35 protein-coding genes and 5 tRNA genes are annotated in these 42,036 nt (G+C 55.8%); 21 read left to right on the top strand and 19 right to left on the bottom strand.

Annotated elements, in window-relative coordinates; all coding sequences use genetic code 11:
• The first annotated feature begins 376 nt into the window (after window positions 1-376).
• Window positions 377-2,068, top strand: a complete 1,692-nt coding sequence (locus ACW17M_RS23365) for an L-lactate permease (protein WP_009287404.1) — start codon at window positions 377-379, stop codon at window positions 2,066-2,068.
• 113 nt (window positions 2,069-2,181) lie between these two features.
• Here the strand turns inward: ACW17M_RS23365 and ACW17M_RS23360 are convergent, their stop codons facing one another.
• Both ACW17M_RS23360 and glcC read right to left on the bottom strand, forming a co-directional pair.
• On the bottom strand, window positions 2,182-2,706 hold the full coding sequence (locus ACW17M_RS23360; RefSeq protein WP_457548181.1) for a gamma carbonic anhydrase family protein: 525 nt from the start codon (window positions 2,704-2,706) through the stop codon (window positions 2,182-2,184).
• Between the two features lie 40 nt (window positions 2,707-2,746).
• Entirely contained in the window at window positions 2,747-3,526 is a 780-nt protein-coding gene (gene glcC / locus ACW17M_RS23355; RefSeq protein ID WP_159177278.1) for a transcriptional regulator GlcC, read from the bottom strand.
• Between the two features lie 206 nt (window positions 3,527-3,732).
• Between glcC and glcD the strand changes: the two genes are divergently transcribed.
• From glcD to ACW17M_RS23335, 4 genes are all read left to right on the top strand, one after another.
• Window positions 3,733-5,232 (top strand): glycolate oxidase subunit GlcD, encoded by a 1,500-nt coding sequence (gene glcD / locus ACW17M_RS23350; protein ID WP_027958133.1) that lies wholly within the window; start codon window positions 3,733-3,735, stop codon window positions 5,230-5,232.
• Window positions 5,233-5,306: 74 nt separating this feature from the next.
• On the top strand, window positions 5,307-6,401 hold the full coding sequence (gene glcE, locus ACW17M_RS23345; RefSeq protein ID WP_141440712.1) for a glycolate oxidase subunit GlcE: 1,095 nt from the start codon (window positions 5,307-5,309) through the stop codon (window positions 6,399-6,401).
• A gap of 14 nt (window positions 6,402-6,415) precedes the next feature.
• Window positions 6,416-7,648 carry a glycolate oxidase subunit GlcF gene (gene glcF / locus ACW17M_RS23340; RefSeq protein ID WP_041158886.1) on the top strand — a complete coding sequence of 411 codons (1,233 nt, stop codon included), beginning with the start codon at window positions 6,416-6,418 and terminating at the stop codon, window positions 7,646-7,648.
• 85 nt (window positions 7,649-7,733) lie between these two features.
• Window positions 7,734-8,138 (top strand): heme-binding protein, encoded by a 405-nt coding sequence (locus ACW17M_RS23335; RefSeq protein ID WP_022522231.1) that lies wholly within the window; start codon window positions 7,734-7,736, stop codon window positions 8,136-8,138.
• A gap of 126 nt (window positions 8,139-8,264) precedes the next feature.
• Here ACW17M_RS23335 and ACW17M_RS23330 read toward each other — a convergent pair.
• The 6 genes from ACW17M_RS23330 to ACW17M_RS23305 all read right to left on the bottom strand — a co-directional run bounded on the left by ACW17M_RS23330 (window position 8,265) and on the right by ACW17M_RS23305 (window position 9,742).
• A tRNA-Asp gene (locus tag ACW17M_RS23330) sits at window positions 8,265-8,341 on the bottom strand.
• A 77-nt stretch (window positions 8,342-8,418) separates the two neighbouring features.
• Window positions 8,419-8,494, bottom strand: a tRNA-Val gene (locus tag ACW17M_RS23325).
• Between the two features lie 66 nt (window positions 8,495-8,560).
• Window positions 8,561-8,637 (bottom strand) — tRNA-Asp (locus ACW17M_RS23320).
• A 40-nt stretch (window positions 8,638-8,677) separates the two neighbouring features.
• Window positions 8,678-8,754, bottom strand: a tRNA-Asp gene (locus ACW17M_RS23315).
• 73 nt (window positions 8,755-8,827) lie between these two features.
• A tRNA-Val gene (locus ACW17M_RS23310) sits at window positions 8,828-8,903 on the bottom strand.
• A gap of 92 nt (window positions 8,904-8,995) precedes the next feature.
• Window positions 8,996-9,742 carry an alpha/beta fold hydrolase gene (locus tag ACW17M_RS23305; protein ID WP_022522230.1) on the bottom strand — a complete coding sequence of 249 codons (747 nt, stop codon included), beginning with the start codon at window positions 9,740-9,742 and terminating at the stop codon, window positions 8,996-8,998.
• Window positions 9,743-9,906: 164 nt separating this feature from the next.
• On the opposite strand from ACW17M_RS23305, the gene ccoN reads away from it, so the two are divergent.
• The 11 genes from ccoN to fnr all read left to right on the top strand — a co-directional run bounded on the left by ccoN (window position 9,907) and on the right by fnr (window position 21,074).
• Entirely contained in the window at window positions 9,907-11,331 is a 1,425-nt protein-coding gene (gene ccoN, locus ACW17M_RS23300) for a cytochrome-c oxidase, cbb3-type subunit I (RefSeq protein ID WP_022522229.1), read from the top strand.
• Window positions 11,332-11,350: 19 nt separating this feature from the next.
• Entirely contained in the window at window positions 11,351-11,959 is a 609-nt protein-coding gene (gene ccoO, locus ACW17M_RS23295; protein WP_022522228.1) for a cytochrome-c oxidase, cbb3-type subunit II, read from the top strand.
• 3 nt (window positions 11,960-11,962) lie between these two features.
• The gene (locus tag ACW17M_RS23290) at window positions 11,963-12,187 is read left to right on the top strand and encodes a CcoQ/FixQ family Cbb3-type cytochrome c oxidase assembly chaperone (RefSeq protein WP_022522227.1); all 225 of its coding nucleotides are present in this window, start codon (window positions 11,963-11,965) and stop codon (window positions 12,185-12,187) included.
• Window positions 12,184-13,113 carry a cytochrome-c oxidase, cbb3-type subunit III gene (ccoP, locus tag ACW17M_RS23285; RefSeq protein WP_009287408.1) on the top strand — a complete coding sequence of 310 codons (930 nt, stop codon included), beginning with the start codon at window positions 12,184-12,186 and terminating at the stop codon, window positions 13,111-13,113. Before ACW17M_RS23290 ends, ccoP begins: the two co-directional genes overlap by 4 nt.
• Window positions 13,114-13,334: 221 nt before the next feature.
• Window positions 13,335-14,771: a cytochrome c oxidase accessory protein CcoG gene (ccoG, locus tag ACW17M_RS23280; protein WP_022522226.1), complete on the top strand. Its 1,437-nt coding sequence runs from the start codon at window positions 13,335-13,337 to the stop codon at window positions 14,769-14,771.
• A gap of 6 nt (window positions 14,772-14,777) precedes the next feature.
• Window positions 14,778-15,311, top strand: a complete 534-nt coding sequence (locus ACW17M_RS23275) for a FixH family protein (RefSeq protein ID WP_009287410.1) — start codon at window positions 14,778-14,780, stop codon at window positions 15,309-15,311.
• Window positions 15,308-17,800 (top strand): heavy metal translocating P-type ATPase, encoded by a 2,493-nt coding sequence (locus ACW17M_RS23270; RefSeq protein ID WP_457548180.1) that lies wholly within the window; start codon window positions 15,308-15,310, stop codon window positions 17,798-17,800. Before ACW17M_RS23275 ends, ACW17M_RS23270 begins: the two co-directional genes overlap by 4 nt.
• Window positions 17,797-18,042 (top strand): cbb3-type cytochrome oxidase assembly protein CcoS, encoded by a 246-nt coding sequence (ccoS, locus tag ACW17M_RS23265; RefSeq protein WP_022522224.1) that lies wholly within the window; start codon window positions 17,797-17,799, stop codon window positions 18,040-18,042. Before ACW17M_RS23270 ends, ccoS begins: the two co-directional genes overlap by 4 nt.
• Window positions 18,039-18,731: a sulfite exporter TauE/SafE family protein gene (locus tag ACW17M_RS23260; RefSeq protein WP_022522223.1), complete on the top strand. Its 693-nt coding sequence runs from the start codon at window positions 18,039-18,041 to the stop codon at window positions 18,729-18,731. Before ccoS ends, ACW17M_RS23260 begins: the two co-directional genes overlap by 4 nt.
• Window positions 18,732-18,809: 78 nt before the next feature.
• Entirely contained in the window at window positions 18,810-20,243 is a 1,434-nt protein-coding gene (gene hemN / locus ACW17M_RS23255; RefSeq protein WP_457548179.1) for an oxygen-independent coproporphyrinogen III oxidase, read from the top strand.
• A gap of 84 nt (window positions 20,244-20,327) precedes the next feature.
• A complete protein-coding gene (fnr, locus tag ACW17M_RS23250) occupies window positions 20,328-21,074 on the top strand; it encodes a fumarate/nitrate reduction transcriptional regulator Fnr (protein WP_022522221.1) in 747 nt (248 codons plus the stop codon).
• On the opposite strand, the gene ttcA is transcribed toward fnr, so the two are convergent.
• The 3 genes from ttcA to ACW17M_RS23235 form a co-directional block, all read right to left on the bottom strand.
• A complete protein-coding gene (gene ttcA / locus ACW17M_RS23245; RefSeq protein WP_027958142.1) occupies window positions 21,067-21,987 on the bottom strand; it encodes a tRNA 2-thiocytidine(32) synthetase TtcA in 921 nt (306 codons plus the stop codon). The two genes, fnr and ttcA, sit on opposite strands and share 8 nt — an antisense overlap.
• A 262-nt stretch (window positions 21,988-22,249) precedes the next feature.
• Window positions 22,250-22,903 (bottom strand): 3'-5' exonuclease family protein, encoded by a 654-nt coding sequence (locus tag ACW17M_RS23240; protein WP_035537845.1) that lies wholly within the window; start codon window positions 22,901-22,903, stop codon window positions 22,250-22,252.
• Between the two features lie 5 nt (window positions 22,904-22,908).
• Window positions 22,909-24,756, bottom strand: a complete 1,848-nt coding sequence (locus ACW17M_RS23235) for a DUF294 nucleotidyltransferase-like domain-containing protein (protein ID WP_027958144.1) — start codon at window positions 24,754-24,756, stop codon at window positions 22,909-22,911.
• A gap of 709 nt (window positions 24,757-25,465) precedes the next feature.
• Here ACW17M_RS23235 and ACW17M_RS23230 point away from each other — a divergent pair.
• The 4 genes from ACW17M_RS23230 to ACW17M_RS23215 all read left to right on the top strand — a co-directional run bounded on the left by ACW17M_RS23230 (window position 25,466) and on the right by ACW17M_RS23215 (window position 32,207).
• The gene (locus ACW17M_RS23230) at window positions 25,466-25,726 is read left to right on the top strand and encodes a DUF4212 domain-containing protein (RefSeq protein WP_007113808.1); all 261 of its coding nucleotides are present in this window, start codon (window positions 25,466-25,468) and stop codon (window positions 25,724-25,726) included.
• Window positions 25,727-25,732: 6 nt separating this feature from the next.
• Entirely contained in the window at window positions 25,733-27,514 is a 1,782-nt protein-coding gene (locus tag ACW17M_RS23225; protein WP_009287414.1) for a sodium:solute symporter family protein, read from the top strand.
• Window positions 27,515-27,649: 135 nt separating this feature from the next.
• The gene (locus ACW17M_RS23220; RefSeq protein ID WP_022522135.1) at window positions 27,650-28,159 is read left to right on the top strand and encodes a hypothetical protein; all 510 of its coding nucleotides are present in this window, start codon (window positions 27,650-27,652) and stop codon (window positions 28,157-28,159) included.
• A 106-nt stretch (window positions 28,160-28,265) separates the two neighbouring features.
• Entirely contained in the window at window positions 28,266-32,207 is a 3,942-nt protein-coding gene (locus ACW17M_RS23215) for a hybrid sensor histidine kinase/response regulator (protein WP_027958145.1), read from the top strand.
• Between the two features lie 38 nt (window positions 32,208-32,245).
• Here ACW17M_RS23215 and ACW17M_RS23210 read toward each other — a convergent pair whose 3' ends face one another.
• The 3 genes from ACW17M_RS23210 to ACW17M_RS23200 form a co-directional block, all read right to left on the bottom strand.
• On the bottom strand, window positions 32,246-32,908 hold the full coding sequence (locus tag ACW17M_RS23210) for a response regulator (RefSeq protein ID WP_007113812.1): 663 nt from the start codon (window positions 32,906-32,908) through the stop codon (window positions 32,246-32,248).
• A 276-nt stretch (window positions 32,909-33,184) separates the two neighbouring features.
• Window positions 33,185-35,134, bottom strand: a complete 1,950-nt coding sequence (gene acs, locus ACW17M_RS23205) for an acetate--CoA ligase (RefSeq protein ID WP_009287416.1) — start codon at window positions 35,132-35,134, stop codon at window positions 33,185-33,187.
• 193 nt (window positions 35,135-35,327) lie between these two features.
• The gene (locus ACW17M_RS23200) at window positions 35,328-35,876 is read right to left on the bottom strand and encodes a SprT family zinc-dependent metalloprotease (protein ID WP_027958146.1); all 549 of its coding nucleotides are present in this window, start codon (window positions 35,874-35,876) and stop codon (window positions 35,328-35,330) included.
• A gap of 63 nt (window positions 35,877-35,939) precedes the next feature.
• Here ACW17M_RS23200 and ACW17M_RS23195 point away from each other — a divergent pair, with 63 nt between their 5' ends.
• Window positions 35,940-36,599 (top strand): YecA/YgfB family protein, encoded by a 660-nt coding sequence (locus ACW17M_RS23195; RefSeq protein ID WP_022522130.1) that lies wholly within the window; start codon window positions 35,940-35,942, stop codon window positions 36,597-36,599.
• A 29-nt stretch (window positions 36,600-36,628) separates the two neighbouring features.
• On the opposite strand, the gene ACW17M_RS23190 is transcribed toward ACW17M_RS23195, so the two are convergent.
• The 5 genes from ACW17M_RS23190 to aceF form a co-directional block, all read right to left on the bottom strand.
• The gene (locus ACW17M_RS23190; RefSeq protein ID WP_027958147.1) at window positions 36,629-37,750 is read right to left on the bottom strand and encodes a phospholipase D-like domain-containing protein; all 1,122 of its coding nucleotides are present in this window, start codon (window positions 37,748-37,750) and stop codon (window positions 36,629-36,631) included.
• Between the two features lie 40 nt (window positions 37,751-37,790).
• Complete coding sequence (locus ACW17M_RS23185; protein WP_009287419.1) at window positions 37,791-38,510, bottom strand: class I SAM-dependent methyltransferase; 720 nt, start codon at window positions 38,508-38,510, stop codon at window positions 37,791-37,793.
• Window positions 38,507-39,205, bottom strand: coding sequence for a tRNA (adenosine(37)-N6)-threonylcarbamoyltransferase complex dimerization subunit type 1 TsaB (gene tsaB / locus ACW17M_RS23180; protein WP_009287420.1), 699 nt, complete (start codon window positions 39,203-39,205; stop codon window positions 38,507-38,509). Before tsaB ends, ACW17M_RS23185 begins: the two co-directional genes overlap by 4 nt.
• 133 nt (window positions 39,206-39,338) lie before the next feature.
• A complete protein-coding gene (adk, locus tag ACW17M_RS23175) occupies window positions 39,339-39,992 on the bottom strand; it encodes an adenylate kinase (protein WP_009287421.1) in 654 nt (217 codons plus the stop codon).
• 272 nt (window positions 39,993-40,264) lie between these two features.
• On the bottom strand, window positions 40,265-42,036 hold a 1,772-nt coding region (aceF, locus tag ACW17M_RS23170), incomplete at its 5' end, for a dihydrolipoyllysine-residue acetyltransferase (protein WP_457548178.1).

The raw sequence follows: 42,036 nt of genomic DNA, 5'->3' as shown, positions 1-42,036 counted from the left end.
GCGGCGACTGGCGCGGAATTTGACGTTGGGCATGGCACTGTCTGGGTGAATGGCGATATTCGCTATATTGCCATGCAGTTCAGTAGGTTAGAAGCATTCCTGGGGGCCGGTCTCACGGATTCAGGTATTAGTCTAATGACTCAGCGCCTTTAGACTTACCCCCGACTACCAAAAAACCATTTAAAAACATATATATAAGAAAATAAAAGCCGTGCAAAACCAGCTATCAAACAAGCACTTAAGTGGTAAGACCAATTTTCCAATGTAGTCATATGATTAGCCTAATCGTATCTTTCACCTACACCCGACTGGCGGTACGACTGCCAGACGGTTATTGCGGAGCATACCAAATCAATAACAAGGGGCAGTTCCTTCCATGAATGAAACGATACTTGCACTTCTGGCCTTCCTGCCACTGTTGCTGGCCGGTATTTTGCTCATAGGGTTTAAAATACCTGCCAAGATAGCGATGCCGATTGTTTTCCTGACCGCGGCCATTATTGGCTTAACCGCTTGGGATATGTCCTTTAGCCGCGTGGCGGCGTCGACCATCCAAGGCCTGATTCAAACTGCGGGTCTCCTATGGATCATCTTTGGCGCCATACTGCTGCTTAATACGCTTAAGCACTCCGGCGGTATTACGGCTATCCGTAATGGTTTTTCAGGCATTAGCCCTGACCGCCGTGTACAGGCGTTGATTGTTGCCTGGCTGTTCGGCTGTTTTATCGAAGGGGCCTCAGGCTTCGGTACGCCCGCCGCGGTAGCTGCACCGCTAATGGTCGCTCTTGGCTTCCCGGCGCTTGCTGCTGTGGTCGTGGGTATGATGATTCAATCAACGCCTGTCTCGTTTGGCGCGGTGGGCACGCCTATTGTGGTCGGGGTCGGTAGTGGCCTGGATCGTGCTGGCATTAGCGCCGAACTCGACTCGGTAGGCTCAAGCTGGGATGTCTTCTTCCAACTAGTCACCAGCGAAGTGGCGATTACTCACGGCATCGTGGGCATTTTAATGCCGCTGATTCTCGTTACCGTGATGGTGCGTTTCTTCGGTGCCAACCGTTCCTGGAAAGAGGGACTGTCGATTACCCCCTTCGCCATCTTTACCGGTATCTGCTTCGTAGTGCCTTACATGCTGGTGGGCGTGCTGTTGGGCCCTGAATTCCCGTCAATGATCGGCGCGATGGTGGGCTTGGCGATTGTCGTACCCGCTGCCAAACGCGGCTTTCTGATGCCTAAAGATACCTGGGACTTCCCCGAGTCCTCTTCTTGGCCAGACGAGTGGATCGGCAACCTGCAGATCAAGCTTGACGACGTTGTCGGCAGAGCGCCGATGTCCACCTTTAAAGGCTGGGTACCCTATGTGCTGCTCGCACTGTTTTTGGTGGCCTCTCGCATTATTGAGCCCCTCAAAACAGCACTTACCTCTATTAACCTCAGTTGGAACAATATTCTTGGTGAAGCGGGAATCAGCGGTGGGGTTCAGCCGCTCTACTTGCCCGGCGGTATTATAATTGCCGTGGTCATTGTGACCTATTTCCTGCACCGCATGAATCCGCAAAAGATTAGCGCTGCGGTGTCTGAATCTACCAAAACGATTTTTGGGGCGGGTTTCGTTTTGATCTTTACCGTGCCGATGGTGCGCATCTTGATCAACTCCGGCGTTAATGGCGCGGATCTTGTCTCAATGCCGGTGATGATGGCCCAGGCGGTGGCCAGTAGCGTAGGCGGCATTTACCCCTTCTTTGCCCCAGCGGTAGGGGCGCTGGGCGCCTTTATTGCAGGTTCCAACACGGTATCCAATCTAATGCTGGCGGAGTTCCAGTTTAGTGTTGCTGAAACTCTGGGCCTCTCTACGGCCATGATGGTAGCGCTGCAGGCCGTGGGTGCGGCGGCAGGTAATATGATTGCCATCCATAACGTGGTCGCGGCGTCAGCAACGGTCGGGCTGTTAGGCCGTGAAGGCGCCACGCTGCGTAAGACGATTCTGCCCACCATCTACTACCTCATCTTTGCCGGTACCATCGCACTGATTGCGTTCTACGTTATTGGCGTCACGGATCCGTTGATGTGATGTAGTGGTCGTATGTGAGCTAGGGCTCGTAAACGCTACGCTAGAAACACAAACCCCCAGGCCTAAACCTGGGGGTTTTGTCGTTTTGGTGAGATCAATCTAGCCAGCTAGCGTCAGTCTATTCGCTTTAGCTCCTGGCTGTGGCGTTTACCGCGCTCGACATAGCCTTGGGCATTCTTTTTCATACCCGCAACGGCCTCATCAGAAAGCTCCCGCACCACCCTGGCAGGCGAGCCAACGATTAAAGAGTTAGGCGGAAACACCGCGCCCTCCTTAATAAAGGCACCGGCACCCACCAGGCTATTCTCACCAATCACCGCGCCATTGAGTACTACCGCCTGTATACCGATTAAGCAGCCATCGCCTACGGTGCAGCCATGCAGCATAGCCTGATGCCCGACCGTCACCCCTTTGCCTACTTTAAGCGGAAAGCCTGGGTCAGCATGGAGAACCGCACCATCCTGAATATTACTCTCTTCGCCTATCTCCAGATGGTCACTGTCGCCGCGCAACACGGCCTGATACCAGACGCTTGAATGTGCCTTTAAGGTCACTTGGCCGATAACATCCGCCGTTTCCGCGATGTAGACCTCGTCGTGAATCTCTGGGCGATACTCACCGTATTGATAAATGGCCACATTGATCTCCTGGGTTGTTGTTGGTGTATTAATGATTGAACTACTGCCAATCTTCAAGTCGCATGGAGGAGCGCTCTAGCCGTTCGTGCTCCTCTTCTAAATCGCGTAGCAATTGGCTGATGCTGGAGAGGTGCTCTAGCGCCACCTGTTCTGCCTGCTCCGCCTCGCCGTTGACTACGGCCTCATGCAACTGCGCATGCTGCTGATTGATCATCGTCCTGGGGGCAGGCAAGTGATAAAGGTGCTTGACCGAGGCAAACACCGAGCTGAGCAGTAAATCGGTCAGGCTCTGCAGTGTATGCACCAACACCGGGTTGTGGGACGCCTGGGAGACCGCCAGGTGAAAGGCGTGATCAAGTCGCGCTAGACGCTCGACATCAATGCTTTCTGCACTTTCCGCGTAGTCGGCCATTTCGCGATAGCGTCGAGTGATCAGCACCCGATCGGCGGATGTGCCGCGGCTCGCGGCTAACCGCGCCGACTCCCCTTCCAGCAGGGCGCGCACTTCTAACAGATCAAACAGCGTGCGCGGGTGATCTTTAAACAGATGCATCAATGGGCTTTGGTTACCCACCGGCAACAGCGTCGCGACCGTCGAGCCGTGGCCCTGGCGGGTATCGATAATTCCTTTACTGCGCAGAATTCTCAACCCCTCACGCAGCGAAGCACGGGAGACGCCCAGCCGATCACACAGCCGCCTCTCAGAAGGAAGCAGTTGGCCGGGCCGAAAAACTCCATCAAGAATTAAACGCTCAAGCCGGGTAGCCACCTGATCCGGCATTCGCAGCCCGGGTGACAAGGCTTGATTCTCCTCTGGCATGTTAGCTCTCCTGATGGGCTTTATGTCCAGCTTGCCAGTACTTAACCCAGTACTAAAACAAAGAAGACAACACAGTCGACTAATTACTGGTCAGACCAATGCACCACAGCCTAGACAGGCGGGTAAAAAAAGCCCAAATTGAGGCCATGTTATCTACAGACCGTTTTAGCATTTACCTTTAACGATAATAAGCATGGGATGTCTTAATGAATATCCTCTTTGATGAGCGCCTGGACGGTGCACTGGTTCGGCGCGATAAAAGCGAAGTCTTAACCGACCTGCAGCAAGCCGTTCCTGATATGACGCTGCTGCATCGCGAAGAAGACCTGCGCCCCTTTGAGTGCGATGGGCTGGCGGCCTATCGCGTGCTGCCGATGCTGGTGGCACTGCCGGAAACCTTTGACCAGGTGAAAGAGCTGCTCAAGCGCTGCCATGCGCTTGGCGTGCCTGTGGTCACTCGCGGCGCGGGTACTGGACTTTCCGGCGGTGCGCTGCCGCTGGAACAGGGCGTACTTTTAGTAATGTCGCGTTTTAACCAAATTCTCAAAGTCGACCCTGAAGCCCGCTTGGCGCGGGTTCAACCCGGCGTGCGCAATCTGGCGATTTCCGAAGCCGCTGCGCCTTATGGCCTTTACTACGCGCCGGATCCCTCCTCTCAAATTGCCTGCTCTATCGGTGGTAACGTGGCCGAAAACGCTGGCGGCGTACACTGCTTAAAATATGGCCTAACGGTGCATAACGTGATGCGCGTGGATGTGCTCACAATCGAGGGCGAGCACATGACGCTGGGCGCTGAATCTTTTGATGCGCCAGGCTTTGATCTGCTGGCATTGATGAACGGCTCTGAGGGCATGCTCGGCGTGGTCACCGAAATTACCGTCAAGCTACTGCCCAAGCCGGAAACCGCCAAAGTACTGATGGCAAGCTTCGACGATGTCGAGAAAGCCGGTCGCGCCGTCGGCGATATCATTGCCGCAGGCATTATTCCTGGTGGCCTGGAGATGATGGACAAGCTCGCCATCAAAGCCGCCGAGGATTTTGTCAAAGCTGGCTACCCCCTCGATGCCGAGGCGATTCTACTCTGCGAACTGGATGGCGTTGAAGCCGACGTGGACGACGACTGCGACACCGTTCGCCGCGTACTGGAAGCCGCCGGGGCCACCAATATCCAACAGGCCCGGGATGAAGCCGAGCGCGCCAAGTTCTGGGCTGGGCGTAAGAATGCCTTCCCTGCAGTGGGCCGTATGTCACCGGATTACTACTGCATGGATGGCACCATCCCCCGCCGAGAGCTCCCCCGCGTGCTGAAAGGCATTGCCGCACTTTCAGAAGAGAGTGGCCTGGCGGTGGCCAACGTGTTCCACGCCGGCGATGGCAATATGCACCCGCTGATCCTGTTTGATGCCAATAAAGAAGGCCAGTTGGCGCTTGCCGAAGAGGTGGGCGGCAAGATTCTTGAGCTATGCGTGGCCGCGGGTGGTTCGATCACCGGTGAGCATGGCGTTGGGCGTGAAAAAATCAATCAAATGTGCAGCCAATTCCAGGCGGATGAAATCAGTGTGTTTCATGCCTTGAAAGCCGCCTTTGATCCACAGCGACTGCTCAACCCCGGCAAGAATATTCCGACGCTGGCGCGCTGCGCCGAGTTTGGTGCTATGCATGTGCATAACAACGAACTACCGCATCCGGAGCTACCGCGCTTCTAGCAGCGAGACAAGCCGAAGCTAAGACAATAATTAGCCAAAACGAATAATGGAAAAGACCAATAGTGGGAAAGACCATGACCGAACGAGCGATTGCTGACCGCGATATCGCTGATGCCCTGTGTGAACAGGTACGCAGCGCCTATGACGCACGCACACCGCTTCGCATTGTAGGCGGAGATACCCGCGCCTTTTATGGCCGACCGGTGGAAGGCCAAGCACTGCAGATGGCCGAACATAGTGGCATTGTGAGCTATGACCCAGTGGAACTGGTAGTGACCGTGCGCGCTGGCACTCGGCTTAGCGACCTGCAGGAAGTACTGGCAGAGAAACACCAAATGCTGGGCTTTGAGCCGCCCATGTTTGGTGAAGCGTCTACCATTGGTGGTGCCGTGGCCACCGGCCTCTCTGGCCCACGCCGTCCCTGGGCAGGCGCAGTCCGTGACTTTGTGCTGGGCACGCGAATAATCACCCAAGAGGGTAAACTCCTCCGCTTTGGCGGCGAAGTGATGAAAAATGTCGCCGGTTACGACCTGTCGCGCCTGATGGCAGGCGCTCAGGGCACGCTCGGCGTATTGACCGACATCTCCTTTAAAGTGCTGCCTATTCCCACCGCGACTCACAGCCTGCGCTTAACCATTGGGCTGGATGAGGCGCTTAAAAAACTCGCCGAACTGGGCCGAAAACCGCTACCGATTACCGCCGCCGCTTGGCACCACGGCGAACTGTTTTTGCGCTTGGAAGGCGGCAAAAGCTCTGTGGCCGCAACCCAGGCAAGTCTAGGTGGCGAGCCACTTGATGCCAGCTTCTGGCAAGAACTACGCGACCATACTCACGCATTTTTCACCTGTAGCGCCGACCAATCGCTGTGGCGGCTGTCACTACCGCCCAACACCGCGCCGCTGGCGCTGGATATTCCCGAGGCCGATATTTTTTACGACTGGGCGGGCAGCCAGCGCTGGCTGAAAACCACCTTGGATGCCAGTACCCTGCGCGATGCCTGTAGCGCAGTAGGCGGCCACGCCACTTGCTACACACCTCAGCTCCAGGGCGGCGCCGCAGATCCATTCACACCGCTCAATGCAGTGGTCGAGAAATATCATCGCAATCTAAAGGCGGAGCTGGATGCCCATGGCATTTTTAACCCCGGTCGTCTTTATGCGGCGTTTTAATCAGGAGAGCTGACATGCAGACGCACTTTACCGATGCCGACCTTCAGAAGCCGCATATTCAAGAAGCAGATCGCATACTGCGCACCTGCGTGCACTGCGGTTTTTGTAACGCCACCTGCCCGACGTACCAGTTGTTAGGCGATGAGCGCGATGGCCCTCGTGGGCGTATCTATCTAATGAAAGAGCTGCTGGAGAGCCGCGACGATGACGATCAGGTAACCGATGAGACGCGCCTTCATCTTGATCGCTGCCTTACCTGTCTTAACTGTGAAACCACCTGCCCTTCCGGCGTGGAGTACCACAAGCTGCTCAACATTGGCCGTGCCGAAATTGAGCGGCGCGTTCCTCGCCCGGCAGGTGAGCGGGCCCAGCGCTATGCGCTGCGAAAAATGATGGTCGAGCCCAAACGTTTCCAAGCGCTGCTAAAGCTGGGGCAAACCTTTAAACCACTGGTGCCTAGCAAGCTGCGTAATAAAATGCCCGCAGCGCCGATAGATGCAGGCGCACGCCCGGATGCCAACCGCCATACCCGGCGGGTATTGATACTGGAAGGCTGCGTTCAGCCGGGGCTATCACCCAATACCAATGCTGCCACCACGCGGATTCTTGATCGGCTTGGTATAAGCGTAACGCCGGTGGCTGAAGCGGGCTGCTGTGGCGCCGTTGATTTCCACCTTAATGCCCAGGACGATGGCCGTGCACGCATGCGCGCCAATATTGATGCCTGGTGGCCGTACATTGAGCAAGGCACCGAAGCCATCGTTCAAACCGCCAGTGGCTGCGGCGCCTTTGTCAAAGAGTATGGTTACATGCTCAAGGATGACCCTGACTACGCCGTTAAAGCGCAAAAGGTGAGCACTCTAGCCAAAGATATTGTCGAAATCCTGCGAGATGAGCCGCTGGACGCCTTGAACGTTAACGCATCGCAACGACTGGCGTTCCACTGCCCCTGTACGCTGCAGCATGCCCAAAAACTTAACGGTGCGGTCGAAGGCGTGCTGGGCAAGCTTGGCTTCGCGCTAACCCCGGTGCAGGATGCGCATCTTTGCTGCGGTTCGGCGGGTACCTATTCGATCACCCAACCCGAACTGGCCACCCAACTGCGCGACAATAAGCTCAATGCGCTGGAGGCCGGAGACCCAGAGATGATCGTGACGGCTAATATCGGTTGCCAAACCCACTTGGCGGGCGCCAATCGCACTCCGGTACGCCACTGGGTTGAGATCGTCGATGCAGCGCTCACTTAACGCTTCACCACTAACCCTTAACCCCAAGCCGCGCAGGTTTTAACAGCGCGGCTATTTTCACTCCTCCCTTAACAAGGATTCAAACATGCAAACAAAAGCCATTCTCGCTCAGAGCGATGTGATCAACGTACTCGACGCCGCTCAGAAAGAGGCTGACAGCAACAGCTGGCCGGTGACCATCGCAGTAACCGACGACGGCGGCCACCTGTTAGCGCTGCGGCGTTTGGATGGCGCAGCCCCTTTCAGCGCCGAAGTCGCTACGCAAAAAGCGCGCAGTGCGGCGCTAGGTCGTAAAGAGACCCAGGTGTTTGAAGAGATGATTAATGGCGGCCGCACTGCGTTCGTCACCGCACCGCTGCAAGGCCTGCTTTCAGGTGGCGTGCCGATTACTGTTGACGGTCATGTGGTAGGTGCCGTGGGCATTTCCGGCGTAAAACCCGACCAGGATGTGCAGGTTGCCAAAGCAGGCGTTGCCGCGATTACGGGCTAACAGCTGCAACTTAAGATGCAGACATACGAAAAAGCCCGGATCAATGATCCGGGCTTTTTTTGAATTCGTTCGGCCAATGCCGATACATTGCTAATAACTCAAATGACTACAAAGACAAATGCTTAATGGCGGACCGGACGAGACTCGAACTCGCGACCTCCGGCGTGACAGGCCGGCATTCTAACCGACTGAACTACCGGTCCACGTTAAAGCACTTTTAAAACAACCATCGAAGCTAACATTTATAAGCGGTTCAGAGGCGCTTCCAAAGGGTAGACGATGGTGGGTGGTACTGGGTTCGAACCAGTGACCCCCAGCTTGTAAGGCTGGTGCTCTCCCAACTGAGCTAACCACCCAATCCATTGGTAAGTAATTGCTGTGCTTACCAACTTTTTCTTACCAGCTTAGCTTAGCAGTTATCGTGGCGGACCGGACGAGACTCGAACTCGCGACCTCCGGCGTGACAGGCCGGCATTCTAACCGACTGAACTACCGGTCCGAATTGCGATAACAACTATTAGCAGACGTTGATTTGATGATGGCGGACCGGACGAGACTCGAACTCGCGACCTCCGGCGTGACAGGCCGGCATTCTAACCGACTGAACTACCGGTCCGTTATGCACATCAAATACAGGTCGTACTAGGTACTACTTTCACACTTCCAGACCATCTTTCAAAAACTTAAGATGGTGGGTGGTACTGGGTTCGAACCAGTGACCCCCAGCTTGTAAGGCTGGTGCTCTCCCAACTGAGCTAACCACCCGCTGGTCACGTGGCGCTGCATTCTACAGAAGGCTTACCGAATGTCAACATGCCGCGTTTAAAAATCGTATTCTAAACCAGCGCGTTACTCTCTTACGTAAGGCCTGTGCCATGAGCGCGGACGAAGGATGCCGCAACTTGGGTAGCCTCGTCAATCAAAACCGTTTGGGTCAGGCCAGAAAATCGCCGCGGCTTAAAGTCATGGTCGCCATCCGTCAGCCAAGCAAGCTGCGCGTTTGGCGGCAGTGTATAGCCGGCTACCTCGTCTCGAGTACCGAAAGGATCACGCTCACCCTGTAAAATCAGCATGGGGCAGGCAATCTTGGGCCAGTGATCCAAACGAAGCTTGTCAGGCGCTTTAGTAGGATGAAATGGGTAACCTGCTATCACTACACCCGGCGCAGTGCCCTTGCATGGCTGTTCACTGGCAAATAGGGTCGCCACTCGGCCGCCCATCGATTTGCCTCCAATCCATAGCGGTTCGTCAAATAGGTCAGCAAGTAGCGCATACCATTGGGCAAACTGATCAAGGGTCTGGGCGATAGGCGGCGGCGGTCGACGTTTGCCGGTTTCCTGCATCTGCTGCATATAGGGGAAATCAATACATAAAACCTGAACACCCTGAGCCGCCAGCGAGGTGACAAATTGACGCATGAAGGGTGACTGCTGACCAGCCCCTGCGCCATGGGCAAACAGCAACCGACCTAGCTTGGCGTGACCATGAACAGTTAACGGCCCCATGCCCTGCACCAGAAAGGCGCCATTTGGCTGGCGCTTAAGCGCCTCTTTTAACCCCTTGGGAGGCACCTCGATATACCCAGACAAAACGTAATGTGACACCTATCGCTCCTGATAATTCAGTCTTTAACCAATTGGTGTGTTCAGGTTAAGCCCTGGCTGCGCTAGAATCTTGGTCGGATCTTGACCTGCATCATCAAGCGGGTGGTCGCACCCGTGCAAAATGCCACGGGTTACCCCCTAACCGCGTTCGATGGGAACATGACATGAGCACAGCATTTGAACACCCGACCTACAACTACAAGGTGGTTCGGCAGTTCGCGATTATGACCGTTGTGTGGGGCATTGTGGGAATGACAGTGGGTGTCATCCTCGCCTCGCAACTGGTTTGGCCGCAACTGAACCTTGGCCTACCTTGGACTAGCTTTGGGCGCCTGCGTCCGTTACACACTAACGCCGTAATTTTCGCCTTTGGCGGTTCGGCGCTCTTTGCCACGTCGTACTACGTTGTCCAGCGTACCTGTCAGACACGGCTTTTCTCTGACAAGTTAGCGGCCTTTACCTTTTGGGGCTGGCAAGCGGTCATTATCTCAGCGGTAGTGTCCCTGCCCATGGGCTACACCACGACCAAGGAGTACGCTGAGCTTGAGTGGCCGATCAATATTTTGATCGCGGTCGTATGGATCAGCTACGCCATTGTGTTCCTAATGACGATCAAAAAACGCACCACGTCGCACATTTATGTGGCGAACTGGTTCTTCGCGGCGTTTATTTTGACCGTTGCGGTGCTGCATATCGTCAACAACGCGGCCATCCCAGTGACCCCCATGTACTCCACCTCGATCTATGCCGGAGCAGTGGACGCGATGGTGCAGTGGTGGTATGGACACAACGCGGTAGGCTTCTTCCTAACTGCAGGCTTCCTGGGCATGATGTACTACTTCGTGCCGAAGCAGGCTGAGCGTCCGATCTACTCCTACCGTCTTTCAATCGTCCACTTCTGGGCATTGATCATGATCTACATGTGGGCAGGCCCTCACCACCTGCACTACACAGCGCTGCCGAACTGGGCACAGTCGCTGGGTATGGTTATGTCGATCATCCTGCTGGCTCCCTCCTGGGGTGGCATGATCAACGGCATGATGACCCTGTCAGGAGCTTGGCATAAGCTGCGCACGGACCCCACGCTACGCTTCTTGGTGGTTGCTCTGTCGTTCTACGGCATGTCTACCTTTGAAGGCCCTATGATGGCGATTAAGACCGTCAACGCGCTTTCGCACTACACTGACTGGACCATTGGTCACGTTCACTCTGGTGCGCTCGGTTGGGTAGCGATGATCACCATCGGCTCGATGTATCACCTGATTCCTCGCGTCTTTGGTCGCACTGAAATGTACTCGATCAACCTGATCGCCGTGCACTTCTGGCTGGCCACGATCGGCACCGTGCTATACATCGCCTCCATGTGGGTTAACGGTATTCTGCAAGGCTTGATGTGGCGTGCGATCAACCCTGACGGCACCTTGATGTACACCTTTGTTGAAGCCGTTGAAGCCAGCGCACCGGGCTACTTTGTTCGCTTAATCGGCGGCCTCTTCTGGGTCACCGGCATGCTGATCATGGCGTTCAACGTTTACATGACCGTTAAGCGTCGTGAGGCCATCAGCCATTCAGCGCCACAAGCTGCTTAAACCGGGGAAGTTGAGACCAATGAAACACGAGATTGTCGAAAAGAACGTTGGCCTGCTTGCCGTGTTGATCCTTGTCGTGATCAGTTTCGGCGGCTTGGCGGAGGTGGTTCCACTGTTTTTCCAGAAGCAGACCACCGAGCCGGTTGAAGGCCTGGAGCCGCTGTCAGCCCTGGAGCTGGAAGGCCGTGACATCTATCGCCGCGAAGGTTGCGTGGGCTGTCACTCGCAAATGGTGCGCCCGTTCCGTGCGGAAACCGAGCGCTATGGTCACTACAATGTGGCGGGCGAGCAGGTGTATGAGCACAACTTCCTATGGGGCTCCAAGCGCACCGGGCCAGACCTAGCGCGTGTTGGCGGCCGCTATAGCGACGACTGGCACCGTGCTCACCTCTACAACCCCCGGGATGTAGTCCCTGAATCGGTAATGCCGGCTTACCCCTGGCTGTTTGAAAACACCCTCGATGGTGATGCCACTCCCCAAAAGATGCGTACGCTGCGTCAACTGGGCGTGCCCTATACCGACGAAGATATCGCCAACGCTACTGACGACGTACGCGGCACCCAGGAAATCACCGCCCTGGTCGCGTACTTACAGCAGCTCGGAACCGTGCTCGAGGGCACTCGCTAAGTTATGGATACGGGAACTTTTCGCGGCCTCATCACGCTGATCTTGATTTTCGCGTTTATCGGCATTGCCCTCTGGGCGTACTCCAAGCGACGCAAGCCAGATTTCGACGAAGCGGCTAATTTGCCCTTTGCAGACGACGATGAGCAACCGACCAGTGACAAGCACGCTTCGCGTGAACGCGACAGCGAAGCGCATTCCCGCGACGACAGGGGAGATAAGAATATATGAGTAATCTATGGGGTGACTCCCTATCCGGCTTCTGGAGCGCCTGGATCATTATCATTACGCTGGGCACGATCGCGCTGAGCGTATGGATACTGCTGGCCAACCGCCGTACCGATAAAACACCTGACGCGGACGGTAACGTTGAAACCACCGGCCACGCCGCCGATGGCATTGAAGAGTATGACAACCCGCTGCCAAAGTGGTGGTTCCAGCTTTTCGTCATAACAGTAATTTTTGCACTGGTCTATTTGGTACTCTATCCCGGCCTGGGCAACTACGCAGGTATCTTTGGTTGGTCGCAAGAGGGTCAATGGGAAGAGGAAGTGGCTCAAGCCGAAGAGCGCTTCACGCCGATTTTTGCCCAGTATCAGGAGGTGCCCATTCCTGAGCTTGCCGAAGATCCGGAGGCGATGCAGGTCGCTGAACGTATCTACCAAAACAACTGCGCAGTGTGTCACGGCTCCAACGCTCAGGGCGGTTATGGCTTTCCCAACCTGACCGACGACGATTGGCTATACGGCGGTGAGCCAGAAAATATTTTGACCACTCTCAATAATGGCCGTAACGGCCTAATGCCCTCCTGGCAGCAACTGGGTCAGGAGAATATTGAGAACCTGACGCAATACGTACTTTCGCTGTCTAATGAAGAACATGACGAGGCGCAGGCTGAACAGGGCGAAAGCACCTTTATGGCGGTGTGTGCTGCCTGCCACGGCCCCAGCGGCACGGGTAACACGGCTCTCGGCGCACCCAACCTGACCGATAACACTTGGCTTTATTTGGCACCCGGCCAGGAAGTCGGTGACTCTATCCGTCAAACGCTGCGTAACGGCCGTAACGGTCATATGCCTGCGCAAGCGGCCTATATTGGTGAAGAGCGTGTTCATCTGGTTGCCGCCTATGTGTATAGCCTGCGCTTAGCGGACTGATTGACCGCTGACAGATAGCAGTTACCGTCAGCAACGCTAGCCAAGCAAGGGTGCGGCCCCAAACCGCACCCTTTCTTTATACCCAACCCGATACAATATTAACGAAACACATAAGACCGCGACTAAGCATCATATTTAACAAAGCACTTCCTTTAATTGAGCATTTCGTCTAGTTGAAGAAAGGTGCCACCTCTCCTGCCTTCTGAGCCGGGAATATCGCCATGGAAAAGATACCAAGCCAAGACGTCACGCCGAATCCGGTGGGACATCACGTTCCCTCTGAAACGGTTACCCAAGAAATGTACGCCAAGCGGCGACACATTTACGTGCGCGAAATTAAAGGCGTTTTCCAAAAGCTACGGCGCAGTGCCAACTGGGCGTTAATGCTGGCATTTTTTCTTTTACCGTGGATTAACATTGGTGGTCGGCCGTTAATTCTATTCGACCTGCCTAACCGTGAATTCCATATTTTTAGCGCCACGTTTTACCCGCAGGAGTTCATCCTGCTGTCATGGCTGCTGATTATCTGCGCCTTTGGGCTATTTTTTATTACCGTTTTTGCGGGTCGGGTCTGGTGTGGCTACACCTGTCCGCAAAGCGTTTGGACATTTCTATTCATTTGGCTTGAACACCGTATCGAGGGCTCGCGCAATCGGCGCATCAAACTCGATAACCAACCGATGACCGCCGACAAAGCTTGGCGCAAGGGGGCTAAACACACGGCCTGGCTGCTCATTGCCCTCGCCACCGGCATTACCTTTGTGGGTTACTTCACGCCGATTCGTGATTTAGTGACAGAGCTCCCCACCCTTGAAGCTCACGGCTGGTCCTACTTCTGGGTTGGTTTTTTCCTGGTATTTACTTACCTCAACGCGGGCTGGCTGCGCGAACAGGTGTGCATCTACATGTGCCCCTATGCGCGTTTCCAATCGGTCATGTTTGACCGCGACACATTGATCGTCTCCTACGATGAATCACGTGGCGAACCCCGTGGTCATCGCAAAAAAAACCTAAGCCATTTAGAAGCCCGCGAGGCAGGCTATGGCGACTGTATCGATTGTGACCTTTGCGTGCAGGTCTGTCCTACCGGCATCGATATCCGCGATGGACTGCAGTACGAGTGTATTACCTGCGCCGCCTGTATCGATGCCTGCGATAGCGTGATGGATAAAATGGGCTACCCGCGGGGCTTGGTGCGCTACACCACCGAAAATGCTCTGGAAGGCAAAAAGAGCCATATCATGCGCCCGCGCCTGCTCGGCTACTTCGCCGCTCTGGTGCTGATGATGGGCGCCTTTGCCTGGGCCATTAACGACCGCATGCCGCTCAATTTTGACGCTGAACGCGAGCGTACCCAGCTCTACCAAATGACCCGCGACGGTCAGATTAGCAATGTATTTAGCCTGACCATTCGCAACCTGGATGATCAAGACCACACCTACCAGCTAAGCGTTGCTGGATTGCCCAGCCTCACTCTAGACAGCAGTGCTATTAGCGTACCCGCGGGGGAGTCGCGCTTCGAAGCCGTCACCGTGACCGCCGATCCCGACGATTTACAGCAACCCAGCCACCCCATTGTATTCACGCTGCAGGCTCAACAGGATGCGGATATTCGTATCGAGCGCGAAACCAGCTTCCTGGGCAATATTAGGAGATAAGCAACTATGTCATCCCTACCCTCTGGCGATAAGGTGACGCCTTGGTATAAGCAGTTTTGGCCGTGGTTTTTAATCGGCATTCTGCTCTCATCCATTATGTTTAGTATTACCTTTGCCGTTATGTCGGTTAAAAGCTTCGATGGCATGGTTGTTCAGGAGGATTATTACAAGCATGGCAAAGCCATCAATATGGTGCTTGCCAAGCAAGACCGTGCCAGAGAGTTAAACCTAAGCGCAGATTTACGCCTTGATCCGCTTACCAGCGATATTGTGATTGATTTAAGCGGCGATGCGCGTCCCGACAAACTCTATTTGGATTTTATCTTCCCTACCGAAGATGATCGTGATCAATCCTTCGTACTTGAGCATGTCCGTGACGGCCGCTATATCACACAAGGCCCTGACAACCTGCGTTACCGCTGGTATCTGCAGATTCAGCCCGCGCTGGAAAATGCCGATTGGCGCCTTACCGGTGAAGCCACATTCCCCGATGAAGACAGCGTCACACTACTGCCGGGAGGACGCAAAGCAAGCGAATGAGCGACGTAACGACTGCCGCGCCCTGCTACCACTGTGGTAACCCGGTGCCCGCTGGGGCGCCCTGGTCGATTACCCTTGATGATCATGCCCATCCGCTCTGCTGCCCTGGCTGCGAAGCGGTGGCCCATGCCATCGTCGATGGGGGCCTTGAAAGCTACTACCGCTACCGCACCGAACTGCCCGAACGCCCTGATGAACATCAGGCTGCCAAAGCCGATACCTGGTCGGTGTTTGACGACCCCGGACTTCAGGCACAGTTTGTTCACCCCGACGGCGATGAGGGCAACGTCAAAGCGACCCTCGCCATCGAAGGCATTACCTGTGCTGCCTGCGCCTGGCTGATCGAGCACCGCCTGAATGCCTTAACGGGAATTGCCACCAGCGCAGTGAACTTAACTCACCACCGCCTGCGGGTGAGCTGGGATCCTCAGCAGCTGAAGCTCTCGCAACTGCTGGCCGAACTGGCCGCGATTGGCTACGAGGCCCAGCCCTACGAGCCAGACCAGGCCCAGGCGCGCCTGCAGCATGAAGAGCGCATGAACGTACGTCGGCTGATTATTGCCGCCGTCGGCATGATGCAGGTGATGATGTTCTCGATCCCGATCTATGTCTCCGGCCCCGGTGAAATCAGCGAAGACTTCTACGCACTGTTCCACTGGCTCTCCTTTGCCCTGGCCACGCCAGTGGTGTTTTTCTCCGCCCAGCCGTTTTTCCGCAACGCCCTGCGCGACCTGCGCACCGGCGTACTGGGCATGGATGTGCCGGTGTCACTGGCAATCGGCGGGGCGTATCTTGCCAGCAGCTATGCGGTGCTGTTTGACGTGGGCGAGGTCTATTTTGACTCGGTGACCATGTTCACCTTCTTTTTGCTGTTTGGCCGCTACGTGGAGAGTCGCGCCAGGCGCCGCAGCGGGCATAGCGGCAATGCGCTGAGCGGCGTGCTGCCGATTTCGGCCACACGGCTGGAAAGTGACGGCAGCGAGCGCATTCTGCCCGCCAGCGAACTCACTCCCGGCGATCGCGTATTGATCAAGCCCGGCCATGGCGTGCCTGCCGATGGCATCATCGAGGAGGGTGAATCGAGCCTGGACGAATCAATGCTGACCGGCGAATACCTACCAGTAACCCGCCGAGTGGGCGACCGCATTACCGGCGGTAGCCAAAACATGGAAAACCCGCTGGTGATAAGGGTTACCCACGCAGGGCGCGATGCCCGTGTAGCGGGTATCGTCGATCTTACCGACCGTGCCTTTGCCAGCCGCCCGCGGCTAGCCCAGATGGCTGCGCGTATGGCGCACCTATTCGTGCTGCGCCTGCTAGTAGTCACAGCCTGCGTGACTATCGCCTGGTGGTTTATCGACCCCTCGAGGATGCTCTGGGTGCTACTTTCGGTGCTGGTGGTGACCTGCCCCTGCGCGCTGGCGCTGGCCACTCCCGCGGCACTGGCAGCTGGCCATGGCCAACTGCGAAAGCGCGGTGTCTTGATCACCCGCGCCGATGCCATGGAGACGCTCTCTAACGTTACCCGGGTGATTTTTGATAAAACCGGCACCCTGACCCGCGGCGAAATGCACCTTACCCAAACCCAGCCCTTTGGTGAATTAACCGCCGAGCATGCACGGGCCATTGCCGCCGCCCTTGAGGCCCACTCGGAACACCCGATCGCCCGCGCCTTTAGGCCGTTCCGGGATGCGACCCTGCAAGCCAAAGATATTCACAGCCACACCGGGCAAGGGCTCGAAGGGAGCCTAAACGGCGCTCGTTGGCGGTTGGGCAAGCCCGAATTTGCAATGGATAGCGCAATAAATGGCGCAATAGATAGCACCGAGGATGACGTCATAGCGGCGCCGGCCAAAGGTCAGTGGCTGCTGCTTAGTGAAAACGGTGCACCCCGCGCCTGGTTTGGCCTGCACGATGGCGTTCGCGACGACGCTGCCGCCACGATCAAAGCCCTCCAGACTCTGGGGTTAAGCGTGGAGCTGCTATCTGGTGACACCGAAGATGCCGTGGAAAGCCTGGCCGATCAGCTCAATATTGCCATCTGGCATGCGGGCACCAGCCCGGAAGGCAAGCTGGCCCGGATGAAAGAGCTTCAAGCCGCAGGCGAAACTGTGGCGATGATTGGTGACGGCATTAACGACGTGCCGGTGTTAGCCGGTGCCGATGTGGCGATTGCCATGAATGGCGCAACGGACCTAGCCCGCACCCGCGCCGACGCAGTGCTGCTCAGCCCACGCCTGATGCGGATTTTTGAGGCCATCGAGATTTCCCGCGCCACCCGGCGTATCATGCGCCAGAACATGATTTGGTCAGTGTGCTACAACTTTTCGGCGCTGCCGCTGGCGGCAATGGGTCTGGTGCCGCCCTGGCTAGCTGCAATTGGAATGTCGCTTAGCTCGCTAGTAGTGGTGGGTAATGCCCTGCGACTGTCGCGCTGGCGACCTCAGCCCGCGCCAACGCTCGACACCTCAACACCGGTGGCCGCATGACGATTCTTTATCTGTTGATCCCGCTTTCCCTGATTTTGCTGGGCCTCGCCGTCTGGGCGTTTTTCTGGGCGGTGAAAAATGATCAGTTCGATGACCTAGAAGGCCCAGCGCACCGCATTCTATTTGATGAGGATGAAAACGATCTTAGCCCTGAGCAGCGCCGCCAGCATCAGCAGGCAAAGCAAAAATCTTCCGAACCATCAGCGGCAGACACACCCGACGACCAAGAGCCTCGGCCATGAATCCAACGGGGCTTGATCTGCCGCCGCTAATGGCGGCGTTTGTGTTTGGCTTGATGGGCGGCGCCCACTGCATTGGTATGTGTGGCGGCATTATGAGCGCGCTCACCTTTGCAGTCCCCCCCAGCATGCGTCATCCGGCGCGCATGGGAGGCCTGCTGCTCAGCTACAACACAGGCCGCATTGTTAGCTATATGAGCGCAGGCGCGCTGGTGGCACTGCTAGGCACGCTGTTTTCCCTTTCTGCTACGGCACGCCTGCTACTCCAGGTATTTGCCGCACTGATGCTGATCTTAATGGCACTGTATATCGCCAACTGGTGGAAAGGGCTGCTCAAAGTGGAGGCCGTTGGCCGGCGACTATGGCGCTTTATCGAACCCGTGGGGCGTCGCTTGATGCCCGTAGTGCATATTCCCCAAGCCTTCGCCCTGGGAGCGCTCTGGGGCTGGCTCCCCTGCGGGTTGGTCTACTCCATGTTGGCCTGGAGCTTAGCGATTGCCGACCCGCTTCAGGGCGCTCTACTCATGGGCGCCTTTGGGCTTGGCACCCTACCTGCGCTGCTTGCCACTGGCCTGGCTGCCCGCCAGCTCAGCCATTTGATACGTCACCCCGCGACCCGCAGCGTGGCAGCGCTGACAATTATCGCTTTTGCACTGTGGCAACTGTGGACGCTTTCGGTACACAACCTCTAATAGCATGACGTGGCTCAACATTTACCTCCTAACCACGGGTTAGGCTAGCGGCATTTCCTAACGTCGGAGCGCCCCTTCATGCCCGTTCATACCCCTGCTGCCTTGCCTCTTGCACCCGCTGCTGCCGCAGCCCCTATGCAGCCGGTGTGGGACGAAGCGTTACTGAGTCGCTACGACACCAACGGCCCACGCTACACCTCCTACCCCACGGCGCTGTCGTTTCACGACCAATTTACCCCTGGCGACCTGACCCAGGCATTGGAGCGTAGCAATGCCAGTAAGCGTCCGCTCTCTCTGTACGTTCATGTGCCCTTCTGCCGCAAGATCTGCTTCTACTGCGCGTGTAATAAAATCGCTACCAAAAACACTGCCCTTGCCGAGCCCTATATAGCCCGGCTTGACCGTGAAATGGTGCTGACCGCACGCCACTTGGATACATCACGACCGGTGGAGCAGTTGCATTGGGGCGGCGGCACGCCGACATTTCTCAGTTTGAACCAGATGGGCGACCTGATTGATCGACTGGATGCACGTTTTGGTCTTTCATCGTCTGCTGATCGCGATTACGCAATTGAAATAGATCCTCGCGAAGCGGATGTGTTTACGCTGCGCCATCTCGAATCCCTCGGCTTTAATCGCATCAGCCTGGGCGTGCAGGATTTAAGCCCGCTGGTGCAGAAAGCGATTAACCGTATTCAGCCTCGGGTACTTACCGAAACGCTGATGGAGGAGGCGCATCGCCTGGGCTTTCGCTCGCTCAATCTCGACCTAATTTATGGCTTGCCATTTCAGACTGAAAAGAGCTTTGCCAACACCCTACGCCAGGTGATCGAGCTCAACCCGGCGCGCCTTTCTGTGTTTAATTACGCGCATATGCCCGAGCGTTTTGCCCCGCAGCGGCGCATTAATGTCGATGACTTGCCAGGCGGAGAAGAGAAGCTAGCGATTCTGCGCACCACCATCGAAATGCTCACCGCAGCTGGCTATGTGCATATCGGTATGGATCACTTTGCCCGCCCTGACGATAGCCTGGCTATTGCCCAGCGCGAAGGCTCGCTGCAGCGCAACTTCCAGGGCTACTCCAGCCATGCTCAGTGCGACTTAATCGGGCTTGGCGTATCGGCGATTTCGCGCATTGATGACGTCTATGCGCAGAACCCGAGCGATCTGGCAAGCTACGAAGCGACGCTGGATCAGGGGCAGCTTGCCACCGTGCGTGGCATACGCTTAAGTGATGACGACCTGATCCGGCGGGACGTGATTGAGCGGCTGATGTGCGATATGGGCATTGACCTGGCCGCCGTTAGTCAACGCTGGAACATCGATGCCCCCCGCTACTTTGCGCCAGCGCTTGAGCGCCTGCAGAGCGCCGAACAGGATGGCCTGCTGACCCGCCGCGGTGATCAGCTTAACGCCACGCCGACGGGGCGGCTGCTGATTCGCCATATAGCAATGGCGTTTGATACCCATCTTTCCGGGCAAACGGGACAACAGTATTCTAAGATTGTTTAATCACCTTATTGCAGGCATGCTAAAGCGACTATAATAAGTAAGGATTTTCTAATTGATAAGCGGGACCCTCTCAAGGAGCAAAGCATGTTGGAACCCATGAGCCGTCGGCGCTCGCTACTCCATGAAGCTCGCTGCCAAACCTGCAGTTTGAGCTCACTGTGCCTGCCACTTGCCCTTGAGCTGGACGACGTGGGGCAGTTCGACGCCATTATTCGTCGTCGCGCGCCGCTGAAAAAAGGCGAACCGCTGTTTCGTCAGGGCGACACCTTTACCAGCGTTTACGCAGTCCGTTCGGGCAGTTTGAAACAGATCACCGCCGAAGGTAACGGCAGCGAGCAGTTGACCAATTTCTACCTGCCCAGTGAATTGGTGGGGTTGGATGGCATTGACGAAGAGCATTACCCCGGTAGCGTTATCGCCCTGGAAACGACCACCGTCTGCGAGATTCCTTTTGACCGCCTGGACTTACTCTCGGAGGAGCTACCCGAACTGCGTGGCCAGCTTTATCGTAGCATGAGCAAAGAGTTGCGCGATGACCGGCGTATGATGCGGCTACTTTCGCGTAAAACCGCCGATCAGCGGCTAGCAAGTTTTTTGATTACCCTCTCGGATCGTTTTCGTCGCCGGGGCTACTCGCCTTACAGCTTTCGCCTCTCAATGCCCAGGGCTGATATCGGCAACTACCTGGGCTTAGCGGTGGAAACGGTCAGCCGCATACTAAGCCGCTTTCAGCAGCAGAGCGTGGTGGCGGTCTCCGGGCGAGAGGTCAACATTCTCGATATGCCGCGCTTGATTACCCTCGCCGAAGAGGAAGAGCAAACAGTTAGCTGACGTTAAAGGCTTGGATACGCCCCGCCAGTAGCTCTGCTTGCTTGGCCTCAAGGCCTTCAAAATCGAACAGGCTGCGGTCGGCCAACTGGGAAGGGGCAATGTTGGTGACAGCCTTGAACATGCTCTCCAGGCGGCCAGGAAACTTTTTGTCCCACTCGGCGAGCATCTCTTTGACCACCTGACGCTGCATATTAGGCTGTGAACCGCACAGGTTGCAGGGAATAATCGGAAACGCCATCAGCCGCGAAAACTCGGCGATATCAGCCTCTTTGCAGTAGGCCAACGGCCGAATAACGATATTCTTCCCATCATCGGATAGCAGCTTTGGCGGCATCGCTTTCAGGTTGCCGCCAAAGAACATATTGAGAAACAGTGTTTCGAGAATATCTTCCCGGTGATGGCCCAGGGCTATCTTATTGGCGCCAATCTCTTCGGCAAAGCCATACAACGAGCCGCGCCGCAGCCGTGAACAAAGCGCGCAGGTGGTTTTACCTTCCGGGGTTTTCTCTTTTACCACCGAGTAAGTATCGCGCTCGACAATGTGGTACTCCACGCCCTGCTTATCCAGATACGCAGGCAATACGTGCTCGGGAAAACCCGGCTGTTTTTGATCCAGATTGACCGCTACCAGCGAAAAATTGACCGGCGCATTGCGCTGCAAATTGCGCAAAATCTCCAGCATCGTGTAGCTGTCCTTTCCACCGGAGAGGCAGACCATTACGCGATCACCTTCATTGATCATTTGATAATCAATGATCGCATTGCCCACTTCTCGGCGCAGACGCTTTTGCAGCTTGTTAAATTCACGCTTCTGCTTCGCATCAGCCAGCTCAGGCTGGTCGTGCTCAGCGTCAGCTGGGGTGGCTCCAACCGTATCAAGGTGAGCAGGATCAAAGTGATCAAGAGTTTGCATGGTATAAGCACTGCCGAGGGTAGAAGGCGTGAGAGAAAAAAGTAATAACTATTCTAACAACACTCACCGCCTGACCCAACTAATCAGACGTAGCCACACAAGATATCGCAATTGGAAGTGACTATTTTGACCGCTGCACCATACCTCGGTGCGAGGGCAGCTTGGAGCGAGGGTCTTTTGTCATGGATGACAAAAGTAGCGCCCAGGGAGGGGTTCACAGCGCCCTCGCGGAAAGCTGTCCTCGCCACGACGAAAGAGACTACTATGCCACCTGCGCCATAATACGCTGCAGGCGCATATACAGCAGTGCGCTGGCGGTGGCCTCTCCAAGCACACTCTGCATGCCCATGACGGGTACTTGCCAGCATGCCAACGCCTGGGCGAAGCTGCTGGGCGCTTCGACCTCCGGGTGCAAACGGCGCAGTTGGCGCTGATGCAGTTTTGCCACATCGACCTGGGCGTTGGGCAGGGCAAAATTCAGCCGCTTACTGAGTAGTGCATTCAATGCTCCAATGCGCTTCTCTAACTGCCAGCCAACGATGGGCCGATTGCCGATAAATTCTACTAGCGCGCTCAAGTTATCACTATTTGGTGGCAGTATCTCCCCCGCCTCGCACAGCAAGTGATGACGGCGCAGCGTTGCGCTCTCGGGCTGCTTTGCGCTACCAAGGGTGATCACAAAAGCACGACTGGTATGCACCTGCTGATGGCTCAGCACCACTGCCGCCACGCTGATCACAGGTGATGATTGCGTGGGCGTTGCTGTGCAGGCGAGCGCCACCAGCTCTTCGCCCATATAGGGCTGAAACAGCCAGGCATAGGGGGAATCTGCACAACGACGCCGGTCACTTTCACGCCTTAACAAGGTGCGCAGCGAGCCGCTAAATAGCGTCACATGTCGATCTAACAGCCGCATTCCGCTCACGAATACTCCAAATGGTAACGGTGGGAAAGCCGCTGCTTAAAGTCTTTGACAATATGCATCGCTTCGCGCAGTAGGTCGCGCTCCAGGGAAGAGAGGTTCTGCACCACGACACGGTTAGCGCGTCTGCTGCTTTGGGCGTTAGTTTCTTTCGCATCCGCAGAAGTTTCCAGCGTACTTAGCTGCTGCTTGAGGCGCAGCTCAGAAAAGAGCGCCAACGCTTCGCCCAGGTCATCGGCAAAACGGCGATCCAACCGGCCGTCAGTAACCAGGGCATCCAAGCGATCAAACGTCGAGGTGGCTTTGATGCGCCGCTCAAGCGCCATGGTGCGGACACCGTGCACGATAGGGAAAATACCGCCTTTCTTGATATCGATACCGTGCTGAGGCTTTTTCAGCGAACCAAACAGCGTCAGCGGCGTCGAAAAGCGCAGCGCCGTGCGGGCAAAATAGGAAAGCAGCAGCTCATCGCCCGAGCAGCGTTCAAACAGCTCATCGCGCACGCTCTCAAGCAAGCTCGGGTTGCCCGCCACGCCATGAGCATCGAGCATAATGGCCAGCTTCATCAGGCTATCGCCATCACGCTCCCTGGCCCACTTGGCAATATTACCTTTCCATTGGGATACCGTGGCCACCCACTCGGGGTTAGACACCATAATGTTGCCGGGGCACGGCGGGTAACCAAGCTGAATCAGGGTATCGGTGAGCGTTTGCATATGGCTGGCAAGATCAGGCCACTGGGTTTCATCGGCAAGAATCAAGCCGTTATCCTGATCCGTTTTTAGAATCTGCTCACCGCGCCCTTCGCTGCCCATCACCATCATGCAGCTCTGCTCGTGATAGCGCTTATCGACAGTGAACTCCCAGGCCTTGCTAATAATACGGCCGTTTAGTGCCGCAAGCAGATCCATCGCAAAGCGCAGCTTAACGCCCTGGGCCATCAGCGCTTTGACCAGCTCCGGGGTGCGCTGACTGGCAGCCGAAAGCGCCTCTAAGTTGGTCGCCTGCTCGATCTGCAGGCTCACCACATAGCTGCGGCTTGAGAAGTAGCTAAGCACGTCGGTGAGCTCTACAACGCCTTTCAAGACGTTTTGCTCCATCACTACCACCCGCGCCACTTTATGGCGGGTCATCAGCACCAATACTTCAAATAAGTACTGATCCGGTGCGACGGTCACCAAGTTAAAATGGGCGATCTTATCCACCGATGATGTTACCGCGCTGCCCTTTAGCACTAAGGCGTTGAGCAGATCGGTTTTGGTCACCATGCCGAGGGTGTCGTCCTGGGTCGACACCAGCAGGCTGTCGGCGTGACTTTCGTTGAGCTGTTTTACAGCGCTAGCGATATCGGTCGTCGCTGCCATCAGCAGTGGCGCACGCATGCACTCGCTTACCTTGGCCAGCATAAAGCCTGCCATGGTGACGCCACCTTCGGCGCGCTTTTCGGTCATCAGGCGCGCCTTATGGGTCAGCGATTGGCGAAAAAAACTGCTGAAATCAGGATAGTGGCGACACAGCTGCTGAAACAGTGCTTTAGGCATTAGGTAACACAGGCACTCCTGTTCAGCCTTAAAGCGGTAGCGGCTTTTACCGTTGAGAATACTGATCGCGCCAAACAGGTCCCCTGCCGTGTAGTGACCAATACGCGCGGTAGATGAGGGCAATGTAGGATCGATTTCCGCCACTTCGCCTTTATGGATCAGATAAACGAACTCACCCGCTTGGCCAGTCTCTAAAATGATTTCGTCACGATCAAAATAGGCCAGGTCAATGCCACGACGAATGTGGTCACGCCCCTCATCGTCAAGGAGCGTAAACGGCAGTTGGGATAGATCCACATCGACCATGGGGTATAACCTCATTAAACGGGCTGCGACTAACCGGGTTGTGTCTTAAGGCGCGCTAGCAGACATAAGCAAAAATAAATAAACGTCGTGACTCGATACTGGCCCACATAAATTGGCCCACACCAGCGCTTCAAAAAAAATGTTATCGATTATTATATGAAGGTGGCTGTACGGGTATAAAGGATTCACTTCCCAAGTAGCAAGTATAACCTTGTTATACCTTTAGCTATCACGCTAAAGTCGAAGCGACTTTTGATACACGACCAAAGTATCGACACTTACTAACCGTGCTTCCGGCAAAACCCAGGACATGTATTTAAAGTAGCCAATAACTGCTTTTATTTGCTCACTAGACTATCGTCCTATAGCTCTTCAAACGCCTACAAAATTCGCTTAAACAGCCTCTAAAAACTCGTATTTTCAATAACATGCATCTTACCAAAAGCCAATTCGTCGTTTATTGATACCAAAGTCTGGGATTTATTTTTTGACGTTTATTGCCCAGTATTAACAATGAGTCATGCAGGGTAATCGCACGTCACTAACTAACTCGACATTTCATATCGAATAATAAGGTGATGTGCTAACAGAAGCTGACTCACCACTCCTATCGATAGGGTGGCTTTAGACGTGCGATTGCCCTGATGGGTCACACGCTATTCCTCGTGAACTTTCCCAACCTTAAAAATCACAAGTGGAGAGCAACACAATGGCAGATGACAAAACCAACGCTGCTGAATACTGGAAAGCAAACGTCCGCTTAATTTTCGGATGCCTGGCTGTTTGGGCATTTGTTTCTTACGGATGCGCTATCCTTTTTCGCCCGCTGCTCGCCGGTATTCCGGTTGGCGGTACCGATCTTGGCTTCTGGTTTGCACAACAGGGCTCAATCCTAACGTTTATCGTGCTGATCTTCTTCTATGCCTGGAAGATGAACAAGCTCGATCAAAAATTTGGCCTTGGGGAGTAAGCCGGTATGAGCCAGTTTGCAATTAACTTACTGTTCGTCGGCGCCTCTTTTGCCTTGTATATAGGCATTGCGATTTGGGCGCGCGCCGGCTCAACGAAAGACTTCTATGTCGCGGGGGGCGGGGTTCACCCGATCACCAATGGCATGGCCACCGCAGCGGACTGGATGTCAGCTGCATCGTTCATTTCCATGGCGGGCCTGCTAGCCTCAGGCGGCTACGCCAACTCTACTTTCCTAATGGGCTGGACTGGCGGCTACGTTATCCTCGCGATGCTGCTAGCACCTTACCTGCGTAAGTTTGGTAAGTTCACCGTGCCTGACTTTATCGGCGACCGCTTCTACAGCAACACCGCTCGCTTAGTGGCTATCGTCTGCTTGATTGTGGCGTCGGTTACCTACGTTATCGGTCAAATGACCGGTGCGGGCGTAGCGTTCTCTCGCTTCCTTGAAGTCAGCAACACCTGGGGTATTTGGTTAGCCGCGCTGATCGTTTTCCTCTACGCCGTATTTGGTGGTATGAAAGGCATTACCTATACCCAGGTAGCCCAGTACATCGTTCTAATCATCGCTTACACCATTCCTGCGGTGTTTATTGCCTTCCAACTAACCGGCAACCCGATTCCGATGTTCGGTATGTTCAGCACGCATACTGAATCCGGCATTCCGCTGCTGGCTAAATTGGATGACGTGGTTAGCGCACTTGGCTTCCGCGACTACACCGCCGATGTGGACAACAAACTCAACATGGTGCTGTTTACCCTGTCGCTGATGGTCGGTACTGCCGGTCTACCCCACGTTATCATTCGCTTCTTCACCGTCCCGAAAGTAGCCGATGCTCGCTGGTCTGCTGGCTGGGCGCTGGTGTTCATTGCCCTGCTTTACCTCACGGCTCCTGCGGTCGGTTCAATGGCACGTCTGAATCTGGCGACCACCGTGTACCCAGAGATGGCGGGGCAGGTTGAAAACTACGAAGAGGCTGCGCAAAACCCGATTCTGTACGAAGAACGCCCTGATTGGGTTCGTACATGGGAAGAAACAGGCCTTATCACCTTCAACGATCTCAACAATGACGGCCGTATCCAAATGTATAATGATGCTGCCGACTACTCTGATCGTGGCTGGGAAGGCAACGAGCTAACCGTCAATAATGACATACTGGTACTCGCCAACCCGGAAATTGCCAATCTTCCCGGCTGGGTTATTGGTTTGATTGCAGCGGGTGGTATCGCCGCAGCACTCTCGACAGCTGCAGGCTTGCTGCTGGCGATCTCGTCGGCGATCAGCCACGACTTGATCAAGACCATGATCAATCCCAAGATCACCGAGAAAGGCGAGATGTTGGCAGCGCGAATCTCCATGGGTGGTGCCATCCTGTTGGCCACTTACCTGGGGCTTAATCCGCCGGGGTTTGCAGCACAAACGGTGGCATTAGCCTTTGGTATCGCCGGTGCATCACTGTTCCCCGCGCTGATGATGGGTATCTTCTCCACGCGGATGAACAGCTCAGGCGCGGTCGCCGGTATGCTGGCGGGCTTGATTTGCACCCTGCTTTACATCTTTACCTACCTGGGCTGGTTCTTCGTGCCGGATACCAATATGCTGGCAAACACGCCGGATAACTGGATCTTTGGCATCTCGCCGCTCTCCTTCGGTGCCGTAGGCGCGATGATCAACTTCGCCGTTGCCTTTGCGGTTTCCAGAGTGACAGCTGCACCGCCGCAGGAAATTCAGGATCTGGTGGAAAGCGTTCGCTATCCGAAAGGTGCTGGCATGGCGATAGACCACTAAGTCATACTCCTTCCTGATGCGTTATCGCCATACGGCGATAACGCTTTGGAATCGACCTCATCATCGGGCTTCCTTAGGGAGGCCCGATGGCTTTTATAGATAGCTTTTATAGACGGCTTTTTGAAAGGATAAATTATGATTTGGCACTTGATCGCCGCCGTTTTTGCAGGCCTTGCGGCAGCCGGGATTGGCCTGATACTGCGCAATTTGAGCGGCAAACGTTTACCCAAATGGATAGTCCCGGTGTGTGGCGGACTGGGTATGCTGGGTTATCAAGTTCAGGTGGAGTACAGCTGGTTTGACCACAAGCAGGCACAACTGCCCGAGACCGCCACGGTCATTTCAACCGAAAGCAGCACGGCGGTATGGCGCCCATGGACTTTTGCCATTCCGATGATCACCAAATTCAGCATGGTGGATAGCGAGAACATCCGTATTACCGAGCAGGATGACACCCGTTTAGCGGAATTTATCCTTTATCAGTTTGAGCGCCATCACACCGATATTTTGATCACCCAGCCCTATCTACTCAACTGCGAGAGCCGTGAGCTAGTGCCCCTGGATAAAGACTCCCGCGACCCTATCCTCGAAGAGATACGCACGCTGCGCGAAACATCACCGCTACTCAACAACGTATGCGCCTAGACAAATAAACAGCCCGTGGTACAAACGGTCGTACACGACCCGTTGTTTCGCCTAGAATGAAGCCTTTTGACTGGCGCACGTTAAACACTCTGGCGGGGAGAAAGGCATGTTTCACGGCGGGCTACTGGTAGCGGTTTCGTTACTCTACATTGCCGTTCTATTCGGTATCGCTTGGTACGGTGATCGCCGCGCGCGTACCCACGGCGCCACCCGTCGGCGTCCGATCATCTATAGCTTGGCACTGGCCATTTACTGCACCTCGTGGACGTTTTACGGCGCGGTTGGCCAGGCAGCCACCGCGGGATGGTCGTTTGCGAGCATCTTCGTCGGACCGATTTTAACGTTTTTACTCTTCTGGCCGGTGCTGGCCAAAATGATCCGCGTTGCCAAACATCAAAACGTCACCTCGATTGCCGATTTTATTGCCTCCCGTTACGGCAAAACCCAGTCGCTGGCCGCCTTTGCCAGTCTGGTTGCCCTGGTCGGTACCCTGCCCTACATTGCCCTGCAGCTAAAAGCAGTTTCCACTACTTTTAGCGTTCTTACCGATGCCACCGATGTGACCCATACGCCGTTGTTTGGCGACACGGCCTTCTATGTGGCCATTGTGATGGCAATTTTCGCGATTCTATTCGGCACCCGCCACACCGATGCCACCGAACACCACGAAGGCTTAATCCACGCCGTGGCATTCGAATCGCTGGTCAAGCTGCTCGCCTTCGTGGTGCTTGGCGCCTTTGTTACCTGGGGTATGTTTGATGGCCTGGGTGAGCTGATGGGGCATGCCGAAAGCCAGCTCGAACTCCAGCGCCAGCTGGCCAACCAGGATTTTGGCCAAAGTTTCTGGGCCCAAACGCTGCTCGCGATGCTGGCGATTCTGTGTCTTCCCCGCCAGTTCCATGTGGCAGTGGTGGAAAACATTCACCCTGACGACGCCACGAAAGCGCGCTGGCTGTTTCCACTTTACCTGTTGGCCATTGCCTTTTTTGTGGTGCCCTTAGCCGCCGCTGGTCTGCTGCTGTTTTCCGAAAGCGGCGTAGAGCCCGATACCTACGTACTGGCTCTATCCATGGCCTCGGGCCACCAATGGTTAACGCTACTCACCTTTATCGGCGGTTTCTCGGCGGCCACGGGCATGGTAATTGTCGCCGCCGTGGCCGTGTCGATCATGATCTCCAACGAAATCGTTATCCCTGCGCTGTTCCGGCTGCGCTGGTTTGATACCAAGGCACGGGATTATGGGCGCTTGGTGCTACGTGCGCGGCGTTTAACCATTGTTGCCGTACTGGCCATGGCCTACGGCTTCTACCAGCTGATTGCCGAATTTACCTCGCTGGCCTCGATTGGCATGCTCTCGTTTGCCGCTGCCTCGCAATTTGCCCCAGCGCTGATTGGCGGCCTCTACTGGAAGCGCGGCAACCGGCTTGGGGTGATTGTCGGTATGAATGCGGGCTTCGCCATCTGGGCCTATAGCCTGCTTATGCCCGCGATGATCAATGCTGGTGTACTGCCGACTGGCTGGCTTGACGGCGGCCCGTTGGGGCTCAATTGGCTATCGCCCACGACGCTATTCGGCCTCAACTTAGGTGACAGCTTTACCCACGGAGTGATGCTGTCACTCGGGGTAAACCTGTTCTGCTACATTTTCGTTTCCCAAGTTACCTCACAGCGAGTGGTCGAGCGTATTCAGGCCTCACTGTTCGTGGATAGCGTGGAAACACGCCAGACCTCGGTCAACCGCCCCTGGACCGGGGCGACCACCGTGGGCGATTTAAAAGTCCTGTGTGAACGTTTTCTAGGCGCGGGCCAGGTCGATCGCGCCTTTGAAGACTACGCCCGCCGGGTGGGTAAACCGCTGGACGACGGCACTCGCGCCTCAATCGATATTATTCAGTTCACTGAACGCTTTCTGGCTTCAGTGCTTGGCGCTTCATCGGCACGCATCGTGGTCAACTCGGCACTTCAGGGGCGCGGTATCGGCATCTCGGATGTGATTTCGATTGTCGATGAAGCCTCCCAAGTGCTGGAGTTCAACCGGGCGCTGCTCCAGGCCACCATTGAAAACATTAACCAGGGCATCAGCGTGGTCGATCAGAACCTTCGCCTGGTGGTGTGGAACCAGCGCTACCTTGAGCTTTTCCGCTTCCCTGACCACCTGATTCGCGTTGGCGCCCCCATAGACCGTATCTTTCGCTATAACGCCCACAACGGCGAGTATGGTCCGGGTGACCCGGAAGAGCACGTGCAGCTACTGCTCGACAATATTCGCGAAGGCCAACCCCACCGCTATGTGCGCTACCGCCAGGACGGCAGCGTGCTGGAAGTGCAGGGCAACCCAATGCCTGGCGGCGGTTTTGTGTATACCTACCAGGATATTACCCAGCAAAAGCGCATCGAAGAGGCTTTGATTCGCTCGGAAAACAATATCCGTATCTATACCGATAACGTGCCCGCGTTGATTGCCTACTTCGACAAAGAGTGCCGCTACCTATTTACTAACCGAGCCTACGAGCAGGCGTTCAATATTGACCGCAACGCGGTCATTGGTCGCCGCTTTGAAGACGTGCTGCCAATTAAGCAGGCGGAGGAGCGCGCGCCATGGGTCGCACGCGCCTTGAACGGCGAACGGGTCAGCTTTGAAGTCTCGCTGCGGGTGAATGAAGCCATGCGCTATATGCTGGTCACTTACACGCCGCACTTTGGTGACAGCCAGGCGATCCTGGGCTTCTTTGCGCTCTATCAGGATATTACCGAACGCCGTCAGGCTGAAATTGCCCTTAAAGAGACCAATGAAACCCTGGAAGAGCGCGTGCGTGAGCGTACCCAGGCGCTCTCTGAAGCCAACGCGGCGTTGCGCCAGGAGAACCGGGTACGCGCCGAGGCAGAGCTCGCCCTGCGCCAGGCTAAGCAGCTCGCAGAAGATGCCAACGCTTCCAAAACGCGCTTTTTGGCCGCGGCCAGCCACGACTTGCTGCAGCCGCTTAACGCGGCACGGCTATTTACCTCCGCGCTGATGCAGAACGTGACTACGACCGACACCCAGCGCATCGTTGGCCATATCGATAACTCGCTGCAGGCCGCCGAGGAACTGCTAAGCACCCTGCTGGATATCTCCAAGCTGGACGCAGGAGCCCTAACGCCCCGCCGCAGTCACTTTGCCCTAGCGGATATCTTCCGCCCGTTACGCGCCGAATTTGAGGTGATGGCGGATGATCGCGGGCTGGACTTAGAAGTCGTGCCTACCCAGCTTTGGGTCGACTCAGATCCTCAAATGCTGCGCCGTATCGTGCAAAACTTCTTATCCAATGCGATTCGCTACACTCAAGAGGGGCGCGTGCTGTTGGGCTGCCGCCGCCAAAACGGCTGGCTCTCTATTGAAGTGTGGGACAGCGGCCCCGGCATTCCCGAGTCTAAATTGAGCGAAATTTTTCAGGAATTCCGCCGATTGGATCAGGTCTCCCGCCACAAAGAGAGCGAGAAAGGGCTGGGGCTAGGGCTCTCCATTGCCGACCGTATGAGCCGGGTGCTGGATCATCCTATCAAGGTACGCTCGACGGTAGGCAAAGGCGCGGTTTTCTCGGTTAGCGTACCGATTGTCACCGCCCACGAGTCAACCAGCACCGAGCTTGAGCCGCATGCGCGGCGCGGCAGCCATAAGCTGAGCGGTACGCGGATTGTATGCATCGATAACGAGACGCTGATTCTGGAAGGCATGACCGCCATGCTTAGCGGCTGGGGCTGCGAGGTGTTTACCGCCACCAGTATCGGCGGGGCCAAATCGATCCTACGCAATATGGATGGCGACCCTGACGCTATTCTGGCGGACTACCACCTGGATAACGAAGTCACCGGCTTAATGGCGCTGGAAGCACTCAGCGAACGTTTTGAGGGGGCGGTACCAGGGATTGTGATTACCGCTGACCGTACCGAAGCGGTGGCTGAAGAGATCAAGCGGGCGGGCTATCAACTGCTGCTGAAGCCCGTTAAACCGGCGGCACTACGGGCGCTACTGACGCGCACGTTGCAGGCCAACCGGGCGGCGCGCTAAGCGCGCCGCGGTTAACACAGTCGTTGCTTGCTACTTGCTTAGGAAACGACTTTCGGCGGCTCGACTTCAAGCTTCTGAGCCGCGATAACCGCCTGGGTACGTGAGTGTACGCCCAGCTTGCGTAGAATCGCGGTCACGTGGGCTTTGATCGTGGCTTCAGAGACGCTCAGTTCATAAGCGATCTGTTTATTCAGCAGGCCTTCGGTCAGCATATTCAAGACGCGGAATTGCTGGGGCGTTAGCGAAGCAATCGCCTCGGCAAAACGCGACTCCTCTTCGCTGGTCTCTTCCAGCACGTTGGCCAACGCCTCAGGTAACCACACCTCGCCCTGCAGAATTTCGCCGACGGCTTCAGCAATTAGTTGTAGAGACGATGATTTAGGGATAAAACCCGACGCGCCGTAGTCAATAGCACGACGAACCACGTAGGGTTCATCACTACCAGACACTACCGCAACGGGGATATCAGGCATTTGACCACGCAGTTGGATTAAACCAGAGAAGCCATGGGCTCCCGGCATATGCAGATCCAGCAGAATCAAATCGGCATCTGGGTGGCGATTCACCACGTCAGTGGTGGCTTCCATGGTGTCCGCTTCGACAATTTCCGCCTGGGGGGCCAACTGGCGTAACGCTTGGGTCAGCGCTGCACGAAACAGCGGGTGATCGTCAGCGACGATAAACTTATGAGCTACTGCCATGGATATTCCTCCGGTTCCTCGAGCAGCGGGGTTGTCTGCCGCCGCGACGCTAGGCTCTTACGGTTGTGAAGCATGGTACCCCATGGGCTTCATCATGCCCAAGCATCACATGCACAATTTATAATAGATCGTTCACACAAGTGAAACACGTGTCCATAAACGCTTATCTATAAACGCGCCTCTATAAACACAACCGTGCCGACCTACTCAGGTCGGCACGGCTTTGAGTCGGCACACAAGCTCTATTGGGCTAAACAGCCTATCGCGTTGTCGCCATTATTGGTTGGCGCGATGCTCAATCAGCTCATCGACCACCGACGGGTCGGCCAGCGTACTGGTATCACCCAAACCATCACACTCATTGGCGGCAATCTTGCGCAAAATGCGGCGCATGATTTTACCCGAGCGGGTTTTCGGCAAACCTGGCGCCCACTGGATGACATCCGGCGAAGCAATCGGGCCAATATCTTTGCGCACCCACTGGGTCAACTCTTTTTTGAGTTCGTCTGTCGCCTCGATACCGTCACTCAGGGTGACATAGATATAGATGCCTTGTCCCTTAATATCGTGCGGGAAACCAACAACGGCTGCTTCTGCAACGGCGCTGTGCGCTACCAGAGAGGACTCTATCTCGGCGGTGCCCATGCGGTGACCCGACACGTTCAGCACGTCGTCCACACGTCCGGTGATCCAGTAGTAGCCATCCTCATCGCGGCGACAGCCGTCACCCGTGAAGTACATACCGTCGTAGGTCGAGAAGTAAGTCTGAACATAGCGCTCGTGGTCACCCCAAATAGAGCGCGCCTGACCCGGCCAGGCGTCAAGGATGACCAAGTTGCCTTCAGTGGCACCTTCCAATTTATTGCCTTCGTTATCGACCAGCGCGGGCTTCACACCGAAAAACGGTACGGTCGCAGAGCCAGGCTTAAGCGGGGTAGCGCCCGGCAGCGGCGCAATCATGATGCCGCCGGTTTCGGTTTGCCACCAGGTATCTACAATCGGGCATTTTTCGTTGCCGATAACGCGGTAGAACCACTCCCAGGCCTCCGGGTTAATCGGTTCGCCCACGGAGCCCAACAGCCGCAGGCTATCGCGTTTGCTGGAGTCCATGACGTTTTCGCCATGGGCCATCAGAGCACGCACCGCGGTGGGCGCAGTATAGAGAATATTAACGTTGTGCTTATCAACGATATCACCCATACGGCCATGGGTGGGATAGCTGGGCACGCCCTCAAACATCAGGGTAGTCGCACCGTTGGCCAAGGGGCCATAAACGATATAGCTGTGCCCGGTAACCCAGCCAACGTCCGCGGTGCACCAGTAGATTTCACCCTCTTGATAGTCAAACACGTACTGGTGGGTCATGGCGGCGTAGGTCAGGTAGCCGCCGGTGGTGTGCTTCAAGCCTTTAGGCGCACCGGTAGAACCCGAGGTGTAGAGAATGAATAGCGGGTCTTCGGCGCCCATGGCTTCCGGTTCACACTCGTTGGACTGCTTGTCGACCAGCTCGTCAAACCAGACATCGCGACCCTCTTTCCACTCGATCTCACCGCCGGTGCGCTTCACCACCAGGACGTTTTTGCACACATCAGTGCCGTCACGGGTCAGCGCGGCGTCCACGTTCTCTTTCAGCGGTACGTGCTTACCACCGCGCACCGACTCATCAGCGGTAATCACCAGCTTGGAGTCGGCGCCAATAACCCGCTGGGCAACGGCGTCCGGCGAGAAGCCACCAAAGACAACCGAGTGAACGGCCCCGATGCGCGAACAGGCCAACATAGCCATGGCGGCTTCGGGAATCATAGGCATATACAGCGTAACGGTATCGCCTTTATCGATACCCAGCTCTTTCAGCGCGTTGGCTAGCTGGTTCGTGCGTGCATAGAGTTCGCGATAAGTAATGTGTTTGGACTCATCGGGGTTGTCGCCTTCCCAAATGATCGCTGTCTGGTCACCGCGCTTATCCAGATGGCGGTCAAGGCAGTTGGCGCTGACGTTAAGCAGGCCATCCTCAAACCAACGAATATCGACATTGTCACGCGCAAAGGAGGTGTTTTTGATTTTGCTGGGCGCTTTAATCCAGTCGAGGCGTTTGGCTTGCTCAGCCCAGAAGCCTTCCGGGTCGTCTATCGACTGCTGATACATGGCCTCATATTTGGCTTTATCGGCCCAGGCATTGGCGGCGAAATCGTCGCGCACCGGATAGACCTTCTGTTGATCGCTCATAAAATTGCCTCTGTCCGTGAAAATGCACTCTCTAAGAAACTGTAGTCGATACGATTATTTATGGGCTTATTGACCATTATCGGGCGTATCGGCTGCCATTAATGTTCCCCTAGCATAAACCTCCTCGCGCAGGCTTCCCTTTAGACATTGGTATTATCATTTTTTATTTAAAAAACAAACATTTATAAACAAATCACGAGACGACTTCCGGCCTGTAGACCAAGGTCTTAGCGCAGTGTCGGCAACGATAATGACGCCCGTTTACCACTAAAGCATGACGTCTTGGGGTAAATTGATGAAAGCGGCAATCGCATTGGTAACGATAAGGTGCGGACTGCGCCTGCTTAATATCAAACCGATGGGTAACACTGGGAACTAAACCAAAAAGGTCGCGCATGACCGTTTTCCACTCGCGGCCGTGGGGTTTTAAACGCGGGCCGTTGTCCAAATGAAACACCAGCCAGTGAGCCATTTCGTGGGGAATCACCTCATCAAAAAACGCCGTGCGGTTCTCTCTCAGTAACACCGGGTTCAAGCGTAACCCGCCGTGGCCAAGATGCGCCTGGCCGGCCGAAGCGCCGCGCAGGTTAAACCACACATTTGGGGCTGGCAGCGCTGGGCACACTTCACAGCAGCGCTGCCACGCTTGTTCAACGCGAACTCGCGCGGCCTGATGCAACTCTGTTTCCGACATAGCCGCCAATTCAGTGGCAGGCCAAGGAGGCAGTGGTGACGTCTTCATTAGTGATAAACTAGCCGTTATAGGTAACCATTGATGAACGTTTGTATTAACGAGGCTTTACTCATGGCAGAGCGCAGCGATACGCCTGAAACGAACACGCCACCGCAGCCACTGCTCGAGGATGAGCAGTTGGATAGATTGGACGACTTCCTTGACTCGGATCAAGTGGATGAAGACGCCCTGGATCTTATTTCCACCCATGGCTTTTTAGTGGCCCTTGCCGTGGCACCCAGCGAAGTACCGGCGACCCAGTGGCTGACTGAGCTGTTTCAGGGTGAGCCTCGCTACGCCGATGACGCCGAGCGTGATGAGATTATTACCCTGCTCACACTGTTACGCGACAACGCGGTGGCGGTACTCGAGCAAGGCGGCTTACCGGAACTGCCGTTTGAACTAACGTTGGGAGGAGAACCCGCCGAGGAAACCCCTATAGGCGACTGGTGTGCGGGCTTTATGGAAGGCGTCTTCAGCGACGAGAGCGCTTGGTTCCAGGACGATGAAGAGGCCGCCGCCGCCCTGCTGCTACCGTTTATGCTGCTCTCCGGACTGTTCGACGATGAGCCGGACTTGGCCGAGCTGGCTAAAGATCAAGAACGCCAGGAGTCGCTGGTAGTGCAGTTGCCGGAACTGGTTTTGGATCTTTACCTGCATTACCGCGTGCCACCGGAAACGCCCAAACCCAAACCGCGTAAAAAAACGCCTGCAAAAGGTAAAAAGCGCTAGGTGCTTAGGCTAAATACTTAGCGTAGACACTATTTAAGCCGCGTTACCATGGCATCCAGCACGCCATAGATCCACTCACGGGCGCGCTGCCTCCAGGGGCGCGCCGCCCAAGCCGCGGCGTCTACCTCCTGGCTGGCGGCAAAGTTTCGCTCGAACAGTTCGCGCACGTCCGCCGCGAGCTTCGGATCCATTGCTTCCTGGTTTGCCTCTAGGTTCCAGTGCAGATTCCAGTGGTCAAAGTTACACGAACCAATGCTCACCCACTCATCGGCGAGCACAAATTTAGCGTGGATAAAGGTCGGCTGAAACTCAAAAATGCGCACCCCAGCCTTGAGCATGGTGTGATAAAAGCGCTGACCGGCAAAGCGAACGCTGGGATGATCATGCTTTGCCCCCGGTAGCAGTAAGCGTACGTCTATCCCTCTGCGAGCCGCCCGAACCAAACGCCGACGCAGGGCAAAGGTGGGCACAAAATAGGGTGTGCATAACCAGAGTCGTTCATTTACCTGGCTGACCCGATAATGCAATGAGTGGCGAATCGCTTGATAACGATAGCCACGCGCCGACATCGCCCGCCCAGGCACGCCATTGGCAAGCGCCTGAGGCTCACGACGCTCTGGGAGAGCCGCCGCGCGTCTATCGCCCTTCTCGACGCGGGTCAGCCGCGAATGCCATAGGCGCCGAAACAGCAGTTCCCAATCGGCCACCACCGGCCCTTCAATACGCAGGGCAATTTCGTACCAGGCATTCAAAAACTCATCCACCGCGCCAAAGCCACCGGTGAACGCCAGCTCGCCGTCAATAACCATTATTTTGCGATGGTCACGGCTCAGGTTCAGCGCTAAAGAGTGGAAACCAATGGGGTTAAAAAAGCGCAGCTGAACATCGCCCTGCTTCAGGCGCTGGCGATCACTCCCGGAGAGGCCCATCGAGCCATAGCCATCCAGCAGTAAACAGACGCGAACACCGCGCTGCGCTGCATCAGTCAATACCTCAATGACTTGATCTGCAAGCTCCCCTGATTCCATCAAGTAGAGCTCTACCAGCACATAGTGCCGCGCATTATGCACCGCTTCAAACATAGCGGGCAGAAAGCGTGAGGCCTCCGGCAGCAGCGTAAATCGATTACCTTCTCGCCACGCGTTCTGCATGGGTGCTCCTTGCTTAGCCACTGATAAGTACACTAACGAGCTACCGTGCTAATGAGCGATGTACATACAGATCGTAGCGGCTGGTTTTACCCTCAAGGGTATGTTGCGGCACTGGCCCCGCAATAGGCGGCGCCTTACGGGGGCGCTTAACCACCACGCGATGAGTGGCCACATCCAACGCCGCTTCTAGTAATCGCGGGGCATCGTTATCATCACCAGCCAACTCGCGGAACAGACGCATCTCTTTTTTCACCAACGCTGATTTCTCACGATGGGGAAACATCGGATCCAGGTGTATCACCTGCGGTGAAAAGTGAGCACTGGCAACCAATTCAGCCAGGAATTGAGCCGCATCCCCATGACGCAGTGTCATGCGGGCAACAATATCCACTGTATCGCTATGCCTGGAGGCACGTTTCAGGCCATCCTCCAGCAGCGCTGCAATCGCTGCAACCCGCTCAATTAACAACACCTGGGCACCTAGGCTGGCCAATACAAACGCATCCCGCCCCAACCCTGCCGTAGCATCAACGATGCAGGGCGTCACGCCCTTGGAAAGCCCACAGGCCTTTGCGACCAGCTGACCACGCCCACCACCAAAGCGGCGCCGATGGGCCGCTTTGCCCGCCACAAAATCAACGCTGAGCGGCTTGCCGTAGCGTTTTTCATCACCGACCAGCGCCAACCCCTCATCGCCCTGCACCAAGCGCAGGCCGTCAGGCAGAACGATGCTCTCAACATCGGCCTCAACATCGCTCATGCGGGCTTTTTCCAGGCAACGTCGTTGCGCAGATAAACCGGCTGAACCAAGTGCGCGGCCTGCCCCAACCCAGCGGCAAAATCACGCGCCGCCAGCCACGCCATCTCTTCGGCGCGGGGCTCTAAATCATCCAAATGCTGGGGCATGCTAAGCTGTACATCGACAGTGAAGCGCTCCCACAGCGTAAAGCCGCTGCCTACACCTACCCAGTCGGTTTCGTCGCCTGGCAGACGCAGCGACTCAGGGGCCAGCACCGCCTCGGCGCTCATCGGAGTAATAGTGTCTTTTAGGCAGTGCCACGTCGCGGCGTACACCTCGCCCATGCGGGCATCTAAGGCAGTCACCACGTGGCGGAGGTGATAGCGACGATGGGCCTGAAGGGCCAGCGCCTCTAAAGTAGACACCCCCAGCAACGGGCAGTCCAAACCAAACGCCAACCCCTGGGCTGCCCCCGCCGCGATACGCAGTCCGGTAAACGAACCCGGCCCCCGGCCAAACGCAACGGCATCAAGCTGGGAAGGGGTTACCTGCGCTTCGGCAAGCACTTCGTCCACCATCGGCAGCAGCCTGCGGGTATGGGCGCGGGGCGTCATCTCGAAGCGCGCCAGGCACTCAGTGCCCGAATCACCCTGGCGCAGTAAGGCTGCAGAACAGGCGCTTGAAGAGGCGTCCAGGGCAAGCAGATGTAACGGCATAGCAAGTGGCCACTCGAAAGAAAGGTTGCGGCATTATACCTTTGTCACGCCAATACGACGATGACCCGCATTAGGCGGGCCATCGGCAAAGGCGTAAAATCAGCTAAAGGTTATTATCAACTGAGGGCTCTTATCAGCTAAGGGCTTCTTTAACCTGGCGGGTAATATCCGTCACACTGCCAACGCCTTCAATGCGGTGGTACTGGGGCGCGCTCTGGGGATCCTGCTTGGCCCACTGCTGATAGTAATCGACCAGCGGGGCCGTTTGATCGTGGTAAACGGATAGGCGATTACGCACCGTGGACTCTTGGTCATCTTCACGCTGAATAAGCGTTTCACCGGTCACATCATCCTTGCCTGGCTCTTTGGGCGGATTGTGCTCAACGTGATAAACCCGGCCCGATGCTTGGTGCACACGGCGTCCCGCCAATCGACTGACGATCTCTTCATCGGGTACGGCAATTTCCACCACGTGATCTAGCTTAACGCCGCCCTCTTTCATGGCGTCGGCCTGGGGGATCGTGCGTGGGAAACCATCGAACAGAAAGCCATTTTCGCAGTCAGGCTGACTGATGCGCTCTTTGACCAAGTCAATGATGATGTCGTCGGACACCAGGCCACCACTGTTCATGATCTCTTTTACTTTCAAGCCCAGCTCAGTGCCATCTTTAATGGCCGTGCGCAGCATATCCCCGGTGGAAATCTGAGGAATCTTAAATTGCTCACAAATAAACTGAGCTTGAGTCCCCTTCCCCGCGCCGGGGGCACCCAACAGGATTAAACGCATGGCACTGCTCCTTGAAGTTCTTGGTATGAAAAAAGAGTTCGAAAAATGAGTATGTGAATTCTGTTAACTGACAATAACCGCGCCTCTCAAGCGACACAACTCTCCAAAAGCCTGAGAAACCCGCTTTTGTTTCAATTTTTTTAAATTAAAACAGCCAAATGCCCTAAATCTACCACTTTGGTCGCCCTGCGAGAGGTTTAGGCAGCATTTACGTTTAGTAAACACAAGCGGCGCCCCTAGGGGCGCCGCTTGTGAAAGCACATCGCTACCAATTACAGCAGTAAGCGACGAATGTCGGTGAGCACATCGGCCAGGAAGGCGGTAAAGCGTGCCGCATCGGCGCCGTTGATCGCACGGTGATCGTAGGAGAGCGACAGCGGCATCATCAGGCGCGGCTGGAAGGCACTCCCATCCCAAACCGGCTTCATCTGCGCTTTGGACACGCCCAGAATAGCCACTTCCGGCGCGTTAACGATCGGTGTAAACGCCGTGCCACCAATCGAACCGAGGCTCGAAATGGTGAAGCAGCCACCGGTCATCTCGTCACGCTTGAGCTTTTTGGTCTGGGCTTTCTTGCCTAGCTCCGCCATCTCCTTGGCAATCTCGATCAAGGATTTGTTATCGGCGTTGCGCACTACTGGCACCATCAGACCGTCAGGCGTATCCACGGCAATACCGATATGGACGTAGTTCTTCCATACCAGGGTTTCACCGTCACCCTTCAGACTGACATTGAACTGCGGGAATTTACGCAGCGCAAAGGCACAGGCTTTGACCATAAACGGCAGCGGCGTTAGCTTGGCGCCCTGGGCTTCCGCTTCCGCCTTCATCGCCTTGCGGAAAGCTTCCAGCTCGGTGATGTCCGCTTCGTCGAATTGCGTAACGTGGGGCACATTGAGCCAGCTACGATGCAGGTTGGTCGCGCCCATCTTGAGCAGACGCCCCATCGGCTTCTCTTCCACTTCACCAAACTGGCTGAAGTCGACTTCCGGAATGGGCGGAATACCCGCGCCGCCAGTAGCCGCGGCTGCCGCACCTGGCTGGGCTTTACCCTGATTGGCAATCGCCTGCTTCACATAGGACTGTACGTCCTCTTTGAGCACGCGATCTTTCGGGCCGCTGGGTTTAACGAGTCCCAAGTCGACGCCTAGTTCACGAGCCAGCATGCGTACCGCAGGGCCGGCGTGCACCAGCTTGCCATCCCGGGGCTTATGGGCAGCCATCTGTGCTTCCGGGCTGGGGGTACCGGCCGGAGATTCAGACGGTTTAGCGCTGTCCTTGCTGTCACTGCTCTGCGAGGCTTTTTCTGGTGCGGCCTTTTTCGGTGCCGCTTTTTTGGCACCCGCCACTTCCATATAGCCGATCACATCGCCTTCAGAGACGGTGTCGCCCTCTTTAACGGTCAGCTCAAGAAGCTTGCCTTTGTAGGGGCTGGGCACGTCCATAGAGGCTTTATCAGACTCTAGGGTGATCAACGGGTCTTCTTCGTTGACTTCGTCACCTGCCGCTACGCCGATCTCGATAATCGGCACATCAGAGGAGCCAGAAAGATCCGGTACGCGAATCTCTTTGCGCTCCGGCTCGCCGCTAGCGGCCTCTTCCTGATCATCTTCAGCCGTTTCTTCCGGCTCGCTACTGGCTTGGCTAGAGGACGGTTTTGGAGAAGAGCTCTCTTCCGGTGCGTCTTCGCTGTCGCCGCCCTCGCCGACGATCTCCATCTGGCCGATGACATCGCCTTCAGAGACGGTGTCACCCTCTTTCACGGTAAAACTGACGATCTTACCGCTATGGGGGCTGGGCACGTCCATGGAGGCTTTGTCAGACTCCAACGTGATCAAGGTGTCTTCGGCCTCAACCTCATCGCCTTCGCTGACCGCGACTTCGATAATTTCGACGCTGTCCGAGCCGCCGAGATCGGGCACTTTGATATCCACCGTCTGCTTACCGCCGGCTGACTTTTTAGCCGCAGGCTTCTGCTCTTGAGACGGCTCTTTGGGTTTTTCTTGCTTCGCTGGGGCCTCTTCAGGCTGGCTGTCAGACGAGC

The organism is Vreelandella sp. 2A-K22 (genome assembly GCF_054065485.1).
This window is presented reverse-complemented; position numbering and strand designations above follow the sequence as displayed.

What these genes read in the sequence shown, in the direction of transcription:
- ACW17M_RS23365 (WP_009287404.1), top strand. Translation starts at nt 377, where the DNA reads ATGAATGAAACGATACTTGCACTTCTGGCCTTCCTGCCACTGTTGCTG.
- glcC (WP_159177278.1), bottom strand. Translation starts at nt 3,526, where the DNA reads ATGCCAGAGGAGAATCAAGCCTTGTCACCCGGGCTGCGAATGCCGGAT.
- glcD (WP_027958133.1), top strand. Translation starts at nt 3,733, where the DNA reads ATGAATATCCTCTTTGATGAGCGCCTGGACGGTGCACTGGTTCGGCGC.
- glcE (WP_141440712.1), top strand. Translation starts at nt 5,307, where the DNA reads ATGACCGAACGAGCGATTGCTGACCGCGATATCGCTGATGCCCTGTGT.
- glcF (WP_041158886.1), top strand. Translation starts at nt 6,416, where the DNA reads ATGCAGACGCACTTTACCGATGCCGACCTTCAGAAGCCGCATATTCAA.
- ACW17M_RS23335 (WP_022522231.1), top strand. Translation starts at nt 7,734, where the DNA reads ATGCAAACAAAAGCCATTCTCGCTCAGAGCGATGTGATCAACGTACTC.
- ccoN (WP_022522229.1), top strand. Translation starts at nt 9,907, where the DNA reads ATGAGCACAGCATTTGAACACCCGACCTACAACTACAAGGTGGTTCGG.
- ccoO (WP_022522228.1), top strand. Translation starts at nt 11,351, where the DNA reads ATGAAACACGAGATTGTCGAAAAGAACGTTGGCCTGCTTGCCGTGTTG.
- ACW17M_RS23290 (WP_022522227.1), top strand. Translation starts at nt 11,963, where the DNA reads ATGGATACGGGAACTTTTCGCGGCCTCATCACGCTGATCTTGATTTTC.
- ccoP (WP_009287408.1), top strand. Translation starts at nt 12,184, where the DNA reads ATGAGTAATCTATGGGGTGACTCCCTATCCGGCTTCTGGAGCGCCTGG.
- ccoG (WP_022522226.1), top strand. Translation starts at nt 13,335, where the DNA reads ATGGAAAAGATACCAAGCCAAGACGTCACGCCGAATCCGGTGGGACAT.
- ACW17M_RS23275 (WP_009287410.1), top strand. Translation starts at nt 14,778, where the DNA reads ATGTCATCCCTACCCTCTGGCGATAAGGTGACGCCTTGGTATAAGCAG.
- ACW17M_RS23270 (WP_457548180.1), top strand. Translation starts at nt 15,308, where the DNA reads ATGAGCGACGTAACGACTGCCGCGCCCTGCTACCACTGTGGTAACCCG.
- ccoS (WP_022522224.1), top strand. Translation starts at nt 17,797, where the DNA reads ATGACGATTCTTTATCTGTTGATCCCGCTTTCCCTGATTTTGCTGGGC.
- ACW17M_RS23260 (WP_022522223.1), top strand. Translation starts at nt 18,039, where the DNA reads ATGAATCCAACGGGGCTTGATCTGCCGCCGCTAATGGCGGCGTTTGTG.
- hemN (WP_457548179.1), top strand. Translation starts at nt 18,810, where the DNA reads ATGCCCGTTCATACCCCTGCTGCCTTGCCTCTTGCACCCGCTGCTGCC.
- fnr (WP_022522221.1), top strand. Translation starts at nt 20,328, where the DNA reads ATGTTGGAACCCATGAGCCGTCGGCGCTCGCTACTCCATGAAGCTCGC.
- ttcA (WP_027958142.1), bottom strand. Translation starts at nt 21,987, where the DNA reads ATGCAAACTCTTGATCACTTTGATCCTGCTCACCTTGATACGGTTGGA.
- ACW17M_RS23240 (WP_035537845.1), bottom strand. Translation starts at nt 22,903, where the DNA reads ATGCGGCTGTTAGATCGACATGTGACGCTATTTAGCGGCTCGCTGCGC.
- ACW17M_RS23235 (WP_027958144.1), bottom strand. Translation starts at nt 24,756, where the DNA reads ATGGTCGATGTGGATCTATCCCAACTGCCGTTTACGCTCCTTGACGAT.
- ACW17M_RS23230 (WP_007113808.1), top strand. Translation starts at nt 25,466, where the DNA reads ATGGCAGATGACAAAACCAACGCTGCTGAATACTGGAAAGCAAACGTC.
- ACW17M_RS23225 (WP_009287414.1), top strand. Translation starts at nt 25,733, where the DNA reads ATGAGCCAGTTTGCAATTAACTTACTGTTCGTCGGCGCCTCTTTTGCC.
- ACW17M_RS23220 (WP_022522135.1), top strand. Translation starts at nt 27,650, where the DNA reads ATGATTTGGCACTTGATCGCCGCCGTTTTTGCAGGCCTTGCGGCAGCC.
- ACW17M_RS23215 (WP_027958145.1), top strand. Translation starts at nt 28,266, where the DNA reads ATGTTTCACGGCGGGCTACTGGTAGCGGTTTCGTTACTCTACATTGCC.
- ACW17M_RS23210 (WP_007113812.1), bottom strand. Translation starts at nt 32,908, where the DNA reads ATGGCAGTAGCTCATAAGTTTATCGTCGCTGACGATCACCCGCTGTTT.
- acs (WP_009287416.1), bottom strand. Translation starts at nt 35,134, where the DNA reads ATGAGCGATCAACAGAAGGTCTATCCGGTGCGCGACGATTTCGCCGCC.
- ACW17M_RS23200 (WP_027958146.1), bottom strand. Translation starts at nt 35,876, where the DNA reads ATGAAGACGTCACCACTGCCTCCTTGGCCTGCCACTGAATTGGCGGCT.
- ACW17M_RS23195 (WP_022522130.1), top strand. Translation starts at nt 35,940, where the DNA reads ATGGCAGAGCGCAGCGATACGCCTGAAACGAACACGCCACCGCAGCCA.
- ACW17M_RS23190 (WP_027958147.1), bottom strand. Translation starts at nt 37,750, where the DNA reads ATGCAGAACGCGTGGCGAGAAGGTAATCGATTTACGCTGCTGCCGGAG.
- ACW17M_RS23185 (WP_009287419.1), bottom strand. Translation starts at nt 38,510, where the DNA reads ATGAGCGATGTTGAGGCCGATGTTGAGAGCATCGTTCTGCCTGACGGC.
- tsaB (WP_009287420.1), bottom strand. Translation starts at nt 39,205, where the DNA reads ATGCCGTTACATCTGCTTGCCCTGGACGCCTCTTCAAGCGCCTGTTCT.
- adk (WP_009287421.1), bottom strand. Translation starts at nt 39,992, where the DNA reads ATGCGTTTAATCCTGTTGGGTGCCCCCGGCGCGGGGAAGGGGACTCAA.